Origin of the sequence: Stenotrophomonas sp. RIT309, assembly GCF_000632045.1 — a bacterium.
In the GTDB taxonomy this organism is placed as follows: domain Bacteria; phylum Pseudomonadota; class Gammaproteobacteria; order Xanthomonadales; family Xanthomonadaceae; genus Stenotrophomonas; species Stenotrophomonas indicatrix.
On sequence record NZ_JFYS01000023.1, the window covers coordinates 57,672 to 114,707 of the forward strand.

Genomic DNA, 57,036 nt, shown 5'->3' on the forward strand with positions numbered 1-57,036 from the left:
CTTCTGCCAGCGGCCCGGACCCTCGCCTGCGTCGAGCTGGGTGCCCAGCATGCCGAATACCACCTGCCGACGCGCCATATCCATTCCTATAAAAGATGCGCGGGAAATATATATCTTTTCGCCGGTGTCCGCTGGGCAGGATGGTCTTCTTCTATTGAAATTACTTCAAAATCAATAGCATGCGATGGTTTCGCAAAAGTTGGCACGGCCATTGCTCTATATCCGGCAAGACACGATGCGGGCTGTTCCCGCCGAGGACATCAGCATGGCCAACCTTTCGCTCTTCTCCTGGATGCGCACGCCGCAGCCGCCGCAGGCAGACACCGTCAATGAAGCCGGTGGCCTGGCCTACCGCCGCGACCCGCGTGCGGCGCTGGCGCTGTATGCGGCTACCGGGTGCCTGAACAACACCTTCTACAGCGACGCCGAGGCACAGCTGCAGCAGGTGCTGGCGCTGACCGCGCAGGTCGAGCCGCGCTTCATCGCCCGCACCGCCCTGTACGCCCGCCAGGTCGCACACATGAAGGACATGCCGGCGCTGCTGCTGGCGGTGCTGAGCCTGCGCGACCCGGAGGCGTTCGCCCTGGTTTTCCCGCGGGTGATCGACAACGGCCGCCAGCTGCGGACCTTCGTGCAGATCATGCGCAGCGGCCAGGTGGGGCGCCGCTCGCTGGGCTCGCTGCCCAAGCGCAGGGTGCGTGAGTGGATCCAGCAGGCGTCGGCGGAAACGCTGGTGCGTGCGGCGATCGGCCAGCAGCCGTCGCTGGCCGATGTGATCCGCATGGTGCACCCGAAGCCGGCCAACGCCGAGCGCAAGGCGCTGTATGCATGGATCATCGGTCGTCCCTACGACGAGGCGCAGCTGCCGGCAGTGGTGCAGGCGTACGAGGCGTTCAAGCGTGACCCGCGCGGACTGCCGCCGGACCTGCCGTTCCAGTACTACAGCACGCTGCCGCTGGACGCGGCGCAGTGGTCGGCACTGGCCCGCAATGCATCGTGGCAGTCGATGCGGATGAACCTCAACACGTTCGCCCGCCATGGCGTGTTCGACGATCCGGCGATGGTGCAGGTGATCGCAGAGCGCCTGCGTGATCCGCAGCAGGTGCGTCGTGCCCGCGTACTGCCCTACCAGCTGCTGATGGCCTTCCACGCCGGCGGTGGCTTGCCGGCGCCGATCCTGGAAGCGTTGCAGGACGCGATGGAGATCGCCACGGCGTCGGCCCCGGCATTGCCCGGGCGGGTGGTGGTGGCGGTGGACGTGTCCGGTTCCATGCAGTCGCCGGTAACCGGCTACCGCAAGGGCTCCAGCACGGCGGCGCGCTGCGTGGACGTGGCGGCGCTGGTTGCAGCCTGCGTGCTGCGCGGCCAGCCGCAGGCCAAGGTGTTGCCGTTCGATACCGAGGTGCGCCACGTGCGCCTGAACCCGCGCGACAGCGTGATGACGTTGGCCCGCCAGCTGGCCATCAACGGCGGTGGTACGTCGGTCAGCGCGCCGCTGCACTACCTCAACCTGCGGCGCGAGCCGGTGGACCTGGTGGTGCTGGTGTCGGACAACGAGAGTTGGCGTGACACCCGCCAGGGCGGCCAGACGGCCACGATGCTGCAGTGGGATGCATTGAAGCGTCGCTGCCCACAGGCGCGGCTGGTGTGCATCGACCTGCAGCCGGTGGCCAGCAGCCAGACCGTACAGCGCGGTGATGTGCTGCACATCGGTGGCTTCAGCGATGCGGTGTTCGACCTGATGGCGCAGTACGCCGCTGCGGCCGAGGACGGCAGCAGCTGGGTCGAGCGCATCCAGGACATGGCGTTGTAAGGCGGCAGGGAGGCCGCACGGACCGCCCGGCTGGCAATGGGGCCAGCCGGGCAGGGCCAGGAATTCGTTTTCGCGGTGAATGCTGGTGGAACTACATTGGTTGTCCCTTCGGGGTCGGGTTCGAGTCCCGCGTTTCCTGCCTGTCGTGAGGAAGCAGACGTTCCACCTCCCTTGTCACCGCACCTTTTCAAACGGCACCGGCAACGGTGCCACCGCTTCAATGCCGGCAGCGCGAATGCCGGAGGAACTACAGCCCCTTAAGCTCCAGGTCGCGGGTTCGACTCCCGCCTGCCACGGCAACGCGGCAGTAGCTCAGTGGTAGAGCAGGATGTTCCTCCAGATTCTTGTCGTGCTGCCGGCACCTTCGCTTTCGTTGCGCGGGGAATGCAGGTGGAACTACATCGGAAGCCCTTCGGGGTCGGGTTCAAGTCCCGGCCGTCCTCCGCGGCAACGCGGGTGACGGAATGTTCCACCCCCTTTGTCACCGCACCTTCTTTGTTTTTGCTTTGGATGAAAGGAAACATCACCATGACCACCCTCAATTACGACGTGATCCAGCAGCCGGGCGCTGCACCGATCAAGCTGTGGACCCGCGGCGTGCCGCTGGAAGACCAGGCGCGCGAGCAGCTGCAGAACATCGCCAGGCTGCCCTTCATCCACAAGTGGATCTCGGTGATGCCCGACGTGCATCTGGGCAAGGGCGCGACCGTGGGTTCGGTGGTGCCGACCATCGGCGCGATCATTCCTGCAGCGGTGGGCGTGGACATCGGCTGCGGCATGATTGCGGTGCGCACCACGCTGGTTGCCAGCGACCTGCCGGACAACCTGTCGGCGGTGCGCAGCGCGATCGAGCGGGCGGTGCCGCACGGCCGCAGCGTCACCCGCGGGGGCCGTGACAAGGGCAGTTGGGACACGCCGCCCGAACTGGCGGTGGAAGGCTGGGCGCAGCTGGTGGATGACTTCGCACTGATCTGCGAGCGTCACCCGCGCCTGAAGAACACCAACAACCTCAAGCACCTGGGAACGCTGGGTACCGGCAACCACTTCGTCGAGGTCTGCCTGGACCAGGAGCAGCGCGTGTGGTTCATGCTGCACTCCGGTTCGCGTGGCGTAGGCAATGCCATCGGCACCTACTTCATCGAGCTGGCCAAGCAGGAAATGCGCCGCTGGATGATCAACCTGCCCGACCAGGACCTGGCCTACCTGCCCGAGGGCAGCCAGCACTACGGCGACTATGTGTTCGCGGTGGACTGGGCGCAGCGTTTCGCACGCATGAACCGCGAGGTGATGATGCGCAACGTGGTGGCCGCGGTGCGCACGGTGATCAGCAAGCCGTTCGAGGCCGAGGCCGAGGCGGTGAACTGCCACCACAACTACGTGAACCGCGAGACCCACTTCGGCAAGGAAGTGATGCTGACCCGCAAGGGCGCGGTGAGTGCGCGCAAGGGCGAACTGGGCATCATTCCGGGCAGCATGGGGGCCAAGAGCTTCATCGTGCGTGGCCTCGGCAACGAGGACAGCTTCCACAGCTGCAGCCACGGTGCCGGCCGCGTGATGAGCCGTACCCAGGCACGCAAGCTGATCACGGTGGATGACCACGCCAAGGCCACCGCGCACGTCGAGTGCCGCAAGGATGCGGAGGTGGTGGATGAATCGCCGGCGGCCTACAAGCCGATCGAGGCAGTGATGGAGGCCCAGCGCGATCTGGTCGAGATCGTGCACACGCTGCGCCAGGTGGTGTGCGTGAAGGGATGAGGCAACCCGTGCGCGGCGTACACTGCGCCGCGCACGGCAGCAGGGCCCGGCATCGAACAACGGGCACGGAGGAACAGACAGATGGACATGATTGAACTGGATGGCGGGCACGGAGGCGGACAGCTGCTGCGCTCGGCACTGACCCTGAGCCTGTGCACCGGCACCGGCTTCACGCTGCACAACATCCGCGCGATCCGGCGCAAGCCGGGGTTGATGCGCCAGCACCTGACCGCGGTGAACGCTGCGGCGCGGGTCGGCAACGCCTGTGTGCACGGTGCAGAACTGGGCGCTACCTCGCTGCGTTTCGAGCCGGGGCGGGTGAGCGCCGGCACCTACCACTTCGCGACCGGCAGCGCCGGCTCGGCCACGCTGGTGCTGCAGACCGTGCTGCCCGCGCTGTGGCGCGCGCAGGGGCCCTCGCAGCTGCGCCTGGAAGGCGGTACCCACAATCCGCTGGCACCCAGCGCGGATTTCATCGCGCAAAGCTATCTGCCGGCGCTGGGCCGGATGGGCGTGCAGGCGTCGATGCAGCTGCTGCAGCACGGTTTCCATCCAGCCGGTGGCGGCGTGATGGAGGTGCAGGTGCAGCCGTGCGCGGCGTTGCAGCCGCCGTCCTTGGAGGTGCGTGCACCGTTGCAGGCGATCGAGGCACAGGTGCTGATGTCCGGCCTGTCCAGCGGCATCGGCCTGCGCGAACTGCAGGTACTGGCCGAGACGCTGGGCGTGGACCCGCACCCGCGCAACGTGCAGTCGATACGGCCGGCGCTGGGACCGGGCAACGTCGCCCTGGTGCGCGTGCGTCATGGTGATCACGTGGAGGTGTTCAGCGGCCACGGCGAGCGCAGTGTCTCCGCCGAGCAGGTCGGGGCGCGCCTGGCCGGGCAGGTCAAGCAGTATCTGGACGGGACCGGTGCTGTTGGCGAGTACCTGTCCGACCAGTTGCTGCTGCCGATGGCGCTGGCAGGCGGCGGCGCGTTCACCACCCACGTGCTGAGCGATCACCTGGTCAGCAATGCGCGGTTGATCGAGAAGTTCCTGCCGGTGGAATTCGACTGGCAGCCGCACGACGGTGGCTGGCGGGTGACGGTGCAGGCCTGAGTGCCCGCCGGGCGTGGCCCGGCGCTACCGGAGCATTCCAGTCGCCTGTCGATCCTGGGCGCGTCAGCCGATCATGCCGCGCTGCGCAGGCATCGCTGCGCGCTGCCGGATTGATCCTGCGCAAGGCACGATCTCCACACAGGCTGTGTAATGGTGTCGTTCCCACTGGCTGGATCACCGCGGAGCCCCACCATGTACAAGCGCATCCTGATCGCCACCGATGGCTCGGAGCTGGCCGACAAGGGCCTGGCCAAGGGCCTGGAGCTGGCCAAGGACCTCAATGCCGAGGTCGACATCGTCACCGTCTCCGAGCCTTGGGCCGTCGGCATGTACGACGCCATGGGCTGGAGCGTGGGCTACATGAACAGCCCGGAGTACAAGGCCGACCGCGAGGAAGGCGCGCAGAAGGTGCTGCAGCCGGCCCTGGCCAAGGCGGCCGAGCAGGGCATCACCGCCAATCCGGTGCATGTGCTGGACCGCTACGCGGCCGACGGCATCATCGAGACGGCGGGCCAGCGCAACAGCGATCTGATCGTAATGACCTCGCACGGCCGCCGCGGCGTCACCCGCGTGCTGCTGGGCAGCCAGACCGCCGAGGTGCTGGCGCGCAGCACGCTGCCGGTGCTGGTCATCCGCTGATACGGAAGCGTTCCCGGGGAGGGGACCCGACGCCGGCCGCAGGATGCGCGCCGGCGTTGTTTTTTATCGGCGGCCCGAAGAGCATCCACGCATGGCGTGGATCTACTCCAGTTCACCGTCAAAGGTCCACGCCATGCGTGGATAGGGCCACCGCAATGCCCAGTAGGTCCACGCCATGCGTGGATAGGGCCACCGCAATGCCAGTAGGTCCACGCCATGCGTGGATGGGGCCACCGCAATGCCAGTAGATCCACGCCATGCGTGGATGGGCCGTGCCGATCGCCTTGATGGGGTCAGAGCCCTTTCCCGTGGAAAGGGATCCGACCCCGGCCACATCACCAGCTGTACAGCTTCCAGTACACCGGCGACACGCCATCCTTGTCATTGTCGAAGCGGCCATCGCCGTTCTTGTCATACATGTAGAACGGGGCGCCGCGTGCCGGCGTCACCTTGACCATGCGCAACTGGCCAGACACCCGGTATTCCTCGATGGTGTCGCCGTTGTCCATCGTGCGCTTGGAAACATCGGCGCCCTTGACGTCCACCGGGGGAGCGCCCGCACCGCCCATGCTGGCGCAGCCAGCAAGCAGGAGCAGGGAAGCCAGCATCAGGGTCTTCATCGGCGGGGCCTTTGCCTGGAAAGAGCCTTGATTATGCCCCAACGCGGCGTCGCTGCCGTGTCGCCGCGATGCAGGAACAGGCGCGTAGAATCGACGCATGAGCAGATTAGTCCTGATCGACGGGTCCAGTTACCTGTACCGCGCGTTCCACGCGCTGCCGCCCCTGTCCAATGCACAGGGTGAGCCCACCGGCGCGCTGTTCGGCGTGGTCAACATGCTGCGCTCGACGCTGAAGGAGCGCCCGGCCTACGTCGCCTTCGTCGTCGATGCCCCCGGCAAGACCTTCCGCGATGACCTGTACGACCAGTACAAGGCCAACCGCCCGCCGATGCCCGATGAACTGCGCAGCCAGGTCGAGCCGATGTGCCGCATCGTCGAAGCGCTGGGCATCAGCATCCTGCGCATCGACGGCGTGGAGGCCGACGATGTGATCGGCACCCTGGCCCTGCAGGGCGTGGCACAGGACCTGAAGGTCACCATCTCGACCGGCGACAAGGATTTCGCGCAGCTGGTCCGGCCGGGCATCGAACTGGTCAACACCATGACCGGCAGCCGCATGGATTCGGACGCGGCGGTGATGGACAAGTTCGGCGTGCGCGCCGACCAGATCGTCGACCTGCTGGCGCTGATGGGCGATACCGTGGACAACGTGCCCGGCGTGGAGAAGTGCGGGCCGAAGACGGCCGCCAAGTGGCTGGCCGAATACCAGCATCTGGACGGGGTGATGGCAGCGGCGCCGACCATGAAGGGCAAGATCGGCGAAAACCTGCGCGCCGCGCTGGAGCGCCTGCCGTTGAACAAGGAGCTGGTGACCATCCGCACCGACGTCGCGCTGGACGCCAGCCCGACCACGCTGGCCCTGCGCGACCCGGATGTGCCCACCCTGGGCGAGCTGTACCTGCGTTACGGCTTCACCCAGGCATTGAAGGAGCTGGGCGGGCCGGTACCGGCGCCTGCAGTGGCCAACGACGCGACGCCGAGCCTGCGTGGCACCGCCGCCGGCTTTGCCCGTGGCAGCGCCGAAGCGCCGCCCGTCGGCGAGCTCGATCCGGCGCTGTCGGCGCCCGGCGAGTACGAGACCGTGCTGACCACCGAGCAGCTGCAGGCCTGGGTCGCGCGCGTGCAGCAGGCTGACCTGATCAGCTTCGACACCGAGACCGACGCACTGGATGCGATGCGTGCGCGCCTGGTCGGCATCAGCCTGGCGGTGGAGCCGGGCAAGGCCGCCTACATCCCGGTCGGCCACGATTATCCCGGCGCGCCGGCACAGTTGCCGCTGGCACAGGTGCTCGATGCGCTGCGGCCGGTGCTGCAGGACCCGGCGAAGAAGAAGCTGGGCCAGCATGGCAAGTACGACCTGCACGTGCTGCGCCGCCATGGCGTGGACGTGCAGGGCTACCACGACGACACCATGCTTGAGAGCTTCGTGCTCAATTCCACCGCCACCCGCCACGACATGGATTCGCTGGCCCTGCGTTACCTGGGCTACAACACCATCAAGTTCGAGGACGTGGCAGGCAAGGGCGCCAAGCAGATTTCGTTCTCGCAGGTGGGCATCGACGAGGCCGGCCGCTACGCCGCCGAAGACGCCGACATCACCCTGCGCCTGCACCACGCGCTGGAGCCGCAGCTGCTGGCCGAACCGACCCTGGACAGCGTGTACCGCAGCATCGAGATGCCGCTGGTGCCGGTGCTGGCCAGCATCGAAGCCAATGGCGTGCGGATCGACACCGACGAACTGCGCCGGCAGAGCCAGGACCTGTCCTCGCGCATGCTGGCCGCGCAGCAGAAGGCCACCGAACTGGCCGGGCGCAGCTTCAACCTGGATTCGCCCAAGCAGCTGCAGGCGGTGCTGTTCGACGAACTGAAGCTGCCGGCGGTGGTGAAGACCCCCAAGGGCCAGCCCAGCACCAATGAAGAGGCGCTGGAGGCGATTGCCGAGCAGCACGAGCTGCCCCGGGTGATCCTTGAGTACCGTGGCCTGGCCAAACTGCGCAGCACCTATACCGACAAGCTGCCGGAGATGGTCAACTCCGAAACCGGCCGGGTGCACACCAGCTACCACCAGTCCGGCGCCGCCACCGGCCGCCTGTCCTCGTCCGATCCGAACCTGCAGAACATCCCGATCCGCACCGAGGATGGCCGCCGCATCCGCCGTGCGTTCATCGCCCCGGAAGGCTTCCAGCTGCTGGCGGCCGACTATTCGCAGATCGAGCTGCGGATCATGGCCCACCTGTCCGGAGACCCGGGCCTGGTGCGGGCCTTCGAGCAGGGCGCCGACGTGCATCGCGCCACCGCCGCCGAGGTGTTCGGCCGCACCCTGGAAGAAGTGACCAGCAACGAGCGTCGCGCGGCCAAGGCGATCAACTTCGGCCTGATGTACGGCATGAGTGCGTTCGGACTGGCCCGCAACCTCGGCATCGACCGTGGCCAGGCGCAGGACTACGTGGCGCTGTACTTCAGCCGCTATCCGGGCGTGCGTGACTTCATGGAGCGCATGCGCGAGCAGGCCCGCGAGCAGGGCTACGTGGAGACCCTGTTCGGTCGCCGGCTGTACCTGAACGACATTCATGCACGTAACCAGGGCCTGCGTGCTGGCGCTGAACGTGCGGCGATCAATGCACCGATGCAGGGCACCGCCGCCGACATCATCAAGCGCGCCATGGTCGATGTGGACAAATGGCTGCGTGACAGCGGCGCACCGGCGCGGATGATCCTGCAGGTGCACGATGAACTGGTGTTCGAAGCCGAGGCCGGTTTCATCGAAGAACTGCGTAGCAATGTCGTGCAGCGCATGTCGCAAGCGGCACAATTGCGGGTGCCGTTGGTGGTCGATACCGGTACTGGCAGCAATTGGGATGAGGCGCACTGAGTCGCATTCAGGCCGAAAACGCCGTGAATTCGTTCATTTGCATGATATTTCTGACTCAAACATGAATGTTTCCCTGATGGGTGTTTATTAAATTGGGCCCCTTCACGAACCGTTAGTGTTCGGAGTGCTTCTATAACTCCCGACAGGCGCAATGCCTGTCGTGGATCTCTCCCATCCCCTGGAGCAGATCTCGGAACGGGGGCTCCTCCCCAAGCGCCCGTTCCCCGGCCCCGTTGACCTCCCCCTGGTCAGCGGGGCTTTTTATTTGTGCGCTGCTGCGCCACGCTGGGCCACCGCCCAGCAGGGAAACCCGCGATGCCCGATCTGTTCGACTTGGCGATGCCGTGGTGGGAATTCATCCTGCGCGCGGTGGTGGTCTACGCAGTCGTGCTGGGCATGGTCCGGCTCAGCGGCAAGCGCGCGCTGGGACAGGTCACCCCGTTCGACGTGCTGCTGATCGTGCTGCTGGGCAATGCGGTGCAGAACGCATTGCTGGGCACCGATACCTCGCTGGCCGGCGGCCTGCTGCTGGCCGCCACGCTGATCCTGCTGAACTATGGCGTAGGCTGGATCACCGCCCGCAGCCGCCGCATGGAACGGCTGATCGAGGGCGAACCGGTGGTGATCGCGCGCAACGGCAAGCTCTTCGACAGTGTGCTGCGGCGCGAGCTGGTCAGCCGCGCCGATTTCGATGTCGCCATGCGCCAGCAGAGCTGCATCGGCGTGGAAGAAGTGGAACTGGCACTGCTGGAAACCAACGGCCACATCACCATCATTCCCAAGCGCAAGGACGATTGAGCGGGTGCGGTCGATATCGAGCTGGCCCGACCGCCTGTCGCCTCGGCCCGGTCCCGGTAGTGGTCGAGCTTGCTCGACCGCTGTGGGCGCCACGCATCACACCCAGTCGCGCGGCACCAGGTAATCGGCCAGGCGCGCCTCGGCGCTGCCTTCGTCGGGGCTGAAGCCGTACTCCCAACGCACCCGCGGCGGCAGGCTCATCAGGATGCTCTCGCTGCGCCCGCCACTCTGCAGGCCGAACAGCGTGCCACGGTCGTAGACCAGGTTGAACTCGACGTAGCGGCCGCGGCGGTACAGCTGGAACTCGCGCTCGCGTTCGCCGTAGGGCGTGTCCTTGCGCTGCTGCACGATCGGCAGGTAGGCATCGAGGAAGCCATCGCCGACCGCGCGCAGGTAGGCGAAATCGCGTTCGAAATCGCCGTGCAGATCATCGAAGAACAGACCACCCACACCGCGCGTCTCATTGCGGTGGCGCAGGAAGAAATACTCATCGCACCAGCGCTTGTGCGCGGCGTAGCGTTCGTCGCCGAACGGTGCACACAGATCGCGCGCCACCCGATGCCAGTGCTGCATGTCCTCGTCGAACGGGTAGAACGGGGTCAGGTCGAAGCCACCGCCGAACCAGCTGGCCACCACCTCGCCGTCGCGCTGGGCCTGGAAGAAGCGCACGTTGGCGTGGGTGGTCGGCACGTAGGGGTTGAGTGGGTGGAACACCAGCGACACACCGGTGGCGCGCCACGAGGCACCGGCCAGTTCCGGCCGGTTGGCCGAGGCCGACGGCGGCAGGCGGCTGCCCGCCACATCGGAAAAGCCGATACCGGCCTGCTCGAACACCGCGCCATCGCGCAGCACGCGGGTGCGGCCACCGCCACCTTCGGCGCGCTGCCACACATCTTCCTGGAAGCGTGCCCGGCCATCTGCGGATTCGATCGCTGCACAGATGCGGTCCTGCAGGTCGGTGAGGTAGGCGCGCACGCGCTCGAATTCGTTCATGGCGCGTACTTTACCGCAGCGCCGTGCCTGCGCTGGCACGCGCCCCGCAGGTCGGCGACGAACCGTCACGCTGGTAGCGGGCGAAGCGGGCCCAACGGTCGTTGCCTACAAGATCGCCATTGGCCAGCTGCCAGAACACGTGGTCCTCGCCTTCCTCGTTCCGCACCCGGATGGCGCCCTCGCGCATGACCGCAGGCTGCCTGCCGGACGCATCGACCTGGACCTGGGCGTCGTCGCCGAACACCAGGGAGTGGCCCTGCGCCGCATAGCGGCCGCAGGGCAGCGTGGCCACGTCCACGATGACCAGGTCTGCGCTGCTCAGTGCGGCCAAGGGGGCGACGCTGCTGCAGGCCTGCGGGTCCCGACCGATGCTGCACGCCAGCTGCAGGGCATCGCGGGCCGGCAGCAGGCGCGCCGATGCCCACAGCGCCACGGCCGCGGCATGGCAGGAACTGGCACTGGGATGCTCGCGGCACAGCATGCTGACCTCGTCCAGCTGCGCTGCCGGTAGCGGCACGTCGCGCGGGATGCTTCGCGCCACCGAGAACGCCCAGGCCGCATCACGCACCCGGCCCACCGCTTCGGCCTGTCTGCATGCTTCTGCGTCGACGTCCGTGCTGCCACGCTGGCATGCCGCAGGTTCAGCAGGCTCCTCGCGATTGCTGGCCAGGGCGATGTCGAGCACCAGGGCATTGCGGGCGTCGCTGCGATAATCCTCGATCAAGCGATTGCAGCCGGCCGGCACGCCTTCACGGCACCACTGCCGCCAGCGCTCGGGTCCGGCCACTGCCATGTCATCCATGCAGCTGGCGATATCGGCGCGGCAGCTGCCCGCTGCGAACACCGGCGACGCCTGGCAGACCGCCGTGCTTTCCAGCGTGTAGTAACGCTCTTCGCCGGCCAGCGCGTGGCCCTCGTCGATGATCTGCAGGGCCTCGATGCCGCCGGTGGCCAGGTTGGCCAGCATCAGCACGTCCTGCAGCTGCTCCAGGTTGTAGGGCTCCGGGGCTGCGCCGGGGATGAGGCGGGAGCCCTGAACTGGGCTTTCCACCGTCAGCCGGGCGCCGCTGTCAGCGTCCTTGAAGGTGCCGCACAGCAGTGGTTGCGCGGATGCTGCCGGGCCGAGCGACAACAGCAGCGCGGCGATCCACCCGCGTGACAGGTGGCCGCGGTGGGCAGTGGAGGGGGGCATGCAGGAACTCCTTGCAGAAACGGTACGTGGAACGATGGTCATCATCGGTGGGCAGATGGTGCGGTATCACGGGTGGGCGCAGCCTTGCAGCGCACAGCACCCGGCTGCCGCTGGTAACGCTGGTAGCCGGTCCAGGCATCCATGCCCAGCAGGTCGCCATTGGCCAGCAGGCGCAGCACATGATCGCTGCCGTGGTCATTGCGCAGATGGATGGCACCGTCCAGCAGTCGCACCTGCGAGCGCTGGCTACCGATCGTCGCGTGGCCATCGTCGCCGAACGCAACCGCATCGATCGTGCCGCCGTCGGCCCGGTACAGGCCACAGGGCGGCTCGGTCGCATCGACCAGGCGCAGCGCGGCACCGAGTGCCTGCAGGGGCTCGACCCGTTCGCATGCGCTGTCGCGACCGCTGTCGCAGACCACCTGCAACGCCTGCACGGCCGCCCGCGGATCGCGCGCATTCAACTGCTGCTCGGCCACTTCGGTGCAGAAGCGGCCAGCGCGCTGCTGCAGGCACAGCTGCTGCAACTGGTCGCGCTGCGCCGCCGGCAGTTCCACCCACGCTGGATCGATGCCACGGGCGAACGCCTGGCCGCTGGCCTGTGCCACCGCGGCGGCCAACGCGTCACGACGGGCATCACGGCAGGTCAGCACCTCCTCGCGCTCCGCATCGGTGGTGCAGGGCGCCGGTGCGGCGGTAGCCAGCGCTACGCCCTTGGCAGACGCGGCGGCGAGGAGCGCATCGTCCACGTAGCGCAGCAACAGGCCGCTGCAGGCCGCGCCCACGCCCTGTTGGCAGGCGGTCAGCAGCTGCGGCGGCGTCGCCGCGTGCAGGCGAGCCATGCAGCGGTTCGCATCGGCCAGGCAGCTGCCGGCGGCGTTCACGGCCACCGGCTGGCAGACCGCCGGTGCACGCAGCTGGTAGTCCTGCAGCGTGTCGTTGATGCGTCTGCCATCAGCACTGGCAGTGAGCGCTGTTGTCACGCCGTCATCCAGGTTGACCAGCACCAGGCCGTCGCCATCGCGTTCGATCTGCAGCGATTCGAGATCAAAGCCCGTCGTCAGGCGACGGCCCCGGTTGTGTGAGTCGATCACCAGCGCGGCATCATTCTGCGCATTGACGTACCGGCCACATCGCAGCGGCGCGGGCGAGGGCGTGGAAGCGGAGGCTGCGGCCGGCGCCGGCGGGGTGGCCAGCAGCAGCGCAGTGACGACCAGAAACATTCGGAGCAGGGCAGGCATGCGACATCCTTGTCGAAGGCGGAACGCGGGAGGGGAGTCAGCGGAAGCGGCAGCGGATGTCCGGTCGCAGCAGGCGCCAACCCAGCCAGCCCTGCAGCCCCGCAAACAGCACCGAGGTGCCGACCAGTGTCAGCGTGAACAGCACGCGCTGCACCTGCAGCTCATGCTGCGCCGTGGGGTCGCTGGCAAGCAGCGCGATCAACACCAGCAGCAGGCGATCCATCCACCAGGCGATCACGAAGTTGGCCAGCGCGCTCAGGCCCAGCATCCACACATAGGCCCACAGGCCCCAGCGTCGCTCGCGCCACAGGCCCCAGCTGGCCAGGGTCGAGAACAGGCAGAGCAGGGCAACCAGCAGCGAGGTGGCCGCCGGGTGTTTCAGCATCCACCACAGGCTGCCGTCTAGCTGCTGTTCCCATGCCAGTGTCACCAGCGTGGTCCAGAACCCGGTACGGGCCAGTACCGCGGCCATCAGCGCCTGCGCGAGGAAATAGAGGGTGACCAGCAGGCTCAGCCAGAACGAGCCCTGCGCCACTGCGCTGACCCAGTTGCTGGGTGGCGGTGGGGCAGGTGCTGGAATCGAGGGAATCGAAGCTGACATCCGTTGTCCGGGTGAGCGATGCCCGCCGGGTCAGCGGGCCGTCGCCAGGGCAGCGACCGCCGGCAGGATATGGTGTTCACTCAAGGGTGCCAAGGGCTGGCCGTGCGGCGGCTGCAGCGGCACCCAGGCCAGTTCGGCGATCTCCGCACGCGCGCACGGCTCACCTTCGATCCACACCCGCCAGGCCTGCGCCTGCACGCGATGGCCGGGCTCGTTCACCGCCCAGTCCTCGAAACTCCCGAGTGCGATGGCCGAAGCGGTGTGCAGCCGTACGCCCAGTTCCTCGTCCAGTTCGCGTGCCAGTGCCTGCAGGGGTGCCTCGCCCGGGTCGGGCTTGCCGCCTGGCTGGATGAAGCGGCTGGCACCGTGCTTGCGCACCACCAGTGCCCGGCCACGGTCATCGAGGATGACCGCGGCCACGATGTGGATCGTGGCCGCGGCAGCACTCACTTCAGGTTCTGCTCGAACAGCTTGAGGATGCGCTTGTACTGGTCCAGCCAGGAATCGGCACGCACGTAGCCATGTCGCTCCAGCGGGTACGGCGCGATCGACCAGTTGTCCTTGTGCAGCTCGATCAGGCGCTGGGTCAGGTTCACCGAATCCTGGAAGAACACGTTGTCGTCCATCATGCCGTGGGCGATCAGCAGGTTGTCCTGCAGGTTCTGTGCGTACTCGATCGGCGAGGACACGCGGTACGCCTCCGGATCGATGTCCGGGGTGTTGAGGATGTTGCTGGTGTAGCCGTGGTTGTACTGGTGCCAGTCGACCACCGGACGCAGCGCGGCGCCGGCCTTGAACGTGCCCGGCGAGCGGAACAGGGCCATGAAGGTCATGAAGCCGCCGTAGGAACCGCCGTAGATGCCGGCGTGGTCACGGTCACCCTGCTGGGTGTCGACCAGCCAGTCCAGGCCGTCCTTGTAGTCTTCCAGCTCCGGGTGGCCCATGTTGCGGTAGATCGCCGTGCGCCAGTCGCGGCCATAGCCTTCGCTGCCGCGGTAGTCCATGTCCAGCACGATGTAGCCCTTCTGCACCAGCAGGTTGTGGAACATCTGCTCGCGGAAGTAGGCCGGGTAGCGCTGGTGCACGTTCTGCAGGTAGCCGGCACCGTGCACGAACATCACGACCGGGTACTTCTTGCCGGGTTCCTTGTTTTCCGGCTCGTAGTACTTGGCCCAGACCACGCCGGCGCCATGCTTGGACGGCACCGCCACCAGCTTCGGCTGGATCCACTGGCGCGCCTTGTACTCGGCGGTACGGGTATCGGTCAGCACGCGCGCCTGGCCAGCGCCGGTACTCGGCACCACCGCCAGCTGCGCCGGCAGGTAGGCGCCGGAATAGCGCACCAGCAGCTGCTGGCCGTCCGGCGACAGCGAGAAATCTTCCACGCCATTGAGGCTGGTCAGCTCGCGCACCTGGCGGGCAGCGGTATCGACCGCGCAGACTTCGTAGTCATGCGGGGCCTGCTGGTTGCACAGGAAGTAGAAGCCCTTGCCGTCGGCCGACAGCACCGGCGCCGAGGTTTCCCACTTGCCGCTGGTCAGCGCCTGCGGCTTGCCGCCACCGGCCTGGGTGTACAGGTGCGAGAAGCCGGATTCCTCGGACAGCAGCCACAGCGTGCGGCCATCGGCCATCCAGCCGAAATCGTTGAAGCCCCAGTTGATCCAGGCGTTGTCGGTCAGCCGGTGGCGGTTCTGCACGCGGCCGTCGGCGGCAGCAACGCTGACGATCCAGCGGTCCTTGTTGTCGTTGGCGCGCAGCATCACCGCGGCCTGCTGGCCGTCAGCGCTCCAGCGGATGCCACCGCCCATGAAGTCGCTCATCACCTGCACGCTGCGGTCGCCCTTCAGTGCGTCCTTGCCGGCCTTGCGGCGCAGCTCGGCCAGCGGATCGGTGCCGATGCCCGGCAGGCTGGACAGCGACAGCTTCTCGGCCTTGCCGCTGCGTACATCCACGAACCACAGGGTGTGCGGCTCGAAGCCGTTGCGGCCGACGCGCTGGCGGGTGTCCTCGGTTTCCTCATAGCCCGACTCGGTCACGTACAGCGGCATCTTGCCGCCGCGGCCGTCATCGAAGTCCTTCGGCTTGGTGGTCACGATCAGGTGGCCCAGGTCCGGCGACAGCACGCTGTCGACGATCTCCACGTCGGCACCCAGGAATACCGGACCCGGTGCGCGGGTCGGGTCGGCCTGGCGCCAGCGCTGGTCCTGGTCCTTCAGCGCCTCGCGCTGTTCGCGGTCGCGGCGCAGGGTTTCCAGCGTGCGCAGCTGCTGGTCGCGCAGCACGTCGGCCTTCGGCGGCGTGCTGGGATCCTTTTCGGCTTTCAGGCTAGCCACCTGCTGCACGCCGCTGGCGGCGGTCCAGTGGAACCAGTTCTGGCCGACGCGCCAGATCACGCCATTGTCGGCGGCGAAGTTCACGCCGCTGGCGCGCTCGTTGCTGCGGGTCAGCTGGGTCAGTGCGCCGCTGCGCAGGTCGCGCACGAACACGTCGCCGTTGCGCACGAACGCGCTGCGCGTGCGGCTGCGGTCGTACACCGGATCGGCCACGTCCAGGCTGCCGCGCTGGTCATCGGCCACCTGCGCGGCCACGCCACCGGCGATCGGCTGGCGGAAGGTGTCGCGCACCGGGCTGCCGTTGCGCTTCAGCTGGTACTCCACCTGCTGGCTGTTCCACGACCACCAGGCCTTCTCCACCGGCGGACCGATCCAGTCCGGGTCGGCCATGGCCTGTTCGATGGTGATCGGTGTCGGCGCAGCCTGCGCAGCCGGAGCGGCCAGCACGGCAGACAGCAGGAGGGACAGGGGCAGCACTCGGGACATGGGCGGACAGCACCAGAAGAGGAAACCGGGCAAGCGTAGCAGCCGTCCCGGCCCCGGGCAGGGGCCACAGGTCATGGCAGCGGAATCGGCAAAGCGGTGCAACCGCTTGCCGTGGTCGCGCATCCAATCTCCTGAACCCGCATCATCTACCGGACAGGAGCACGACATGCAGGAACTCATCCCGATCACCCTCTTCATCTGCATCGCCTATGCGATCCATGCCATCGCCGATGCGCGTGCGCGCAGCAAGCTGGTGGCACCGCACGTGCCGGAGGAAGTCATCCGCTCGCTGGCGGTGCTGGAGGAGGAACGCCGCCGCCAGGGCGCCCTGCGCTGGGGCATCAGCCTGGTCTGCCTGGCGCTGGCCATGGCGCTGCTGGAGGCCATCGGTGCCCGCGACCTGACGTTCGGCGCAGCTGCCGCGCTGGTCGGCAGCGCAGGGCTGGGCCAGCTGCTGGCTTGGCACTTCACCCGCCCCGCCACGCGCAAGGGCTGAACCGGCGCATGCTGCGGGCACAGGGGGAGTCCCACGCATGAGCCTGCTGGGGGAAGCGCTGGCTGCACTGCGGGGGCGGCGGCGCAATGTCCCCGTGGAGGAGCCCTCTGCGTGGTCGGACGACCGCGCCCTGGTGGGTGCGATCATCGACGGCTCGCAAGCGGCCTTCGCGCAGTTGGTGGAAACACATCAGCGCACCTGCGCGCATGTGATCGGGCGCATGGTCGGCGACCGCGACCAGGTGGCCGACCTGCTGCAGGAAACCTTCCTGGCCGTGTTCCGCCAGCTGCACCGGTTCCGTTTTGAATCTTCGTTGCGGACCTGGATTTCGCGCGTGGCCTACACCACCGCACTGCAGCACCTGCGGCGGCGGCGGCTGGAAGCGCAGTGGATGGTGGCGGTGGAGGTACCTGAAGAGCTGGGTATCGGCGATGAAGGGCCGGGCCCGGCCGAACTCAGCGAGGCGCTGCAGGCCGGCCGCCAACTGGGCGCGGCGCTGGAGCGGTTGAGTGCGCCGCAGCGCCTGATCGTCGGCCTGCACTACCTGGAGGATTTCGATCTGGCCGAGATCGAGCAGGTGACCGGGCTGGCCCGGGGTACCATCAAGAGCCACCTGCACCGTGCGCGCCAGGTCCTGAAACAGGAGCTGGTGAAGCACGCCACCGCCGGAGAACTGTTGTGAGCCGACCAACCGATTCCCGCGAACCCGACGAGCGTGCGCTCTCGCAGGCCTTGCATGAACAGGTAAGGCAGGACGAGGTGCCGGATGTGAGCGAAGCGCTGCAGAAGCGGATTGCGTCCGAGTCGCGCGACAGCAGCGTGGGCTATGCGGTGGTGCAGATCGTGTTGCTGGGCGCGTTGCTGGCGATGGGCGTCTGGTATTTCTGGCGGTGAACGCCCCGCCGGGCATGGCCCGGCGCTACCGCGTGAATCAGCACCTCGCCGGGCATGGCCCGGCGCTACCGCGTGAATCAGCGCCCCGCCGGGCATGGCCCGGAGCCACCAATGATGAAATGACGTGTAGCGCCGGGCCATGCCCGGCGGCTTCCACGCACCCTGCGACAAAGTGAAGCAGCGCGTCACCCGGTCGCATCCCGGCTTAACGATATCCCCCTAAAGTGGTCTGGTATCCCACCGGCACCTGGCAGGAGGCGTCCCTTGGACGCGTTGTTGTTGTCGCGGATCCAGTTCGGATTCGTCATCAGTTTCCACGTACTGTTCCCGGCCTTCACCATCGGTACGGCCAGCTGGCTGGCCTTCATCGAGTGGCGCTGGCTGCGCACGAAATTGCCCGTCTGGCGCGAGCTGTATTTCTTCTGGCAGAAGATCTTCGCGGTGTCCTTCGGCATGGGCGTGGTCAGCGGCATCGTCATGGCCTTCCAGTTCGGCACCAACTGGCCGCGGCTGAGCGAAGTGGCCGGTACGGTGATCGGCCCGCTGCTGACCTACGAAGTGCTGACCGCGTTCTTCCTCGAAGCCAGCTTCCTCGGCGTGATGATGTTCGGCTGGGGCCGGGTGTCGCCGCGCCTGCATTTCCTGTCCACCTGCATGGTGGCGCTGGGCACGCTGTTCTCCACCTTCTGGATCCTCTCGTCCAACAGCTGGCTGCATACGCCGGCCGGCTACGAGATGGTCAACGGCATCGTGCATCCCGTCGACTGGTGGCAGGTGGTGTTCAATCCGTCCTTCCCGTACCGGCTGGCGCACATGGCGCTGGGTTCGTTCATCACCACCTGTTTCGTGATCGGTGGTGTGGGCGCGTGGTATCTGCGCAGGGGAACGCACGTGGAAGCGGGGCGGCGGATGTTGATCGCGGCGGTGGCGTTCGCGGCGCTGACCGTGCCGGTGCAGATCTTCGTCGGCGACATGCATGGCCTGAACACGCTCAAGCACCAGCCGATGAAGATCGCGGCGATGGAAGCGCACTGGCATGAGACCAAGGAGGGCGAGGGCGTGCCGCTGGTGGTGTTCGCGCTGCCCAACGAGAAGGAGGAGCGCAACGATTTCGAGGTGGCCATTCCCAAGCTCGGCAGCGTGATCCTCACCCACACCCTGGACGGTACGTTCGATCCGCTGACGTCGGTGCCGGCCAGCGAACGGCCGCCGGTGACGCCGGTGTTCTTCGCCTTCCGCATCATGGTCGGGCTGGGCACGCTGATGCTGGTGCTGGCCTGGGTCTCGGCCTTCCAGCTGTGGCGGAAGAAGCTGCTGGCCTCGCCGTGGCTGCTGCGTGGCTGGAACTGGATGCTGCCCAGCGGCTTCGTCGCGCTGCTGTCGGGCTGGTTCGTCACCGAGATGGGGCGGCAGCCGTGGGTGGTCTATGGCGTGCTGCGTACCGCCGATGCCGTTGGCCCGCAGAGTGCGTGGATGACCGCGCTGTCGCTTGGTGTCTATGTGATCGGCTATGCCTTCGTGTTCGGCTGGGGCATCTGGTACCTGGTGAAGATCCTGCGCCACGGCCCGCAGCCGTACGACGAAGGCCCGTCGCTGGACCATGGCAGCCACACCCCGGCGCGGCCGCTGTCGGCCGCCGACGAACCGCTGGAGGAGCGCTGACATGGACCTGATGACCTGGCTGCCGGTGGCATGGTTCGCGGTGATCGGCTTCGGCGTGCTGATGTACGTGGTGCTGGACGGCTTCGTGCTCGGCATCGGCATCCTCGCCCCGTTCGCCGAGGACGAGGAACAGCTGGACCTGATGATGAACACCGCCGCGCCGATCTGGGACGGCAACGAGACCTGGCTGGTGCTCGGCGGCGCTGGCCTGATGGCCGCCTTCCCGAAGGCGTATGCCGCACTGCTGTCGGCGCTGTACCTGCCGGTGCTGCTGCTGGTGGTGGCGCTGGTGTTCCGTGGCGTGGCCTTCGAGTTCCGCTTCAAGGCGCACCGTTCACGGCGGCTGTGGAGCGTGGCGTTCGGCCTCGGTTCGCTGCTGGCCACGTTCGCCCAGGGCGTGATCCTCGGCACGCTGGTGCAGGGCCTGCCGCTGGTCGATGGCGTGTACCAGGGCGGCGCGTTCGGCTGGTTCAGCCCGTTCGCGATGCTGACCGGTGCCGCGCTGGTAGCCGGCTACGCACTGCTGGGCAGCACCTGGCTGATCCTGAAGACCGAAGGCCGCGTGCAGGCGCTGGCCCGGCAGATGACCCGCCCGCTGGTGGTGGCGGTGATCGCGGCAATGGGCCTGGTCAGCAGCTGGCTGCCGTTCCTGCAGTCGCGGCTGATGGACCGCTGGTTCAGCGACGGCAACTTCTGGTGGCTGTCGCCGGTGCCGATGCTGACCTTGGCGGTGGCCATCGCGCTGTGGCGCAGCGCCACCCATCCGCGTCGCGACCTGCCGCCGTTCCTGCTCAGCCTGGCCTTGTTCGTGCTGGGCTTCGCTGGCCTGGTGCTGGGCATGTGGCCGTACCTGCTGCCGCCGTCGATGACGCTGTGGCAGGCCGCCGCGCCGGCCTCGTCGCTGGGCTTCACCCTGGTGGGGCTGGTGGTGCTGCTGCCGGTGATTCTGGGCTACACGGCATGGTCCTACCGGGTGTTCCGCGGCAAGGTACGCGCCGACGCCGGCTACCACTGAACCGGCTCGCTGGATCGGTCCATGCGGGGGGCGGTCGCTGACCGCTCCCCGTTGTGCTTTGTGAAACATGTCATCCCTGTGTCGGACGTGCTAGCGTGCGCTCCTTTCCGGCAGCCAGGGGGGCAGCCGGCGACGTCCTGGACGGATGCATGGCTGCAGGAATGGGGGGCAGCCGCGTGTCGCCGTAATGGCTCGAGACTCTCGTTCGCCCATCGAAACATCACCGGTAATGATCGAATTTTCCGTTGTCGACTGGGCCGCCTGGGCGCCTGGCCTGACCGAGCGTAGCCAATGGATGGGCTGGGCCGGAGCACCGTTCCTGCCGCAGGGTGAGGACACGCCGGCGCTGGCCGAGATTCCGGCCATGCAGCGCCGCCGTATCGAGCGCCTGGGCCGCATGGCGATCCAGGCCGCGTGCTGGTGCGAGGACGGGCAGGGCGCTGACAGCCAGGTACCGCTGGTGTTCGCCAGCCGCCATGGCGATGTCGCCCGATCGATGGACCTGCTGGGCTCGCTGGTGGCCGATCAGCCGCTGTCGCCCACCGGCTTCGGCCTGTCGGTGCACAACGCGATCGCCGCGCTGTATTCGATCGCCCGCGGCCACCGGGGCAACTACCTGGCGTTGTCCGCTGGCCAGTCGACGGTGGAAGCGGCGTGCCTGGAGGCCGTCGGCCTGCTTGGTGATGGTGCCAGTGAAGTGCGGATCGTGGTCTATGAGTCGCCGTTGCCCGACGTTTACGCCGAATTCGCCGACGAACCCGACCCGTTCTTCGCCTGGTGCTGGCGCCTGGCACCCGCCGGTACTGCCGGCGGCACCGATCTTTCGCTGTCCTGGCAGGTCGCCGGCGACGCCGGGCCGACCGCGCCGGGCGTGCTGCCGCATGCGCTGGACCTGCACCGCTTCCTGCTGGCCGGGGATCTGCAGCTGCAGCACGTGACCCAAGGCCAACGCTGGTCCTGGCGCCGCCGTGGCTGAGGCGCTGCGCCGCCTTGATCATGCCTGGCGGGTGCTCGGCACCGGCCTTAGCTTCGCCGCGTTTGGCGTCGGCGGTCTGTTGCTGGGCGTGCTGGTGATGCCGGTGCTGCTGCTGATGCGCGACCCGGTGGCCCGCCGCCGCCGGGCCCGCCGGCTGGTCCAGCGCGCCTTCGCCAGCCATGTGTGGCTGATGTGCCGGCTGGGCGTGATGACCCTGCAGGTCGACGGGCGCGAACGCCTGCAGCGCGACGGCCTGCTGGTGCTGGCCAACCACCCGACCCTGATCGACGTGGTCTGCCTGATCGCCCTGCTGCCCAATGCCGACTGCGTGGTCAAGCGGGCGGTGGCCTGCAACCCGTTCATGCGCGGCCCGGTGCGTGCCGCCGGTTACATCTCCAATGACGACGGCGCTGGGCTGGTCGATGACTGCGCGGCGGCCGTGCACGCCGGCGGCACCCTGGTGATCTTCCCGGAAGGCACCCGCAGCGTGCCGGGGCAGCCGTTGCGGCTGCAGCGTGGCGCGGCCAACATCGCCGTGCGCGGGCGACTGGACATCACCCCGGTGCGCATCACCTGCACCCCGCCGACGTTGACCAAGGGCCAGAAGTGGTATCGTGTACCCTCACGTCGTTTTCACGTTCAGCTGCAGATCGGCGAAGATATCCCGATCGCGCCGTTCCTGGCCGAAGATGACTCGCCAAGGGGGGATGCCCTGGCGGCCCGTCGCGTCACCGACCACCTCACTCGTTATTTCGACCTGTCTGGAGATCCGACCCGTGCAAGCACTTGAGCACGAGATCAAGGAATTGATCATTTCCTCGCTTTCACTGGAGGACATCACCCCGGAGGACATCGATCCGACCGCGCCTCTGTTCGTGGAAGGCCTCGGCCTGGACTCGATCGATGCACTGGAACTGGGCCTGGCGCTGCAGAAGAAGTACGGTGTCAGCCTCTCGGCCGACTCGGAAGAAACCCGTCGCCATTTCTCCAGCGTGCGCGCGCTCGGCGAGTTCGTCGCCGCCCGCCAGTCGTAAGGCGCCAGGAACTGCCATGACCAAGAATGAACTGTTCGAGCGCATCGTCCGCATCCTGACCGACAGCTTCGAGATCGAGCCGGCGCGGATCAGCCCGGAATCGCGCCTGTACGACGACCTGGACATCGACAGCATCGATGCCGTGGACCTGATCGTGCAGCTCAAGCCGCTGCTCGGCCGCAACCTGCAGCCTGAAGCGTTCAAGGCCGTGCGCACCGTGCAGGACATCGTTGATGTCGTGCATGGCCTGCTGCCCGGTCAGGCCGCTGCCTGACAGCAGCACGGACGCCGCGACCATGGCACGGGCACGCATGGTCGTGGTGGCAGCGATTTCGCTTGCCTATCCGGTGCTGGTCTACCTGGCGATGGGCCGCTTCGAGCCACGCTGGCTGTCGCTTTTGCTGTTCGCGCTGGCTCTGCTGCGCGCGCTGAGCACCCGCCAGCCCTTGTGGTGGGCCGCCGCCGCCGGCGCGGGCCTGCTGGCCGGGCTGGCCACCGTGCTCAACCAGGCCCTGCCGCTGAAGCTGTACCCGGCGCTGGTGAACGTGGTGATGTTGACGGTGTTCGCCACCAGCCTGCGCTTCGGTCCGCCGCTGGTGGAACGCCTGGCGCGCCTGCAGGAGCCGGACCTGCCACCGTTCGCGGTGGTCTATACCCGCCGCGTCACCCAAGTGTGGTGCGGCTTTTTCGTTCTCAATGGTGGTCTCGCCCTGCTCACCGCGCTGTATGCGTCGGACCGGGTCTGGATGCTCTACAACGGAATGTTGGCGTACGTGATGATGGGATTGTTGTTCGGGGGCGAATGGCTGGTACGGCGTCGGGTCAAGGCAGCGCACGCGCATGGCTGACTGGATTGCCCTGGACCGGCTGCTGATCGCGGCGCAGCCCGGTCGTGACATCGGTATCTGCGATGGCACTGCCCTCGACCATGTCGCCTTCCGCCTGCGCGTACTGGCCTGGCATGACGCTTTCAGCGCTGCCGAAGGTCGTGACTGGGCGCTCTACTTCGATGACACCGTGGCCTTCGCTGCGGCGTTGTTCGGTGCCTGGCATGCCGGCAAGCGGGTGTTCCTGGCCGCCGACAACCTGCCCGCGACATTGCAGGCGCTGCAGCCGCAGGTGAGTGGCTTCGCAGGTGACCTGTCGGCGGATTACCAGCCGTTGCAGGCCACCGACAGCGCCGCCGACGACGTGGCGCTGCTGCCGTTGGACGAGCGTGCCTGCGAACTGTGCGTGTTCACCTCCGGCAGCACCGGCCAACCCAGCGCGATCAGCAAGCGGCTGGACCAGCTGGCGCGCGAAGTCGATGCGCTGCAGGCTGCCTTCGGCGCCCAGCTCGACGGTACCCAGGTGCATGGCACCGTGTCCCACCAGCATATCTACGGCCTGCTGTTCCGCGTGCTGTGGCCGCTGGCTGCCGGCCGTGCGATCCAGCCCCGGCGCTTCTTCCACGAAGACCTGGTGGGCGCGCTGGCCGGTACCGACACGGTGCTGGTGGCGACCCCGGCCCATCTCAAGCGCCTGCCCGAGCAGCTCGACTGGGCCAGCCTGCACGGCCGCCTGCGTGCGGTGTTCTCCTCCGGCGGCCCGCTGCCCGAGGACGCCGCGCGCCAGGTCCGCCAGTGGTTGGGCGTGGCGCCCACCGAGGTTTACGGCAGCAGTGAAACCGGTGGCATCGCCTGGCGCCGCTGGGACACCGATGCACCGCCGTGGCAGCCGTTGCCGGGCGTGCAGTGGCGGATCGAGGAGGACTGCCTGGCGGTGGCCTCGCCGCACCTGGAGACGTTGGACTGGTGGCGCACCCAGGATCGCGTGGAAGCACTGGCCGATGGCCGTTTCCGCCTGCTGGGCCGTGCCGACCGCATCGTCAAGATCGAAGAACGCCGCGTTTCGCTGGATGCACTGGAGCGCGCGCTGCGCGAGGATCCAGAAGTTGAGGACGTGCGCGTGCTGGTGCTGCAGGGCCAGCGCGAGCAGCTGGCGGCCGTGGTGGTGCCGGCCGATCCGGCGTTGGCACGTGCCGGTGACGGCGCACGGCGTGCGCTGGGACAGCGGCTCGGTGCGCGGTTGGCGCAGGGCCACGATGCGGTCACCCGGCCGCGGCGCTGGCGCCTGGTCGAATCGCTGCCGATCAATGCCCAGGGCAAGGTCACCCAGGCCGCACTGGTGGCGTTGTTCCAGCCGATGATGCCGGTGCCGGTCTGGGACTGTCGCGACGAGGCGGCGGCCACCCTGCGGATGACGCTGGACCCCGCGCTGCGCGCGTTCCAGGGCCACTTCCCGCAGGCGGCGATCCTGCCCGGCGTCGCCCAGCTGGACTGGGCGGTGCGCTTCGGCCGCCAGGCCTTCGTGTTGCCGGTTGGTTTCCAGCGCATGGATGCAGTGAAGTTCCAGCGCGTGGCCCGCCCCGGCGACGAGCTGACCCTGCACCTGGAGTGGGACACCGGGCGCGGCGTGCTGACGTTCCGCTACACCTCGGTGCATGGCGTGCACGCCAGCGGCAGGGTGGTGTTCGCCGATGCGCATTGAGCCGGCCACCGCTGGCGGCGCGTTCGCGCCGCTGGTGGTCATTCCCGTGTACGACCACGAACACGCCATCGGCGCGGTCGTCGATGGCGTGCAGGCTGCGGGCCTGCCCTGCCTGCTGGTCGACGATGGCTCGCAGCCGTCCTGCGCGCTGGTGCTGCGGGAACTGGCACAGCGAGCGGGTGTCGACCTGCTGCGGCTGGACGTGAACCAGGGCAAGGGCGGTGCGATGCTGGCCGGTTTCGCTGAAGCGCAGCGTCGTGGGTATACCCATGTGCTGCAGATCGATGCCGACGGCCAGCACGACACCGGCGACCTGCCGCGCTTCATCGACGCCGCCCGCGCGCGGCCGGACGCCGTGATCTGCGGCATTCCCGCCTACGATGCCAGTGTGCCGAAGGCGCGCCTGTATGGTCGCTACGCCACCCACATCTGGGTGTGGATCAACACGCTGTCGCTGCACCTGCGCGACACCATGTGTGGATTCCGGGTGTATCCGCTGCCGCCGGTGCTGCGCCTGGTCGGCGAGGAAACCATCGGCCGGCGCATGGATTTCGACACCGAAGTGATGGTGCGCCTGTACTGGCGGCAGGTACCGGTCGACCACCTGGCTACGCGGGTGACCTATCCCGCCGACGGCGTTTCGCATTTCGATGTGTGGCGCGACAACGTGCGCATCAGCCGCATGCATACCCGGCTGTTCTTCGGCATGCTCTGGCGCGCGCCGCACCTGCTGTGGCGCCGCCTGCAGGGGCAGGGCTGAGATGAGCCACGCGCACGACGCCCCGCACTGGGCCGACATCGGCGAGTCCACGTCGGTGGCCGGCGTGCTGTTCCTGTGCTGGGTGCACCGCTGGTTCGGGCGCTGGCCGTTCCACCTCTGCGTGTGGCCGGTCGTGGCCTGCCACTGGCTGGGCAACCGCGTCGGTCGCCAGGCCTCGATGCAGTACCTGCAGCGGCTGCAGGCCCATGCCGGTGCGCTGGGCCATGCGCCCACCCGGCGCGACAGCCTGCGCCACTTCTTCAGCTTCGCCGACACGATGCTGGACAAGATTCTCGGCCTCGGCGGCCGCTATCCGCCCGAGCGCATCCGCCTGCAGCGTGACCTGGTGCTGGGCAGGATCGCGCGCCGCGAAGGCGGCCTGATCCTGACCGCACACATCGGCTGCCTGGAACTGTGCCAGGTGCTGGCCGAGCAGGTGCCGGGCTTCCGCATCACCGTACTGGTGCATACCGCGCACGCGCAGCGCTTCAACCGGCTCTTGCAGCGGCTGGACCCGCTGGCCGCGGTGGAGCTGGTGCAGGTCACCGAGATGGGCCCGGCCACGGCGATGATGCTGGCCGACAAGGTCGCCTCGGGTGGCTTCGTCGCCATCGTTGGCGACCGCGTGCCGGTGCAGGGCGGGCGCAGCGTGATGGCTGATTTCCTCGGCCACCGCGCGCCGTTCCCGATCGGCGCCTACGTGCTGGCGGCCGCGCTCGGCTGCCCGGTCTACACGATGTCGTGCCTGCACCAGGGCGACGCCTATCGGGTGGCATTCGAACAGTTCGCCGACCGCGTGGTGCTGCCGCGCGGTTCACGCGATGCCGCACTGGCCGAACAGGCGCAGCGCTTCGCGCGCTGGCTGGAACTCCAGGTCATCCAGTCCCCGCTGGACTGGTTCAATTTCTTCCCCTTCTGGGATCAGGCTCCTCATGACGATTGACGCCGTACCCGTGTGCCGTTTCGGCGATGCACCGCTGACCATCGAAGACGTGGTCGCCCTGGCCCAGCGCAAGTGCGAGGCCGCGCTGAGCGATGTGCCGGCGTTCCGCGCACATATCCAGCGTGGTGCCGACTTCCTCGACCGCCTGCTGCGCGAGGATGGCGTCATCTATGGCGTGACCACCGGCTACGGCGATTCGTGCACGGTGAACATTCCGCCGGCACTGGTCGCCGAGCTGCCGCACCACCTGTACACCTACCATGGCTGCGGCCTGGGCCGTTACCTGGACCCGGCCGAGACCCGCGCCGTGCTGGCCGCGCGCCTGGCCTCGCTGGTGCGCGGCATGTCCGGCGTCAGCGTGCCGTTGCTGGAAGGCCTGGCCACGCTGCTGCAGCACGATGTGCTGCCGTTGATTCCGGCCGAAGGCTCGGTGGGCGCCAGTGGCGACCTGACCCCGCTGTCGTACGTGGCGGCCGTGCTGTGCGGCGAACGCGAGGTGCTGCACGACGGCCGCGTACAGCCGGCTGCCGACGTGCTGGCGAAGATCGGCATGACGCCGCTGAAGCTGCGGCCGAAGGAAGGCCTGGCGATCATGAACGGCACGGCGGTGATGACCGGCTTGGCCTGCCTGGCTTGGCAGCGCGCCGATTACCTGGCACGCATGGCCACGCGCCTGACCGCGTTCAACGTGCTGTCCAGCGACGGCAACGCGCATCACTTCGATGAAACCCTGTTCGCCGCCAAGCCGCACCCGGGGCAGTCGCGCATTGCCGCACGCCTGCGCAGCGACCTGCACAGCGAGCGCCCGCCGCGCAACGAGCAGCGCCTGCAGGACCGCTACTCGCTGCGCTGCGCGCCGCACGTGATCGGCGTGCTGGAAGACACCCTGCCGTTCCTGCGCCAGCTGATCGAAACCGAACTGAACAGCGCCAACGACAACCCGCTGATCGACGCCGACGGCGAGCGCATCCTGCACGGTGGCCACTTCTACGGCGGGCACATCGCGCTGGCGATGGACACGCTGAAGAATACGGTTGCCAACATCGCCGACCTGCTCGACCGGCAGCTGGCGCTGGTGGTCGACGCCCGCTACAACCACGGCCTGCCGGCCAACCTGTCGGCGGCCACCGGCCCGCGCGCGGCGATCAACCATGGCCTGAAGGCGCTGCAGATCAGCGTTTCGGCGTGGACGGCCGAGGCCCTGAAGCAGACCATGCCAGCCTCGGTGTTCTCACGGTCCACCGAATGCCACAACCAGGACAAGGTCAGCATGGGCACCATCGCCGCGCGCGACTGCCTGCGCGTGATCGAACTGACTGAACAGGTGGTGGCGGCCATGCTGATCGCCGCCCGCCAGGGCCTGGCGCTGCGCGAACGGGTTGGCATGAACGCGCAGCTGCATGGCAGTCTGGCCGACATGTACGCCGACCTGGGGCAGCGCATCGCCCTGGTCGAAGAAGACCGCGCGCTGGATCGCGAACTGCGGGAACTGCTGGTGGAGATCCGCGCGCAACGCTGGGAGCTGTATGTCGGTGAATGAAGGTAACGAACTGGTCGGCGAGGTCGAGCTGGCCCCTGCTTTCCATGACTGCGATCCGATGAACGTGGTCTGGCATGGCAACTACTTCAAGTACTTCGAGATCGCGCGCTGCGCGTTGCTGAAGCGCTACGACTACGACTATCCGCAGATGCTCGAATCGGGCTACCTGTGGCCGGTGGTCGACGCGCGGGTGAAGTACGTGCGGCCGCTGCTGTTTGGCCAGGCGCTGCGCGTGCGCTCGCGCATCGTCGAGTGGGAGAACCGGCTGAAGATCGAATACGAGATCCTCGATGCGGAAAGCGGCCTGGTGCTGACCCGCGCAATGACCATCCAGGTCGCGGTCGACGCGGCCAGCAAGGAAATGCTGTACCAGTGCCCGCCGGTGCTGTGGCAGCGTCTTGGAGTGCCTGCCCCGTGAACCGATCCCCTCGTCTTCCGCGCGTGCTGCTGTGCGCGCTGCTGCTGGTGGCCGCACCGCTGGTGCAGGCGGCCGATGCCGCCGTCGATGCCATCACCCAGGCCGTCGCCCGACCGGACGTGCTGCGCGGGCAGTTCACCCAGGAAAAGCAGGTGAGCGGTTTCAAGAACCCGCTGCGTTCGCAGGGCCAGTTCGTGGTCGCGCGCAAGCACGGCGTGATCTGGTCCACGCTCAAGCCGTTCCCGTCGGAGGTGGTGGTCACTGCCGACCGCATCCTCAGCCGCCAGCGCGATGGCAGCACCCGCGTCGAACTGGACGCGCGCCAGCAGCCGGCGATGCGCTCGGTCAACGCGATCATGTTCGCGTTGATGAGCGGTGACGTGCAGGCACTGTCCAGCCAGTTCAACGTCGAGGCCACCCGTGAAGGGCAGGGCTGGCGCCTCAAGCTGACGCCGAAGTCGGCGATGCTGGCCAAGGCCTTCCAGTCGCTGACGTTGCAGGGCGACCGTTACGTGCGACAGGTCGAGATCATCGAAGCCAACCAGGATCGCACCCGCATCCAGTTCACTGCGCTGAGCGAAGTGCCGGCCACGTTGAACGCCGACGAGGCGCGCCGCTTTGAGTGACAGCGCCGCACCGGATCGCCTGCGCCGCTGGTGGCACTGGCTGGGCATCGCCTGGCTGCTGCTGTTGCTGGTGCTGGGTGCGCAGCAGTGGCGCCTGTGGAGCCAGGAGTCGCGGATCGACACCGACATCCTTGCCCTGCTGCCGCAGGACGCGCACGACCGCCTGCTCAGCGACGTCACCCGGCGCATCGCCGATGGCAGCTCGCGGCAGGTGGTGGTGCTGCTCGGCAGTACCGACGGTGCCGCTGCCAAGCGCGCGCAGGCCGCGTTCGCCGCGGCGATGGCCAGTGATGCCGACAGCGCGCTGCTGGTGCCCAGTGGTTCGATCGAAGGCTGGTTCGATGAGGCGCGTGCGTTCTACGCACCGTACCGCGATCGCCTGCTGACCCCGGCCCAGCGCGAGCAGTTGCAGCAGGCCGAACCCGGTGCGTTGGCCGAACAGGCACTCGGCGCGCTGTACGGCCCGATGGGCGCGCCGCGGTTGACCGAGTGGCGGCAGGATCCGCTGTCGCTGTGGCCGCAGTGGTGGCAGCAGCAGGCCCAGGGCTCCGGCCTGCGCCTGGGCGATGATGGCCTGCTCGAGGCCGAAGGCAAGCACTGGGCGGCGCTGCAGTTCGATACGCCGGGCTCGGCCTTCAGGCTCGATGGCGAGCGTCATCTCGATGGCCTGCTCGAACGCGCCGGACAGGCGGCCAAGGCCGCTGCGCCGGATCTGGAGATCCTGCATGCCGGCGTGCCGTTGCATGCCGAAGCGGCTGCCGTGCAGGCCAACCAGGAGATCAACACCATCGGCTGGGGCTCGCTGGCGGCGGTGCTGCTGCTGGTGTGGCTGGCGTTCCGCTCGCTGCGGCCGATCCTGCTGGTTGCCGCTTCGTTGCTGATCGGTTGTGGCGTGGCGCTGGCGGTGACCGTGCTGGTGTTCGACAAGGTGCATGTGTTGACCCTGGTGTTCGGTGCCTCGCTGGTTGGCGTGGCCGAGGACTACGGCATCCACTGGTTTGCTTCGCGCCAGGCCGAACCGGCCGACCGTCGCTGGAAGCTGCTGCGGCATCTGCTGCCGGGACTGTGGCTGGCGCTGCTGACCAGTGCGCTGGCGTACCTGGCGCTGGGCCTGGCGCCGTTCCCCGGCCTGCGGCAGATGGCGCTGTTCTCGGTGGTGGGGCTGGCCGCTGCCTTCCTCACGGTGATCTTCTGGTTCCCGTGGCTGGACGGTGGCGAGATCCGTACCACCCGCTTCGCGCAGTGGCTGGGCAACACGCTGGAGCGTTTCCCGCGCCTGCACGGGCGTCGCCCGGTGGCGATCTTCCTCGGCGTGGCCGCGCTGGTGTCGGCCATCGGCATCGCCCGCCTGCAGAGCAACGACGACCTGCGCAGCCTGCAGTCCTCGCCGCCGGCGCTGATGGCCCAGCAGATCCGTCTCAGCCAGTTGCTGGGCATGCCCAGCCCGGCGCAGTTCTACCTGGTGCAGGGCAGCGATGCCGCACAACTGCTGCAGCGCGAAGAAGCGCTGACCACGCGCCTGCGTGAACTGACCCACGACAAGCGCATCGGCGGTTACCGCGCAATCAGTGACTGGTTGCCATCGCCCGCACGGCAGCAGGCCGATGCGGCGTTGACCGCCAGGGTGGAACCCGGCGTGCTGGCCGCCGTGGGCGAAGCGGTGGGCGAGCCCCTGCAGCGCCCCGCATTCGCAGCGGCGCCGCTGAGCGCCGAGGCCTTCCTCGCCTCGCCGGCGTCGCAGCCGTTCCGCCACCTGTGGGTCGGCAATGTGGGCGGGCAGATGATCAGCGTGGTGATGGTCGATGACCTGTCGCGCGCCGATGCACTGGCCACCCTGCGCGGTGCTGCCGAAGGCCTGAACGGCGTGCGCTGGGTCGACCGTACGGCCGATTTCTCGCAGCTGCTGGGCCACTACCGCAAGCTGATGGGCGGCCTGCTGCTGGTCGGCATCGTGCTGGTGTTCGGCGCCCTGTGGCTGCGCTACCGGCGCCAGGCCTGGCGCGTATTCGCACCGACCCTGGTGGCCGGCGCGCTCACCCTTGGATTGCTCGGCCTGTTCGGCCAGCCGCTGCAGCTGTTCAACGTGCTGGCACTGATGCTGCTGCTGGGCATGGGCATCGACTACGGCATCTTCCTGATCGAGCACCGCGGCGATGCCAGCGCCTGGCTGGCGGTATGCGTGGGTGCGGCCAGCACCTGGCTGTCGTTCGGCCTGCTGGGTCTTTCGCAGACGCCGGCGCTGCGTGCGTTCGGGCTCACCCTGCTGTTCGGCATCGGCCTGGTGTGGCTGATCTCGCCGCTGTTCCGGCCGCCACCGCATGACGCTCCGCCGGCCTGACCGGGCACGCTTCATTCCGATTCCTCCGCTTTTCCACCTGATCGAGCAACAAGGACGCACCGATGACTACTGCTGTGGATGCCGCTGATTCTTCCCGCCACGAAGACGTGGAACGTACCGAGATCCTGATCATCGGCGCCGGCCCGGCCGGCTCGGTGGCCGCGGCGATGCTGCGCCAGCAGGGCCGCAAGGTGCTGATGCTGGAGCGCCAGCAGTTCCCGCGCTTCTCCATCGGCGAGAGCCTGCTGCCGCAGAGCATGGAATACATCGAAGCGGCGGGCCTGCTGCAGGACGTGGTCGAGGCAGGCTTCCAGTACAAGAACGGCGCGGCCTTCGTGCACGGAAAAGCGCGCACCGCGTTCGACTTCAGGAAGAAGTTCTCGCCGGGCTGGGGCACCACCTACCAGGTGCAGCGCGCCGACTTCGACAACGTGCTGGCGCGTGGCGCCGAGCGCATGGGCGCGACCCTGCGCTTCGGTGACGAAGTGCTGTCCGTCGAGCCGGGCGAGCAGCCGCTGGTGAGCGTGCGCCGCCCCGATGGCAGCGAGTACCGCATCGAAGCCGATTTCATCCTCGACGCCTCTGGCTTCGCGCGCCTGCTGCCACGCCTGCTGGACCTGGAATCACCGTCCAACTTCCCGGTGCGCGGCGCGATCTTCTGCCACGTGCGCGACAACATCCCGGCCGAAGCGGAATTCGACCGCAACAAGATCCTGATCACCACCCATCCCGAGCACATCGACGTCTGGTACTGGACGATTCCGTTCTCCAACGGCTGCTGCTCGCTGGGCGTGGTCGCCGAGCCATCGTTCTTCGAGCGCTACGAAGGCGACGACCTGCAGAAGCTGCAGGCCATCGTCGGCGAGGATCCGAACCTGACCTCGCTGCTGGCCAATGCCGAATGGGCGGTGCTGCCGGTGCGCCGCATCACCGGCTATTCGGCCAATGTCAGCTCGCTGTGGGGCCCGGGCTATGCGCTGCTGGGCAACGCCGGTGAGTTCCTCGACCCGGTGTTCTCCTCCGGCGTCACCATCGCGTTCAAGTCGGCGCAGCTGGCCAGCGAATGCCTGAAGCGCCGTTACGCGGGCGAGACCGTGGACTGGGAAAGCGAATTCTCGATTCCGCTGCGCGCCGGTGTGAAAACCTTCCGCCGCTTCGTCGAAAGCTGGTACCAGGGCGGCTTCCAGAAGATCATCTACCACCCCGACCAGCAGCCGCAGGTACGCGACATGATCAGCTCCATCCTGGCCGGCTACGCCTGGGACACCAACAATCCGTATGTGGCCGACGACAGTGGCCGCCGCATGCGCGTGCTGGAGGAACTGTGCAGCGCCTGATCGTCCGCCTCTCCGCGGTCCTGCTGTGCCTGCTGCTGGCCGCCTGTGCCAGCCGCATGCCGCGGCCGCTGGTCGACCTGCCGCCGCTGCGGCTGGCACCGTCCAGCCTGCCGGCGCCGCTGGCCCTGCAGCAGCAGCTGCACTTCCGCTTCGGCAGCCACGAGCGTGATCTGGATGCGCTGCTGGAAGCCGACGCGCAGCAGGTGCGGCTGGCCGTGCAGGCGATGGGCCAGACCGGCGTGCGCCTGCAGTGGGACGGCCAGCAGTTGACCCAGCAGCGTGCACCGTGGCTGCCGCCACAGGTGCGTGCCGAACGCGTACTGGATGACCTGCAGTTCGCGCTGTGGCCGACTGACGCCATTGCCTCCGCGCTGCCGGCCGGCTGGCAGGTGAGCGACGACGGCCGCCAGCGCAGTCTGTCCCGCGACGGCACCGTGTGGCTGCAGCTGCAGCGCCTGGGCGATGGCAGCGTGCAGCTGGACAACCGCGCCGAGGGCTACACCCTGCGCATCGAATCGATCGACATGGCCGGCCAGGAATGAAGAGCGCTCCCATTTTCCTGAACGACCTCGGCGTGGTCTGCGCGTTGGGCGAGGGCCGCGCCGCGGTGGCTGCTGCGCTGTTTGCCGATGCGCCCGGCGGCCTGAGCGACAACGCCAGCCTGCTGCCAGGTCGCACGCTCGCGCTGGGCGAAGTGCACAGCCCGCTGCCGACGCTGGAGGAACTGCCGGTGTCCCTGCGTGGCCGCAACAATGCTCTGCTGGACGTGGCACTGGCGCAGATCGCGCCGGCTGTTGCCGATGCCATCAACCGTTACGGTGCCGAGCGTGTGGCGGTGGTGCTGGGCACCAGCACCTCGGGCATCGGTGAATCCGAACAGGCGCTGCGTACCCGCGCCGAGCACGGCCATTGGCCCGAAGGCTTCGACTACGCACAGCAGGAAATGGGCACCGCCGCGCAGTTCGTGCGTGAGCGCAGCGGTGCGCTGGGCCCGGCCTGGACGCTGTCCACGGCCTGTTCGTCCAGCGCCAAGGCGTTGATGTCGGCCGCGCGCATGCTGCGCTCGGGCATCGTCGATGCGGTCATCGCTGGTGGTGCCGATTCCCTGTGCCGGTTCACCGTCGCCGGGTTCAGCGCGCTGGAATCGGTCTCCGCAGTGCGCTGCAATCCGTTCTCGCAGCATCGCTGCGGGATCAACATCGGCGAGGGCGCCGCGCTGTTCCTGCTGACCCGCGATGCAGGCCCGGTCAGCCTGGCGGGGTGGGGTGAGTCGGCCGACGCGCACCATATGTCGGCGCCGGACCCGCAGGGTCTGGGTGCCATCGATGCCCTGCAGCAGGCGTTGCAGCGTGCTGGCTGGGCACCTTCGGAAGTGGATTACGTGAACCTGCATGGCACCGCGACAGGCCACAACGACGCCATGGAAAGCCACGCCGTGGCGCAGGTGCTGGGCACCGCCGTGCCGGCCAGCTCGACCAAGCCACTGACCGGCCACACGCTGGGTGCGTCCGGTGCGATCGAAGCGGCGCTGTGCTGGATCCTGCTGGCCGAGAATCCGCAGCAGCAGCTGCCGCCGCACTGGTGGGACGGCGTGGCCGATCCGGCGCTGCCGGCGTTGCCGCTGGTAGCCCCGGCGACCTTCCTGCAGCAGCTGCCGCGGCGGGTGCTGAGCAATTCGTTCGCCTTCGGCGGCAGCAATGCCGTGCTGGCACTGGAGCGCCGATGAACATGCCGCTGTATGCCATCGAAGAGGTGGTGCCGCACCGCCAGGACATGTGCCTGCTGGACCGCATCCTGCGTTGGGACCAGGACGGCATCGAGGCGGAACTGGTGGTGCCCGAGGCCGGCCTGTTCATCGAAGACGGTGCGGTCCCGGCATGGGTCGGCATCGAATACATGGCCCAGGCCATCGCTGCCTGGGCCGGCTGCCGCGCACGCACGGCCGGCAACCCGCCGCAGCTGGGCTTCCTGCTTGGCAGCCGGCGCTATACCAGCACGCGCAGCAGTTTCCCCAGTGGCACCCGCCTGCAGGTACAGGCGCGTTGCGAGCTGTTGGGCGACAATGGATTAGGGATGTTCGCCTGCCGCATCCTGGCAGGCGAAGAAGAATGGGCGGTTGCCAACGTGTCGGTGTTCGAACCGGCCGACTCGATGGCCTATCTGGAGAGTGGACAGGCATGACAGGGAATCCAAGCGTGCTGGTGACCGGCGCGAGCCGGGGCATCGGCCGGGCCATTGCGCTGCGTATCGCGCGCGATGGCTTCGACGTGGTGGTGCATTGCCGCAGCCGTGTGGAAGAAGCACAGGCGGTGGCCGACGAGATCCAGGCGCTGGGCCGGCAGGCGCGCGTGCTGGCCTTCGACGTGGCCGACCGTGCTGCCGCGCGTGCTGCGCTGGAGGCTGACGTGGAGGCACATGGCGCCTATTACGGCGTGGTGTGCAATGCCGGCATCGCCCGTGACGGCGCGTTCCCGGCATTGTCCGAGGACGACTGGGACCAGGTGATCCACACCAACCTGGACGGTTTCTACAACGTGCTGCATCCGCTGATCATGCCGATGGTGCGGCGGCGCAAGCCGGGCCGCATCGTCACCCTGTCCTCGGTGTCCGGCGTGGCCGGCAACCGTGGCCAGGTCAATTACAGTGCGGCCAAGGCCGGCATCATCGGTGCCAGCAAGGCATTGGCGCTGGAACTGGCCAGCCGCCAGATCACCGTCAACTGCGTGGCCCCGGGCCTGATCGAGACCGACATGCTCAACGAAGAAGTGGTCGAACACGCATTGAAGCTGATCCCGGCCGGCCGCGTCGGCCGTCCCGAGGAAGTGGCGGCCACGGTCGCGTTCCTGCTGTCCGAGCCGGCCGGCTACATCACCCGCCAGGTGATCTCGGTCAACGGAGGGATGATCTGATGGCCGCCGATCGTCGCGTGGTGGTCACCGGTGCTGCCGCCATCAGTCCGCTCGGCCACGACTGGCCGACCATCCAGGCCCATCTGCGCAGCTGCCGCAATGCGGTGCGTTCGATGCCGGAATGGGATGTGTATGCGGGCCTGAACACCAAGCTTGCCGCGCCGGCGCAGGACTACGAGCTGCCGCCGAACTACAACCGCAAGACCACCCGCTCGATGGGCAAGGTGGCGATCATGTCGGTGCGCGCCACCGAGGTCGCCCTGCGTGAGGCGGGCCTGTTCGAGCACCCGGTGCTGCGCAGTGGCCGTACCGGCGTGGCCTATGGCTCGTCGTCGGGCAGCCACGAAGCCACCGGCGAATTCGGCCGCATGCTGCATGAGTTCACCACCGACGGCATCAGCGCCACCACCTACCTGAAGATGATGAGCCACACCGCGCCGGTCAACATCGGTGTGTTCTTCGGCTTGTCCGGGCGTGTCTACACCACTTCCAGCGCCTGTACGTCGGGCAGCCAGGGCGTGGGCGCCGGCTATGAAGCGATCCGCAGCGGCAAGCAGACGGTGATGGTGGCCGGTGGGGCCGAACAGCTCGACGCCACGGCTGCGGCGGTGTTCGACACCCTGTTTGCCACCAGCACGCGCAACGATGCACCGCACACCACCCCGCGTCCGTTCGATGCCGGCCGCGATGGCCTGGTGCTGGGCGAGGGCGCCTGCACGCTGATCCTGGAGGATCTGGAACACGCGCAGGCACGCGGCGCGACCATCCTCGCCGAGATCGTCGGTTACGGCACCAACAGCGACGGCCAGCACGTCACCCAGCCCAGCGCCGATACCATGGCCCAGGCCATGCGCCTGGCGCTGGAAGACGCCGGTCTGCAGCCGGCGCAGATCGACTACGTGAACGCCCATGGCACCGCCACCGACCACGGCGACATCGCCGAGACCCAGGCCACCGCCCAGGTGTTCGGCAGCCGCGTGCCGATCAGCTCGTTGAAGAGCTACGTCGGCCACATGCTGGGCGGTTGCGGCGCGTTCGAAGCCTGGATGAGCATCGAGATGATGCGCGCCGGCTGGTTCGCGCCCACCCTGAACCTGGTCGAGGTGGACCCGCGTTGCGGCCAGCTCGACTTCATCACCGGGCAAGGCCGCGAGCTGCAGGCCGAGTACGTGATGAGCAACAACTTCGCCTTCGGCGGCATCAACACCTCGCTGGTGTTCCGCCGCTGGAGCGCGTGACCCCGCCGTACCCGCACCCCAACAAGGAGACGTTCCGATGCGCCGCACCCTGCTGATCGCCACTGCCACCGCGCTGCTGGCCCTGACTTCCACCGCTTCGGCGCGCGATACCCGCGTCGAACAGTCCCTGCGCGAGCTGATCAGTTCGCAGGCCGCCAAAGATGCCGGCATCGACGGCAGCGTGCGCTTCTACCTGGCCGGCCAGCCGGTCAGCGTGCAGCAGCGCCTGGGCGAAGACGTGACCAACAAGAAGACCAACGCCGCCAACAAGAGCGACGTCGAGGCCTGCAACTGGGTCGCGCTGTCGGCACTGCTGGCCCTGCAGGACGGTGCCAAGTCGCGCGGCGCCAATGCCGTGGTCGACATCGTCAGCTACTACAAGAAGAACGAGTTCAAGAGCGCGACCAACTACGAGTGCTGGGCCGGCACCTTCGTCGCCGGCGTGGCCCTGAAGGGCACCTACGCCAAGGTCAAGTAAGCGCTGCCGACCGGTGGCGCAGCCTGAACGGCGCCGCCACATTGCTGAACCTCAACGGGGAAACGCCGTCGATCGCGCCGCCATCGTCGCGTGACGGCTTTCCCCGGTGTCGGCTTTCCGACACAATCACGGCTCTTCCCGGGTTATCGTCCCGTGGACATGCACGCCTACGTCTATAAAAGCCAACTCAAGCCGGACACCTACGTCTATCTCGCCCGACGCGATGACTTCAGCGCTTTGCCTGCGCCGCTGTCGGCGTCGTTGGGTTCGCTCGTCTTCGTGCTGGACGTGACCCTGGACGCGGAGCGCCGGCTGGCCCAGGCCGACCCGGCCAAGGTGCGCAGCGAACTGACCGAGCGCGGGTTCTACCTGCAGGTGCCGCCGTCGGTGAGCAGCATGATGCTGCGCCACTATGACTGAGCTTTCCCGATCCCGCGCCCTGTCGCTGGCCTTCACCCTGGGTGCCTTGCTGGCACTGGGTTCGGCGCTGGGCGGCCTGCCCGGTGCGTTGCTGGCGGCACTGGCACAACCGGCGTTCGCATTGGGAATCTCGTGGTGGCGGCGCAGCCGTGCGCTGCTGCCGCCGAAGGTGATCGTCCGCCAGGACCTGCCGGCGCTGCTGGCACTGTGGATCGCCGCGCCGTTGCTGCTGGCCCTGTTGCTGGCCTGGCCGCTGGCCGCGCTGCGCGACAGCGGCAGCCTGGCTGCGGTGCTGGGCCTGAGCGTGCTGGTCAGCGCTGGCCTGCTGGCGGCTTGGCGCACCTGGCCGCTGTGGAATGATGTCGAGCGTCTCGACGGTGGCCTGGCCCAGCATTGGCAGGCGCTGACCGGCCGCGACCTCAGCGCCTGGCGTGGCCTTGGCGTGGCCGCACTGGTGATGGCCCTGGCCGCACTGGTGGTACTGCCGACCTGGCCGGGCCTGCTGCCGGAAAGCGCGCGTTGGCCATCGGCACTGGCGGTGCTGCTGCTGTCGCCGCTGCTGCACCTGCTGTTGCAGCGCATCGCACCGGCGCCGCTGGTCTCGCTGCGCGGCCCGGTTGGCGCTGAACTGCCGGTCGATCGCGAAACGCTGTTCAGCACTGCGGTGGACACCACGCCGCTGGAAGCATTGGCGCCGCAGGAGCTGACCCCGGCCCTGTACGAAGCCGCACGCCACGGCCGCATCGACCGCGCGCTGCAGTTGCTGCAGGCCGGCGCCGATCCGCATTCATTGCCTGACCCGAACTGGCGCGACCAGCGCAGCCTGGCTGTACTGGCCGCAGTATTGCCGGACCTGCGCCTGCTGCGCGAGCTGATCGGCCGCGGCGTCGATGTGAACGCGCCGCACCGTGGCATGACCCCGCTGCTGGCCGCGACCCGCGACAGCTGGCATGGGCGTCCGGAAGCGGTGATGACCCTGCTGGCCAACGGTGCCGATTCGCGCGCCACCGACAGCGAGGGCAACACGCCCCTGCACCATGCCGCGCGCAGTTCTGACCCGGGCGTGGCCGCGCTGCTGCGCGATGCGGCGGCTGAAGTGGACGCACTGAACCATGATGGCTGGTCGCCGCTGGCGGTGGCCTGCCAGGTCGGCAACTGGCGCCTGGCGCGCTTCCTGCTGGAGCGTGGCGCGCGCAGCGAACCGGCTGACGGCACCCCGGTGCTGCTGGCCGCGGCCGCCACCGAGGACGACGATCCGGCCGGCGTGCAGCTGCTGCTCAAGCACAAGGCACGTGCCGACGCGCGCGACCGCCAGCGCCGCAGCGCGCTGCATGAAGCCGCATTGGCCGGCCACGTGGACATCATCGGCGTGCTGCTGGCCGCCGGTGCCAACCTGGAAGCGCGCGATGCGCTGGGCCGCACCCCGTGGCTGGAAGCCGCACGCGCCGGCCGCGCTGCCGTGGTCGAGCACCTGCTGCCGCACAAACCCGACCTGGTTGCGGTCGACACCGATGGCCGCAACGCGGTGCTGCTGGCCACGATGGCCGAGGACGTTTCGCCGCTGTTGATCAAGCGCCTGCTGGAACTGGGCATCGCTGCCGACGGCAGCGATCCGGCCGGCCGGCGCGCGGTGGACTATGCCGCCGAAGCCGGTCGCTGGGCGATCGTGGCCCTGCTGGACCCGTCCTACCCGCTGCCCGCCGCGGTCAGCGATGGCCTGGCCGAGCGCGGTGAGACGGCCAGCGCCAGCGGCCTGTTGCCCGACCGCCCGCCGTTGACCCTGCTGCGCGAGGCGCTGGGGTTCGGCAATACCGATGGCATGGCCGCACTGGCCAGGCTGTGCCAGCCCGAAGAACTGGGTGGCCTGCTGCTCGATCCGGAGCTGGCGCTGGAGCCGCGTGCGGTCGACTGGCTGCTCGCCCATGGTGCCGATCCGTACGTGCGCGACGCCTGCGCAGATACGCCGATGTTCGCGCTGCTTTCGCGTGGCATCGATGCCGTGCCAGCCCTGCAGGTGATGCTGCAGCACGGCCTGTCGCCGGCCGGGCGCGGTGGCCTGGCGCGTTTCCTGGCCGCCTGTGCGCAGCACGACCAGGCGGCGCGTGGCCTTGAGCAGCTGGCGCTGGAACTGCTGGAGCGGGGCGCCGATCCGTTTGCCGCCTCGCCAGCCGGTGATCCGCCGTTGTCGCTGGCGGTGCGCCTGGGCTGGCTGCGCCTGCAGCAGGCCCTGCTCACCACCGGCGTGGACCGCGAAGCACGCGACAGCCATGGCATGACCGCGCTGCATCTGGCCACCGCACTGGCCCGCGAAAGCGCCTTGAAGCTGTTGGTGCAGCACGGCGCCTCGCCGGAAGCGCGTGCAGCCGATGGGCAGACACCGCTGGGCGTGGCGTTGTCGATCGGTCGTCGTGATCTGGCTGATTGGCTGGACTGGCGCGTCTGGCCGTTGCCGCGCCGGACCCTGCGCGAAGGCGATCTGCCGGCCGCCGCGATGGCCGGTGATGTCGACGCCGTGCGTCGTTTGAATGATCTGGGCTTTGCCGTCGACGCCGTCGATGCGCAGGGCTGCACCGCGCTGCTGCGTGCTGCCGGCGGTGGCCACCTGGCGGTGGTCGACCTGCTGCTGGCGCGCGGCGCTGATCCGCAGCATGCCGCTGCCAGTGGTGCCACGCCGTTGTCAGCGGCGGTCAGCATGCGCCAGGTCGAGATCGTCTCGGCCCTGCTCGACGCCGGTGCGCAGCTCGAACACCGCCTGCCAGGCGGGGTCACCGTGCTGATGCTGGCCTCGGCGCTGGGCCTGCCGGACATCGTGGCGCGCCTGCTCACCGCCGGTGCCGATGTGCACGCCGGCGATGCCCAGCAGCTGGCGCCGCTGCACTGCGCGGCACTGTATGGCTTCAGTGCGCGCGACCGTTCGCGCCTGCTGGCGCTGCTCGATACCCTGCTGCTGGCTGGTGCAGAGCCGGACCAGGCCGCCGCCGGTGCGGTCACGCCGTTGCTGCTGCTGCTGGGCGCGCGCGCCGAACCGGGCACTGCCTGCGACGAGCAGGTGGTGATGGCCGCCGTCGAGCGCCTGCTGGATGAAGACGTCAGCCTGGACGTGCGCGATCCGCGCGGCTTCGGCCCGCTGCACCTGGCCGCCCTGCACGGGTTGCCGTTGCTGGTGCAGCGCCTGCTGCGCGCCGGTGCCGATCCGGAAGCGCGTGATGGCTTGAACCGCAGCCCGCGCGAGATCGCGGTGATGCGCGGCTTCATCGACGTCGCCGCCGAGTTCGAGCCGCGCGTGCCGGGTGTCTCGTCGATGGCCAGGTTCCTGCGCGACAACGGCTGACCCCAAGGCGCGGTAGTGCCGGCCGCTGGCCGGCAGCTTCGCAATCCTGGCGAGGTTCATGAGGTTGCCGGCCAGCGGCCGGCACTACCCAACCCCGTCGATCAGCGTTGCTTGTCGCCGTCGCTTTCCGCTTCCGAGCCGCGCGTGCCGGGCGTATCGTCGATGGCCAGGTTCCTGCGCGACAACGGCTGAAGGTCGCCTTCCATTGGGTGGGTGCCGACCGTTGGTCGGCACACCGGCCCGCTGTCAGCGCTCCTTGTCGCCGTCGCTTTCCGCGTCCGCTTCGAACAGGTGCATCAGGTCGTTGCGGGCATCGCGCGAGGTCTGGATCACGGCGGCCTCGTCGTCGTAGACCAGGTACTGGTCGCGCAGCAGCTTCTCGTCGTGTTCGCGGAACTGCTGCACATGGCGCTCGGCCACGTTCGGTGCCACGCCCAGCGCGGTCAGCACGCGCCCGCTCATTTCCAGGCTGGTACCGAACACTTCGCGGAACGGTTCGGCCGACATGTCCATCAACCGCCAGGCATGCTGGCGGTTGCGCGCACGCGCCAGCACCGTCGCATCCGGGTACAGGCGGCGCACCATGCGCACCGCCCGCAGGTTGGTTTCCGGGTCGTCCACGGTGATCACGAACACGTCGATGTGCTCGCCACCGGCGGCGCGCAGCATCTCCGGCCGGGTCGGATCGCCGTAGTACAGCTGGTTGCCGAAGCGGCGCAGGTCGGCCACCGTGTCCGGGTTCGCCTCCAGTGCCACGAACGGCACCTTCTGCGCGGTGAGCAGGCGCGCGATCACCTGGCCGAAGCGGCCCATGCCGGCAATCAGCACCTTCGGGCGATTGTCCGGCGCCACCTTGTCGGCCTCCGCCGCCTGGCGGGGCGCGACCTTCTCCTCGCCGAGCAGGCGCATCAGGGCGATCATCAGCAACGGGGTGATCGCCATCGACAGGCCGACGATCGCCACCAGCCGGTCATGGTTGGCATTGCCCAGCAGATGCGCACGCTGGGCTTCGTTGAACACCACGAAGGCGAACTCGCCGCCCAGCCACAACACGCTGCCCAGCAGCAACGACTGCCGCGAGCTGAGTCTGGCGATGCGGCCGATGGCGTACAGCAGGCTGAACTTCACCACCAGCAGGATCGCCACGCCCGCAGCGATCATCCACGGTTCGGCGGCGATGCGGTCCAGGTCGATGCCCATGCCCACGGCAATGAAGAACAGGCCCAGTAGCAGGCCCTTGAACGGCTCGATCTGCGATTCCAGCTCATGCCGGAATTCCGAATCGGACAGCAGCACGCCGGCCAGGAATGCCCCCAGGCTGGGGCTCAGGCCGGCTTCCTGCATGAACCAGGCGGTGCCCAGCACCACCAGCAGTGCGGTGGCGGTGAACACCTCCGGGCTGCGGGTGCGGGCGATGATGCCGAACACCCGGCGCAGCACCGGCCGCCCGCACAGGATCACCACCGCCAGCGCGCCCAGCGCGACGGCCGCATCTTCCCAGCGCAGCGTCTCGTTCTTGACCCCGCCCAGCAGCGGAATCGCGGCCAGCAGCGGAATGGCGATCAGGTCCTGGAACAGCAGGATGGCAAACCCCAGCCGGCCATGGTCGCTGTTGATCGCCTTGTGTTCGGACAGCAGCTGCAGGCCGACCGCAGTCGACGACAGCGCCAGCGCCACGCCCACCACCAGCGCGCTCTTCCACTGGAAGTGATCGAGCAGCAGCAGGCCGCCCAGCACCAGCCCGGACAGCGCCACCTGCGCCGCGCCCGCACCGAACACCGAGCGCCGCATCACCTTCAGCCGGGCCGGGGACAGCTCCAGCCCGATCACGAACAGCAGCATGACCACGCCGATCTCGGCCGCGCCGAGGATGCGGTCGGCGTCCTGCACGAAGCCCAGACCGTCCGGACCCAGCACCACGCCGGCCGCCAGGTAGCCCAGCACCGCGCCGAAGCCGAACTTCTTGAACACCGGCACCGCGATCACCGCGGCCAGCAGCAGCACCAGTGCCAGTTCCAGACCACCGCTATGCATGGGAATACCTGGTCATCGGGAGGCCGGCTGTGCGTCCGTTCGGCGGGGAGGGGAAGCGCGGCGGATGCCACCTAGTCATTATGCGCGCGCCGCTGTGTACGCACGAGAACGGCAGCGGGCCCATTGTCCGGTCAGCGTGGCGGGTTGACCTGCACCGACCGCAGGTCCAGACTGCCCGCCGCTGCCGGCGTGTCCGGCAGTACACCCCTCCGGAGTCCCCAACCCATGTCCAGCGACAGTAGAAGTCGACCTCGGTCGACGCCAGCGATGGCCACCGCCTGACACCGGGACGGTTTGCCTGCGTTGGCGTTGCGCGAGGTCGCACCCCATGAAGGCGAATCACCATGAACCAGAAGCAATTGCTGCGTCCGGTGGCCGATGCCGCAGCATTGTCGGCACCGCTGGCGAACTACAACACCGCCGACGCGGTCGAATTCCTCAACACGCTCGAACTGCAGCGCGCCGCCGAGACGCTGGCCGCGCTGTCGCTGCCGCGTGCAGTGAAGATGCTCGAGGCGCCGGAGCTGCACCGCAGTGGCGAACTGGTTGCCGCACTGCCGCCGGCACGCGCCGCCGCGCTGCTGGGGTTGATGGCCGACGACCGTGCCACCGATATCGTCCACGAGCTGGATGAAGAAGAACGCGCGCGGCTGATTCCTCTGCTGGGCAACGAAGCCCGGCAGACCATCCAGAAGCTGCTGAGCTACCCGCCGAACACCGCCGGTGCGCTGATGACCACCGAGTTCGTCGCCGTGCCCGCCACCTGGACCGTGGCCCAGACCCTGCAGCACATCCGCCAGGTCGAACGCACGCGCGAGACCGTGTATGCGATCTACGTGCTCGACCCGGCCAACCAGCAGCTGCAGCAGGTGGTGACCATGCGCCGGCTGATCACCGGGCTGCCGGAGGAATCGATCCTGGATGTGGCCCAGGTCAATCCGCCGGTGATGGTGGATGCGCAGATGGACCAGGAAGACGTGGCGCGGCTGATCCGCCGCCACGATCTGCTGGCCATTCCGGTGGTGGACGCCCAGCAGCACATGCTCGGCATCGTCACCGTCGATGACATTCTCGATGCGCTGATCGAAGAGTCCACCGAAGACGCGCACAAGTTCGGCGGCATGGAAGCGCTGGACAAGCCGTACATGCAGATCGGCTTCTTCGAGATGCTGCGCAAGCGCGCCGGCTGGCTGAGCGTGCTGTTCGTCGGCGAGATGCTGACCGCCAGCGCGATGCAGCACTACGAGGACGAACTGGCGCGCGCGGTGGTGCTGACCCTGTTCATTCCGTTGATCATGAGCTCGGGTGGCAACTCCGGTTCGCAGGCGACCTCGCTGCTGATCCGCAGCCTGGCGCTGCGCGAACTGCGCCTGCGCGACTGGTGGAAGGTGGCCTTGCGCGAAGTGCCCACCGGCATGGTGCTCGGCGCCATCCTCGGTTGCCTGGCCATCGTACGCATCGTGATCTGGCAGCTCGGTGGCTTCCATGACTACGGCGAACACTGGATCCTGCTGGCGATCACCATCGGTGCCGCACTGGTGGGCATCGTCACGTTCGGCTCGCTGTCCGGGTCGATGCTGCCCTTCATCCTCAAGCGGCTGGGCTTCGACCCGGCCAGTGCCTCGGCCCCGTTCGTGGCCACCCTGGTGGATGTGACCGGCCTGGTCATCTACTTCAGCATCGCCGCGATGATCCTGCACGGGACGCTGCTGTAACGGGGGGCGTCATCCACGCATGGCGTGGATCCACTGGTTCTGGCCGGCGTAGCAGATCCACGCCCTGCGTGGATGCGATGCCAGGATCCTGCGCCGATCATGCCGCCGCAGCGCCGGTCCGTGTAACGTAGGCACATGAGTACCTACCACCTGCAGTCCGTGTTCCGTCCGCAGTCGGTCGCGGTGATCGGCGGCAGCCCGCGTGAGCGCTCGGCGGGCCGCGCAGTCATGCGCAACCTGCGCGGCACCGGCTTCCCCGGCAAAGTGGCATGGATCAACCCGCGCCATGCCGAGATCGATGGCATCCGCACGGTGAAGCGGCTGAAGGACCTGGACTGGGTGCCGGAACTGGTGGTGATCACCGCACCGGCCGCCATCGTGCCGCAGGTGGTACGCACCGCTGCCGAACGTGGCGTGCAGGCCGCGATCATCCTCACCGCGCACCTGGGAGAAGGCCCGGGCTCGCCATGGGCACAGGTGGAGGCCGCCGCGCGCGCGCATGGCCTGCGCATCCTTGGCCCGCACTGCCTGGGCGTGATCGCGCCACATGCACGGCTCAATGCCAGCATCGCCGCGCATTTCCCACAGGCCGGCGACCTCGCGCTGATCTCCGAATCCTCGGCGATCGCCGCCGCCCTGGTGGAATGGGGCGTGGCGCGCTCGGTAGGGTTCTCCGCCGTGGTTTCGCTGGGCGACACCATGGACGTGGACTTCGGCGATCTGCTGGATTATTTCGCCACCGACTACCGTACCCGCGCCATCCTGCTCTATGTCGAGCAGATCAAGGACGCGCGCAAGTTCATGTCGGCCGCGCGCGCCGCTGCGCGTGCCAAACCCGTGGTGGTGGTGAAGTCCGGGCGCGCCGAACGGGTACAGCCGGGTAGCGCCGATACCCACGTGCAGGCACTGGCGCGCGCCGATGATGTGTACGGCGCGGCATTCAACCGTTCCGGCCTGCTGCGGGTGAGCGCGCTGGACGAACTGTTCACCGCGGCCGAGTCGCTGGGCCGGCTTGGCACCTTCCCCGGTCGTCGCCTGGCCATCCTCAGCAACGGCGGTGGCGTCGGCCACCTGGCGGTGGACCAGCTGATCGCCCTGCAGGGCACGCTGGCGCAACTGTCCGACAGCACCGTGCAGAAGCTGGATGCGGTACTGCCGCAGGGCTGGACGCGCAGCAACCCGGTCGACATCGTGGTCGACGCCGATGGTGATCGCTATGCCACTGCCATCGAAGCGTTGCTGGCCGACAGCGAGAACGATGCGGTGCTGGTGGTCAACGTGCCTACCGCGTTCACCTCGTCGGCCGATGCGGCGCAGGCACTGACCCGCACGCTCGGCCTGCGCCCGCGCCATCACCGCGACAAGCCGGTATTCGCGGTGTGGCTGGGCAACGACGACCAGGCCACCGCCACCCTCAATGCCGCACGCGTGCCGACCTATCCCACCGAAGCGGAGGCCGTGCGCGGCTTCCAGCATCTGGTGCGTTACCGGGAGGCACAGAGTGCGTTGATGGAAACGCCGCCGAGCCTGCCGCAGGATTTCAGCGTGGATACCGCGCGTGCGCGCGCGCTGGTCGAAGCCGCGCTGGCCAATGGCCAAGGCTGGCTGGACCCGTTGGCCACCCATGAACTGCTGAAGGCCTACGGCATCCCCTCTGCACCGGTGATGCATGCGCGCGATGCGCACGAGGCGATGGACCTGGCGCAACCCTTGCTGGAGCGTGGTGCGACGGTCGCGCTGAAGATCCTGTCGCCCGATATTCCGCACAAATCCGAAGTGGATGGCGTGCGCCTGAATCTGGCGACCCTGCCGGCGGTGCAGAGCGCGGCGAAGGCCATCCTTGCTCGTGCACGCCAGCTACGGCCGGACGCGCGCATCGACGGCCTGCTGGTGCAACCGACCATCGTCCGCCCGAAGGCGCGCGAGATCATCGTCGGCATCGCCGACGACGCCACGTTTGGACCGGTGATCGTGGTCGGGCGCGGTGGCACGGCGGTGGAAGTGATCAACGACAAGGCGCTGGCGCTGCCGCCGCTTGACCTGCGCCTGGCCCACGAGCTGATCGGCCAGACGCGGGCCTCGCGCATCCTCAAGGCCTATGGCGATGTGCCCGCCGCCGATGAGCGTGCACTGGCACTGGCGCTGGTCAAACTGGCGCAGCTGGCGGCGGACATTCCCGAAGTGCGCACGCTGGACATCAATCCCCTGCTGGTGGACAGCAAGGGCATCCTCGCACTGGACGCGCGCGTTGCGGTCGCGCCGTCGCGCATCCTGCACAAGGGACGTGGCCATCCACGCTTCGCCGTGTTCCCGTATCCGAAGGAGTGGGAGCGCACCATCGAGCTGTCCGACGGCGGTCGCGCGTTCGTGCGCCCGGTGCGGCCGGAAGATGACGCGCTGTTCCGTGCGTTCTTCGCGCGTGTCAGCGACGAGGATCTGCGTCTGCGTTTCTTCCAGTCGGTGAAGCATTTCAGCCACGAGTTCATCGCCCGCCTGACCCAGCTGGACTACGCCCGCTCGATCGCATTGGTGGCGCTCGAACCGCGCAGCGGCGAAATGCTCGGCGCGGTGCGACTGCATGCCGATGCGGATTACCACCGTGGCGAGTACGGCATCCTGATCCGTTCGGATCTGAAGGGACACGGCATTGGCTGGCGCCTGATGGCGATCATGATCGAGTACGCCAAGTGGCTGGGCCTGGACGTGGTGGAAGGCCAGGTGCTGCGCGAGAACAGCACCATGCTGGCGATGTGCCAGAGCCTGGGCTTCAAGACCCGGCTGGACCCGGACGACCCGACGGTGATGATGGTGACGTTGCCGGTGCAGCAGGTGGAAGTGCCCGACGTCCCGCCGGTGGCGTGACCGTGACGGTAGCGCCGGGCCATGCCCGGCGGAACATCGGATTCAACGCAGCGGCTCGACCACCACCGCCGTGCCATAGCACAGCACTTCGGTCAGCCCGGTCATCACATCGGTGGCGTCGTAGCGCATGCCGATGACCGCGTTGGCACCCAGCTGCCGCGCATGCTTGACCATGTCACGATAGGTTTCCTCGCGCGCCTGCTCGCACAGCTCGGTGTAGATGGTGATGTTGCCGCCGAAGATCGTCTGGATGCCGCCAAGGAAGTTGCCCACGATCGAGCGCGAGCGCACGGTGATGCCGCGTACCACGCCCAGGTTGCGCGCGATGCGGTAGCCGGGCAGCTCGAAGGCGGTGGTCACCATCGAATCCTCGAAGCGCGCTGCGGACGTGGTCGGGGCACCGCTGTTGTAGGGGTCGGCCATGGGTGTCTGGTCGTGTTGTGGGTTTGAAGACGCCACAATACCCGCATGACCGACCGTATTCCCCTGCTCCTCCTCCCGGGCCTGCTCAACGACGCCGAACTCTGGCGCGCGCAGCTGGCCGACCTGGCCGATATCGCCGACTGCACCGTGGGCGACCAGACCCGCGGCGAGACCCTGCAGGCCGTTGCCGAGGAGGTACTGGCGCAGGCGCCGGAGCGGTTTGCGCTGGCCGGTTTCTCACTGGGCGGCTTCGTCGCCCAGCAGATCCTGCGCACCGCGCCGGAGCGGGTGCTGCAGCTGGCCCTGATCGACACCTCGATCCATGCCGACTCCCCGGAACGTGCCGAACAGCGCCGCAGCCAGCGCGCCAGCGTGCGCCTGCCCGGTAAATTCCACGGCTTTGGTGACGCGCTGATGCGCAGCTATATCGACGCCTCGCGGCTGGACGACTACGTGCTGGTGCAGCGCGTGCGTGACATGACCGCACGGCTGGGTGCGGAGGTGTTCCTGCGCCAGAGCGCGCTGGAGCGCAGTGATGGCCACGATGTGCTGGCCGGCTACCGCGATCCGCTGCTGATCGTCTGTGGTGCGAACGACCGCATCACGCCGTTGGCGGTGAGCGAGGAGATGCACGCGCTGGTGCCGCATTCGCAGCTGGTGGTGGTGCCCGATTGCGGGCACCTGGCACCGATGGAGAAGCCGGACGAGGTGAGTGCGGCAATGCGCGGATGGTTGTTGCAGGTGTGACACTGTCCTGCCTGGTGGATTCCTCGTTCCACCCCATGCCGTTGTAAACGCGGTAGCGCAGCACGCCGATGTATTCGTGCACCATCACTTCGATCAGCAGCAGGTTGTATGCGGAGGGAAGCCATCCTGCTGCGGCGCGGAGGCGATCACTGGGCAGGCCCTCGGCCACGACACCGAAGTGCCGGAAGTAGATCAGGCTGCGCTTGAGATGCAGGCCTGAAGTCACCAGCACCACCCGGAGACTGTCGTGCTGGATGATTCGGCTGCTGTTCCTGGCGTTCTGCCAGGTGTTCACGCTGGCCTGCTCGCGGACAATGTGGCCCGCAGGCACGCCCAGCGCAATCAGTTCACGCGCGTAGACGTCGGCTTCCGTGGCGTTGTCCGGCGTCGTGGCACCTCCACTGACCAGCACCGCGCAGGTTTCGCCGTTGCGCTCGCAGGCGAGGTAGCGTTGCGCTGCGGCCATCAACCGGCTATTGCCAGCCAGGCTTGGCCTAGAGCTGTGAGCATCCTGATCGATGCCAGCGCCCAGCACGACAATGGCCGTGCGTGGGTGCGGCGCCGGTGCAATGCTTGAAGGTGCGTCCTGTGCCAGGTCCAGCAGCCATTGCGTGATGGGCGGGCTCGCGCTGGCCAGGATCGCCAGCGGCGCCAAGGCCAGCGCGGCGGCGCTGCGTACGTGTTGCTTTCGGACAAGAACAGCGCACAAAAGTAGCAGGAAAAGTGTCAAGGCCAGCATGACGAACCTCAGGACAATTTGAATGGATTCCGATGGCGTTGCGCGATGGGCGCTTCCATGCTGGATGCCATGGATCTGAAGCGAATGTCACTCCCGGTCAGATGTGCTGCCATCGTGGGCGCCATCCTGCTCGCGGTTGCTGTCGGGCTTCTTCTCGGTAGCACGCTTCCGCAGCTGTTCCTGCAGATCCATCAACGGATGCAGTAGTCCGTATGTCTCGCACGCTGTCGCTTCAGGCCTCTGGTCGAGCGTTGCGGAACGCGGATAAGCATCTCTCCAGGTGTTGAATGCGACAGGCGGAGGAACGCAATGCGGCGCTTGAACACAACGCAAGGGGCACAGTCGCGGCAGTACCCTGCAGACGGTCCTGAGCTCGGCGAGCGATCTATGCTCAGCCTGATTGCAGTGGCTGCGCCAGACCAGCTCTCATCATTCACCGCCGCCCTGGACGAGGCGATCTCGCGTTGGGTGAACGCTGCGGAGAATGAATCCTCTGGTTGTCTGGAACAGGAACTCTCGCGCGTGCATGCATTGAAAAGCGTAACTTCGGCGCTGGGCAGCCGCAGGATCGCCGATGCCTGCGAAGGCCTGGCTGACGCTCTCCGCTCCGGTGAAGTCATCGGCACCGTGCGTCTGCGCGGCTGCGCACTGGCGATCTCGGCACAGCGCCTGCTGCGGCGCACGACGGGTCAATCACTGACCAGGGGACGCTGACATGCATGGTCCGCACACGTCTTTGCACACCTCGTCCCCAGCAGCGCTGCTGCATGCCGCACGTGCGTTGGAGATGCACCGCCTGGCTATGTTGCTGTCGTGCCTGCAGGAGCCGCGCGCCAGCGGGTTCCGGGTGCTGTTGCAGGCGCTTGCGGTGCTGTGGTGCTGGCTCTGGCTGGATGGCCCGCAGCGGGTTCTGGCCGATGAGGCCGCGCGCGTGTTGCCGGTCGCCATCGTACTTCTGGCAGTGTCTGTGGCTTGGGCTCTCTTTATAAATCTCTGCTCGCAGCGTCGCCGTACGTGGTACGACGCGGCGGGTCTTCTGCTCAGTCTGGTCATGGTGGCCATCCAGGTGCACTCGGCCTTCATCCTGTTGATGGCGCTCAATGCAATCCTGCCGTTCCTCGTCATTGCTGCGACGGTGGCTTACGGACGCAAGGCCATGGCGCCGGCAATCGCGGTAACGGCATTGGCTTTGCTGTGGGCAGCACCCGAAGGCTACTGGTTTTCGCGGCCCGCCTATCTGGCCTATGCGCTGGCACTGACCATCCTGTTGCCGCTGGTCGTGGCGTCACTGGTGGCTGCAATGCGCGAAATCGCGTTGCGTGCCATTGCATCGCGCGAGGCGCAGGGGCGATTCGTCGGCACAATGAGCCATGAGCTTCGCACACCGCTCAATGCGATCATCAGCGGTATCCAGCTTCTGGAAGTCGATACGGCAAGTGCTGCCCAGCGACATGCACTGGCCACGGTTGCCAGGCAGGCACAGGCGCTCAGGCATCGCATCGATGATGTCCTCGACGTTGCCAGCATTGATGGTGGCAAGCTGCAGCTGCGGCCACATCCCTGTTCGCTGTTTTCCATCATCGAGGCGGCGCAGGCCAGCTGTATGCCTGCGGCTGCCGACAAAGGCGTGGTTCTGCAGGTGGACGCAGGGAGGCCGGACGTATGGATGCTGGCAGATGGCGGTCGCATCGAACAGGTGGTGACCAATCTTCTCTGCAATGCCATCAAGTTCAGCCCCATGGCGGGAGAGGCGAAGGTCTCGGTTGGCGCCGTTCGATCAGCAGAGGACTGGCTGGTGCGGATCTCGGTCTGCGACTCCGGGACGGGCATCGATGATGCGCAGAGAGAGATGATTTTCTCGCCCTTCGTGCAGGTCAGCCAGGGCGAAGCGCGCTGCGAGCAGGGGGTCGGGCTCGGGCTGTACATCGTTCGGCTGATCTCTGATGCCATGGGCGGAACGATCAACGTAGGCCGCAGCGACGCCGGGGGCGCCTCATTCGTGTGGTCCTTCACTGTGGCCGCGGCCGATGAGGCTGATCCGCTTCCTTCCCTGGAACAGCTCTTCCAGTCGCACGCGGCGTTGGTTCGTCCGCTGCACTGCCTGCTGTTCGAGGACGTGGAGACCAACCGCGACGTGGTGCGGCACCTGCTGCAGTGTGCCGGCCATCGCCTCAGCTGCCGCCATGATGGTCACGATGCGCAGGCCATCATCAAGGCACTGGCGCCCGACGTCGTTCTGCTTGATCTGCATATGCCTGGCTGCAGCGGATGGGATGTACTGGAGGTACTGGTCAGGGACCCTGAGTCGCCCCCCGTTCTGGTGATGAGCGCAGATACCCGGGTACAGGTGATCGAGAGGGCGCGTGCGCTGGGTGCGGCCGGCTTTCTGTGCAAGCCACTGGACATCCAGGAGGTCCTGAATAGGTTGCGCGATGTTGCGGGACGCGGTGGTTCCGGTGCAACGGTGTAGGGCCACGCGTGCGCAAGGCCCTACCTGTTCCGACCCCGGTGCGGTGGCTCTGGCAGGTGCCGACCTTGGTCGGCACGTTGTTTCATCGGTCGACCAGAGGTCAGCGCCGACCAAGGTCGGCGTCTACCACAGCAGGCGTCCGTCCCCGGGGGGGATCAATCCCAAGCCGGTGCGATGCCTTCCGGATTGGCCAGGCGGTGGCCACGGTCCAGCTTGGCGATCTGCGCCATGTCGTCTTCGGTCAGGCGGATCGCGGCGGCTTCCAGGTTGCTGGCCAGGTTCTCGCGCTTGGTCGATGACGGAATGACCGCGTAATCCTGCTGCAGCGCCCATGCCAGCGCGATCTGTGCCGGGCTGGCCTGATGACGGCCGGCGATGGCCTGGATCACTGGGTCCTTGATCACCTCGCCGTAGGCCAGGCTCATGTAGGCAGTGACGCGGATCCCGTTGTCCTGCAGGAACTTCACCAGCAGGCGGTTCTGCAGGTAGGGGTGGATCTCGATCTGGTTGGTGGCGATGGCATCGGCGCCGAGGATCTCGATCGCCTTGCGGGTCTGTGCGATGGTGAAGTTGGAGATACCGATCTCCCGAGCCAGCCCCTGTGCCTTGGCCTCAGCCAGGGCAGGCAGGTATTCCTCCATCGGCGTATCGACCTTGTCGTTCGGTGACGGCCAGTGGATCAACGCCAGGTCGACATGGTCGGTGCGCAGCTTTTCCAGACTGGTGCGCAGGCTGGCCAGCAGCGCATCGCGCTTGAACTCGGTGATCCACACCTTGGTGGTCAGGTAGATCTCGTCACGCGGCACGCCCGACTCGGCGATGGCCTGGCCGACCTCGGCTTCGTTGCCGTAGATCTGCGCGGTGTCGATGGCGCGGTAGCCGACGTCCAGCGCGTTGCGCACCGAGTCGATCACGGTCTGGTCTTTCAGGCGGAAGGTGCCGAGGCCGAAAGCGGGGACAGTCATGGAGAACTCCAAAGCGGGGGAAGGAGGTGATCGCAAAGGGTAGGGCAGGGGCCGTGTGCATGCCGGCAACGGTGCATTGCATGCATCAGTGCGCGTTCACCGCAATGCCTTCGGCGCGATCGTCGATACCGTCGCGACGGTCCAGGCGGCCGCTGAGTGCCGTCAGTGCGAACGCACCGACCACCACCAGCGCACCCAGCCACGGCGTATGCATCAGGCCGATGTGCTCGACCACCAGGCCGCCCAGCGACGCACCCAGCGCGATGCCGATGTTGAAGGCGGCGATGTTCAGGCCCGAGGCCACATCGGTCGCCTGCGGTGCGTAGCGCTGTGCCTGCTTGACCACATACACCTGCAGGCCGGGCACGTTGCCGAACGCCACCGCGCCCAGTGCCAGCACGGTCAGCAGCATCAGCCAGGTGTTGTGGGCGGTGAAGGTCATGACCAGCAGCACGATGGCCAGCAGCGCGAAGATGCGCTTCAGCGCGGGAATCGGGCCCATGCGGTCGGCCATGCGGCCGCCCCACAGGTTGCCGATCGCCACCGACACGCCATACACCAGCAGCACCAGGCTGACCGCGTTGGCCGAGAAGCCGGTGACGTCCTGCAGGATCGGCGCCAGGTAGGTGAAGGACAGGAAGGTGCCGCCGTAGCCAAGCGCGGTGATGGCATACACCATCAGCAGGCGCGGCTGCGCCAGCACGCCCAGCTGCTGGCGGAAGGTGGCCGGCGCGCTCTGTGCCAGGCCGCGCGGCACGAACAGCAGGCTGCCCAGCAGCGCGATCACGCCCAGGCCGGCCACGGCCAGGAACGTGGCGCGCCAGCCCAGGTGCTGACCGATGAAGGTGCCCAGCGGCACGCCGGTCACCAGCGCCACGGTCAGGCCGGTGAACATGATGGCGATCGCGCTGGCGGCCTTCTCTTTCGGCACCACGGCGGTGGCGATGATCGAGCCGATGGAGAAGAACACGCCGTGGGCCAGGCCGGTGAGGATGCGGGCGACGATCAGCGAGGTGTAGCCCGGTGCCATCCATGCGATGACGTTGCCGAGGGTGAACAGCACCATCAGCGCCACCAGCAGGGTCTTGCGCGGCACGCGGCCGGTGAGCGCGGTCAACACCGGCGCGCCGACGGCCACGCCCAGGGCATACAGGGAGACCAGCAGGCCGGCCGAGGGCAGGCTGACCTGCAGGTCGGCGGCGATGGTCGGGATCAGGCCGACGATGACGAATTCGGTGGTGCCGATGGCAAAGGCACCGAGGGTCAGCGCCAGCAGGGCGAGCGGAATGCCACGGATCATGACAGTGTCCAGAGGGAAGGAAGGCGCGCAGTGTGCGCGGCCGACCTTTGCCGAAAAACCGGTCTTCACGCCAATCACTCTTGCCGCGTGGTCAATAATGGCGCCATGAAAACCACCCTCGACGAAATGCAGGCCTTCCTGGCGGTGATCGACAGCGGTTCGATCAGCGCGGCTGCCGAGCAGCTGGGGCAGACACCTTCGGGCGTGAGCCGCGCGCTGGGCCGTCTGGAGGACAAGCTGGGCACGACCCTGCTGACCCGCACCACCCGCCGCCTGCACCTGACCGCCGAGGGCGAGGCCTACCTGCGCCATGCGCGGGCGATCATCGATGCGGTGGAATCGGCCGAGGAACAGATGGCGGCGCGGCGCGAGCGTCCGGCTGGCCGGCTGCGGGTGGATGCAGCGATGCCGTTCGTGCTGCACGTGATCGCGCCGCTGGTCGCTGGTTACCGCGCGCGCTATCCGGACGTGCAGCTGGAGTTGAACAGTTCCGAGCGCTACATCGACCTGCTGGAACGGCGCACCGATCTGGCGATCCGTATCGGCCCGCTGGCCGATTCCACCCTGCATGCGCGGCCGCTGGGGCGCTGCCGGCTGCAGGTGCTGGCCAGCCCGGCCTATCTGGCCACGCACGGCGAGCCGGCCAGCGTGGTGGCATTGGGTCAGCACACGCTGCTGGGGTTCAACGAGCCGGAGTCATTGAACCGTTGGCCGCTGCCGGGCGATGCCGAGGGGCAGCTGCTGGTGCGCCCGGACATCGCGGTGTCCAGCGGCGAGACCCTGCGCACGCTGGCGGTGGAGGGCGTGGGCATCACCTGCCTGTCCGACTTCGTGACCGAACGCGACCGCGCGGCCGGCACCCTGGTGCCGGTGCTGGCCGCGCAGACGCTGGATGTGTACCAGCCGATCCATGCGGTGTACTACCGCAACACGGCCGTATCGGCACGGATCAGCTCGTTCCTGGATTACCTGGGCGAGGCGATGGCCGCCTCGGATTACCTGCGCTGATGGAGTGTCCGGGTTGCCGGCCAGCGGCCGGCATTACCGGGAATCGCACGCATGGTAGTGCCGGCCGCTGGCCGGCAACCCCCACACTGCCCGGTGGATCTGTCAGGCCGCGCGCGCCAGCGCACCCTTGCTCGCCGTCGCGGTTCCCAGATCAAACACATCCACCGCTTCGATCAGGCGATCCGCCTGCTGTTCCAGGCTGCGTGCCGCGGCGCTCGCTTCTTCCACCAGCGCGGCATTCTGCTGGGTGGTGCCATCCATCTGGATGATGGTCTGGCTGACCTGCTCGATGCCGGCCGACTGCTCCTGCGACGCAGCGGAGATCTCGGCCATGATGTCGGTCACGCGCTGCACCGACGCGACGATCTCGGCCATGGTGTCGCCGGCCTGGCGCACACGCTGCGCACCGTGGCCAACCTGTTCCACCGACGCCTCGATCAGCGATTTGATTTCCTTGGCCGCCGCCGCCGACCGCTGTGCCAGCGTACGCACTTCACTGGCGACCACCGCGAATCCACGGCCCTGCTCGCCGGCACGCGCCGCTTCCACCGCTGCATTCAGCGCCAGGATGTTGGTCTGGAACGCGATGCCGTCGATGACGCTGATGATGTCGGCGATCTGCCGCGACGAGCCTTCGATCGCATCCATCGTCGCCACGACCTGGCCGACCACTTCACCGCCGTGCGAGGCCACGCTGTGCGCACCGATCGCCAGCTGGTTGGCCTGCCGCGCATGCTCGGCGTTCTGGCGCACGGTGGAGGTCAGTTCCTCCATCGACGCGGCGGTTTCTTCCAGGTTCGCCGCCTGCTGTTCGGTGCGGCGCGACAGGTCGTTGTTGCCGGCGGAAATTTCCGCAGCGGCGGTGTGGATGCTGCCGGAGGCGTGCTTGATGTCGCTGACGATCGTCGCCAGCTGTGCGGCGGTGGCGTTGGCATCCCCCGCAATGCGGGCGAACACGCCCTGGAAGTCGCCGTCCATACGCGCACCCAGTCGACCATCGGCAATGGCACGCAGCATGGCCGAGACCTCGCCCAGGTTCTGTTCGGTGGTCTGCATCAATCGGTTCAGGCCATCGACCATCGCGCGGAAATCATGCTCGAAGCGCGCACTGTCGCCGCGTTGGCTGAAATCGCCTGCTGCCGCAGCTTCGGCCAGGCGGCGGATTTCGCCGTTGATCGCGCCCAGGTTGGATTTCACCGCATCCAGCGCCTGGGTGATCACGGCCTTCTCGCCGGGCAGGCGTTCCATGTCCAGGCTGAGATCGCCCACTGCATAGCGGCCCATGATCGTGATCGCGCGCATCTTCACCTGGATGTGCGCATCGACCAGGGTGTTGGTGTCGGCCACCATCGTGCCGTAGGCGCCGGGGAAGGCGCTGCTGTCCATGC

The 57,036-nt window shown here is 67.8% G+C and carries 51 protein-coding genes and 1 pseudogene (2 of these 52 running past the window's edge); 38 read left to right on the plus strand and 14 right to left on the minus strand.

Going from position 1 to position 57,036, the window contains the following annotated elements; translation table 11 throughout:
* On the minus strand, positions 1-78 hold the beginning of the coding sequence (gene rtcR, locus BW38_RS07505) for an RNA repair transcriptional activator RtcR (RefSeq protein ID WP_025878051.1). 1,515 nt of this gene lie to the left of the window's left edge; only the first 78 of its 1,593 coding nucleotides appear in the window; its start codon is at positions 76-78; its stop codon lies off the left edge, out of view.
* A 187-nt stretch (positions 79-265) separates the two neighbouring features.
* Between rtcR and BW38_RS07500 the strand changes: the two genes are divergently transcribed.
* The 4 genes from BW38_RS07500 (at position 266) to BW38_RS07485 (ending at position 5,305) form a co-directional block, all read left to right on the plus strand.
* The gene (locus BW38_RS07500; RefSeq protein ID WP_032976930.1) at positions 266-1,813 is read left to right on the plus strand and encodes a VWA domain-containing protein; all 1,548 of its coding nucleotides are present in this window, start codon (positions 266-268) and stop codon (positions 1,811-1,813) included.
* A 528-nt stretch (positions 1,814-2,341) separates the two neighbouring features.
* Positions 2,342-3,568 carry an RtcB family protein gene (locus BW38_RS07495; RefSeq protein WP_032976791.1) on the plus strand — a complete coding sequence of 409 codons (1,227 nt, stop codon included), beginning with the start codon at positions 2,342-2,344 and terminating at the stop codon, positions 3,566-3,568.
* Between the two features lie 81 nt (positions 3,569-3,649).
* A complete protein-coding gene (gene rtcA, locus BW38_RS07490; protein ID WP_025878045.1) occupies positions 3,650-4,666 on the plus strand; it encodes an RNA 3'-terminal phosphate cyclase in 1,017 nt (338 codons plus the stop codon).
* 192 nt (positions 4,667-4,858) lie between these two features.
* Positions 4,859-5,305, plus strand: coding sequence for a universal stress protein (locus BW38_RS07485; RefSeq protein WP_025878044.1), 447 nt, complete (start codon positions 4,859-4,861; stop codon positions 5,303-5,305).
* 335 nt (positions 5,306-5,640) lie between these two features.
* On the opposite strand, the gene BW38_RS07480 is transcribed toward BW38_RS07485, so the two are convergent.
* A complete protein-coding gene (locus BW38_RS07480) occupies positions 5,641-5,925 on the minus strand; it encodes a DUF2782 domain-containing protein (protein ID WP_025878043.1) in 285 nt (94 codons plus the stop codon).
* A 97-nt stretch (positions 5,926-6,022) separates the two neighbouring features.
* Here BW38_RS07480 and polA point away from each other — a divergent pair, with 97 nt between their 5' ends.
* Positions 6,023-8,797, plus strand: a complete 2,775-nt coding sequence (gene polA, locus BW38_RS07475) for a DNA polymerase I (RefSeq protein WP_032976792.1) — start codon at positions 6,023-6,025, stop codon at positions 8,795-8,797.
* A 315-nt stretch (positions 8,798-9,112) separates the two neighbouring features.
* Entirely contained in the window at positions 9,113-9,595 is a 483-nt protein-coding gene (locus BW38_RS07470) for a YetF domain-containing protein (RefSeq protein WP_025878041.1), read from the plus strand.
* A 96-nt stretch (positions 9,596-9,691) separates the two neighbouring features.
* On the opposite strand, the gene hemF is transcribed toward BW38_RS07470, so the two are convergent.
* Genes hemF through BW38_RS07440 form a run of 6 tightly spaced genes read right to left on the minus strand, consistent with a single transcriptional unit; the run spans position 9,692 to position 16,441 of the window.
* A complete protein-coding gene (gene hemF / locus BW38_RS07465) occupies positions 9,692-10,588 on the minus strand; it encodes an oxygen-dependent coproporphyrinogen oxidase (RefSeq protein WP_032976793.1) in 897 nt (298 codons plus the stop codon).
* A 10-nt stretch (positions 10,589-10,598) separates the two neighbouring features.
* Positions 10,599-11,780: a hypothetical protein gene (locus tag BW38_RS07460; protein ID WP_051585059.1), complete on the minus strand. Its 1,182-nt coding sequence runs from the start codon at positions 11,778-11,780 to the stop codon at positions 10,599-10,601.
* A 41-nt stretch (positions 11,781-11,821) separates the two neighbouring features.
* Positions 11,822-13,021 (minus strand): hypothetical protein, encoded by a 1,200-nt coding sequence (locus BW38_RS07455; RefSeq protein ID WP_032976794.1) that lies wholly within the window; start codon positions 13,019-13,021, stop codon positions 11,822-11,824.
* Between the two features lie 37 nt (positions 13,022-13,058).
* On the minus strand, positions 13,059-13,622 hold the full coding sequence (locus BW38_RS07450; protein WP_032976795.1) for a hypothetical protein: 564 nt from the start codon (positions 13,620-13,622) through the stop codon (positions 13,059-13,061).
* A gap of 30 nt (positions 13,623-13,652) precedes the next feature.
* Positions 13,653-14,072: an NUDIX domain-containing protein gene (locus tag BW38_RS07445; RefSeq protein ID WP_032976796.1), complete on the minus strand. Its 420-nt coding sequence runs from the start codon at positions 14,070-14,072 to the stop codon at positions 13,653-13,655.
* On the minus strand, positions 14,069-16,441 hold the full coding sequence (locus tag BW38_RS07440; protein ID WP_032976797.1) for a S9 family peptidase: 2,373 nt from the start codon (positions 16,439-16,441) through the stop codon (positions 14,069-14,071). The genes BW38_RS07445 and BW38_RS07440 overlap by 4 nt, the downstream gene beginning before the upstream one ends.
* Before the next feature lie 166 nt (positions 16,442-16,607).
* On the opposite strand from BW38_RS07440, the gene BW38_RS07435 reads away from it, so the two are divergent.
* The 26 genes from BW38_RS07435 to BW38_RS07315 all read left to right on the plus strand — a co-directional run bounded on the left by BW38_RS07435 (position 16,608) and on the right by BW38_RS07315 (position 41,385).
* Entirely contained in the window at positions 16,608-16,937 is a 330-nt protein-coding gene (locus tag BW38_RS07435; RefSeq protein WP_025878030.1) for a hypothetical protein, read from the plus strand.
* 37 nt (positions 16,938-16,974) lie between these two features.
* A complete protein-coding gene (locus BW38_RS07430; protein ID WP_025878028.1) occupies positions 16,975-17,619 on the plus strand; it encodes a sigma-70 family RNA polymerase sigma factor in 645 nt (214 codons plus the stop codon).
* Complete coding sequence (locus BW38_RS07425; protein WP_032976798.1) at positions 17,616-17,831, plus strand: membrane protein; 216 nt, start codon at positions 17,616-17,618, stop codon at positions 17,829-17,831. Before BW38_RS07430 ends, BW38_RS07425 begins: the two co-directional genes overlap by 4 nt.
* 264 nt (positions 17,832-18,095) lie before the next feature.
* Entirely contained in the window at positions 18,096-19,493 is a 1,398-nt protein-coding gene (locus BW38_RS07420; protein ID WP_032976799.1) for a cytochrome ubiquinol oxidase subunit I, read from the plus strand.
* A gap of 1 nt (position 19,494) precedes the next feature.
* On the plus strand, positions 19,495-20,508 hold the full coding sequence (cydB, locus tag BW38_RS07415) for a cytochrome d ubiquinol oxidase subunit II (RefSeq protein ID WP_032976800.1): 1,014 nt from the start codon (positions 19,495-19,497) through the stop codon (positions 20,506-20,508).
* Between the two features lie 229 nt (positions 20,509-20,737).
* A complete protein-coding gene (locus BW38_RS07410; protein WP_032976801.1) occupies positions 20,738-21,484 on the plus strand; it encodes a beta-ketoacyl synthase chain length factor in 747 nt (248 codons plus the stop codon).
* The gene (locus BW38_RS07405; RefSeq protein WP_032976802.1) at positions 21,477-22,274 is read left to right on the plus strand and encodes a lysophospholipid acyltransferase family protein; all 798 of its coding nucleotides are present in this window, start codon (positions 21,477-21,479) and stop codon (positions 22,272-22,274) included. Before BW38_RS07410 ends, BW38_RS07405 begins: the two co-directional genes overlap by 8 nt.
* Positions 22,261-22,518, plus strand: a complete 258-nt coding sequence (locus BW38_RS07400) for a phosphopantetheine-binding protein (protein ID WP_005411610.1) — start codon at positions 22,261-22,263, stop codon at positions 22,516-22,518. Before BW38_RS07405 ends, BW38_RS07400 begins: the two co-directional genes overlap by 14 nt.
* A gap of 16 nt (positions 22,519-22,534) precedes the next feature.
* Positions 22,535-22,792, plus strand: a complete 258-nt coding sequence (locus BW38_RS07395) for an acyl carrier protein (protein ID WP_025878014.1) — start codon at positions 22,535-22,537, stop codon at positions 22,790-22,792.
* Positions 22,793-22,814: 22 nt separating this feature from the next.
* Complete coding sequence (locus BW38_RS07390; protein WP_032976935.1) at positions 22,815-23,366, plus strand: membrane protein; 552 nt, start codon at positions 22,815-22,817, stop codon at positions 23,364-23,366.
* Positions 23,359-25,047: an AMP-binding protein gene (locus BW38_RS07385; protein WP_032976803.1), complete on the plus strand. Its 1,689-nt coding sequence runs from the start codon at positions 23,359-23,361 to the stop codon at positions 25,045-25,047. Before BW38_RS07390 ends, BW38_RS07385 begins: the two co-directional genes overlap by 8 nt.
* Positions 25,037-25,807 carry a glycosyltransferase family 2 protein gene (locus tag BW38_RS07380; protein ID WP_032976804.1) on the plus strand — a complete coding sequence of 257 codons (771 nt, stop codon included), beginning with the start codon at positions 25,037-25,039 and terminating at the stop codon, positions 25,805-25,807. Before BW38_RS07385 ends, BW38_RS07380 begins: the two co-directional genes overlap by 11 nt.
* Before the next feature lies 1 nt (position 25,808).
* Entirely contained in the window at positions 25,809-26,750 is a 942-nt protein-coding gene (locus tag BW38_RS07375; RefSeq protein WP_032976805.1) for an acyltransferase, read from the plus strand.
* On the plus strand, positions 26,740-28,290 hold the full coding sequence (locus tag BW38_RS07370; RefSeq protein WP_025878005.1) for an aromatic amino acid ammonia-lyase: 1,551 nt from the start codon (positions 26,740-26,742) through the stop codon (positions 28,288-28,290). The genes BW38_RS07375 and BW38_RS07370 overlap by 11 nt, the downstream gene beginning before the upstream one ends.
* A complete protein-coding gene (locus tag BW38_RS07365) occupies positions 28,277-28,708 on the plus strand; it encodes an acyl-CoA thioesterase (protein WP_032976806.1) in 432 nt (143 codons plus the stop codon). Before BW38_RS07370 ends, BW38_RS07365 begins: the two co-directional genes overlap by 14 nt.
* Positions 28,705-29,334 (plus strand): outer membrane lipoprotein carrier protein LolA, encoded by a 630-nt coding sequence (locus tag BW38_RS07360; protein WP_032976807.1) that lies wholly within the window; start codon positions 28,705-28,707, stop codon positions 29,332-29,334. The genes BW38_RS07365 and BW38_RS07360 overlap by 4 nt, the downstream gene beginning before the upstream one ends.
* Positions 29,327-31,672, plus strand: coding sequence for an MMPL family transporter (locus BW38_RS07355; protein ID WP_032976808.1), 2,346 nt, complete (start codon positions 29,327-29,329; stop codon positions 31,670-31,672). The genes BW38_RS07360 and BW38_RS07355 overlap by 8 nt, the downstream gene beginning before the upstream one ends.
* A 62-nt stretch (positions 31,673-31,734) precedes the next feature.
* Positions 31,735-33,009, plus strand: a complete 1,275-nt coding sequence (locus tag BW38_RS0120775; RefSeq protein ID WP_032976809.1) for an NAD(P)/FAD-dependent oxidoreductase — start codon at positions 31,735-31,737, stop codon at positions 33,007-33,009.
* On the plus strand, positions 32,997-33,551 hold the full coding sequence (locus tag BW38_RS07350; protein WP_032976810.1) for a DUF3261 domain-containing protein: 555 nt from the start codon (positions 32,997-32,999) through the stop codon (positions 33,549-33,551). Before BW38_RS0120775 ends, BW38_RS07350 begins: the two co-directional genes overlap by 13 nt.
* Positions 33,548-34,735, plus strand: a complete 1,188-nt coding sequence (locus tag BW38_RS07345) for a beta-ketoacyl-[acyl-carrier-protein] synthase family protein (RefSeq protein WP_032976811.1) — start codon at positions 33,548-33,550, stop codon at positions 34,733-34,735. The genes BW38_RS07350 and BW38_RS07345 overlap by 4 nt, the downstream gene beginning before the upstream one ends.
* A complete protein-coding gene (locus BW38_RS07340) occupies positions 34,732-35,190 on the plus strand; it encodes a hotdog family protein (protein ID WP_025877993.1) in 459 nt (152 codons plus the stop codon). The genes BW38_RS07345 and BW38_RS07340 overlap by 4 nt, the downstream gene beginning before the upstream one ends.
* A complete protein-coding gene (locus tag BW38_RS07335; RefSeq protein ID WP_025877991.1) occupies positions 35,187-35,918 on the plus strand; it encodes a 3-ketoacyl-ACP reductase FabG2 in 732 nt (243 codons plus the stop codon). The genes BW38_RS07340 and BW38_RS07335 overlap by 4 nt, the downstream gene beginning before the upstream one ends.
* A complete protein-coding gene (locus BW38_RS07330; protein ID WP_025877989.1) occupies positions 35,918-37,156 on the plus strand; it encodes a beta-ketoacyl-ACP synthase in 1,239 nt (412 codons plus the stop codon). Before BW38_RS07335 ends, BW38_RS07330 begins: the two co-directional genes overlap by 1 nt.
* 37 nt (positions 37,157-37,193) lie before the next feature.
* Entirely contained in the window at positions 37,194-37,634 is a 441-nt protein-coding gene (locus BW38_RS07325) for a hypothetical protein (protein ID WP_025877987.1), read from the plus strand.
* A gap of 159 nt (positions 37,635-37,793) precedes the next feature.
* Entirely contained in the window at positions 37,794-38,054 is a 261-nt protein-coding gene (locus tag BW38_RS07320) for a YcgL domain-containing protein (protein ID WP_032976812.1), read from the plus strand.
* On the plus strand, positions 38,047-41,385 hold the full coding sequence (locus BW38_RS07315) for an ankyrin repeat domain-containing protein (protein ID WP_032976813.1): 3,339 nt from the start codon (positions 38,047-38,049) through the stop codon (positions 41,383-41,385). Before BW38_RS07320 ends, BW38_RS07315 begins: the two co-directional genes overlap by 8 nt.
* A 246-nt stretch (positions 41,386-41,631) precedes the next feature.
* Here BW38_RS07315 and BW38_RS07310 read toward each other — a convergent pair whose 3' ends face one another.
* Complete coding sequence (locus BW38_RS07310; protein ID WP_032976814.1) at positions 41,632-43,419, minus strand: monovalent cation:proton antiporter-2 (CPA2) family protein; 1,788 nt, start codon at positions 43,417-43,419, stop codon at positions 41,632-41,634.
* A gap of 344 nt (positions 43,420-43,763) precedes the next feature.
* Between BW38_RS07310 and mgtE the strand changes: the two genes are divergently transcribed.
* Positions 43,764-45,134 carry a magnesium transporter gene (gene mgtE / locus BW38_RS07305; protein ID WP_025877611.1) on the plus strand — a complete coding sequence of 457 codons (1,371 nt, stop codon included), beginning with the start codon at positions 43,764-43,766 and terminating at the stop codon, positions 45,132-45,134.
* A 135-nt stretch (positions 45,135-45,269) separates the two neighbouring features.
* A complete protein-coding gene (locus BW38_RS07300; RefSeq protein WP_032976816.1) occupies positions 45,270-47,996 on the plus strand; it encodes a bifunctional acetate--CoA ligase family protein/GNAT family N-acetyltransferase in 2,727 nt (908 codons plus the stop codon).
* Between the two features lie 42 nt (positions 47,997-48,038).
* Here the strand turns inward: BW38_RS07300 and BW38_RS07295 are convergent, their stop codons facing one another.
* On the minus strand, positions 48,039-48,419 hold the full coding sequence (locus BW38_RS07295) for a YbjQ family protein (protein WP_032976817.1): 381 nt from the start codon (positions 48,417-48,419) through the stop codon (positions 48,039-48,041).
* A 45-nt stretch (positions 48,420-48,464) separates the two neighbouring features.
* Here BW38_RS07295 and BW38_RS07290 point away from each other — a divergent pair, with 45 nt between their 5' ends.
* A complete protein-coding gene (locus tag BW38_RS07290) occupies positions 48,465-49,166 on the plus strand; it encodes an alpha/beta hydrolase (protein WP_032976818.1) in 702 nt (233 codons plus the stop codon).
* Between the two features lie 76 nt (positions 49,167-49,242).
* Here the strand turns inward: BW38_RS07290 and BW38_RS21535 are convergent.
* Positions 49,243-49,905 (minus strand): annotated as a pseudogene (locus BW38_RS21535) (YdcF family protein); the annotation flags it as partial.
* Positions 49,906-50,214: 309 nt separating this feature from the next.
* Here BW38_RS21535 and BW38_RS07285 point away from each other — a divergent pair.
* Entirely contained in the window at positions 50,215-50,619 is a 405-nt protein-coding gene (locus tag BW38_RS07285; RefSeq protein WP_032976819.1) for a hypothetical protein, read from the plus strand.
* Between the two features lie 73 nt (positions 50,620-50,692).
* Complete coding sequence (locus BW38_RS07280) at positions 50,693-52,375, plus strand: ATP-binding protein (protein ID WP_235189965.1); 1,683 nt, start codon at positions 50,693-50,695, stop codon at positions 52,373-52,375.
* Between the two features lie 155 nt (positions 52,376-52,530).
* Here BW38_RS07280 and dkgB read toward each other — a convergent pair whose 3' ends face one another.
* The gene (dkgB, locus tag BW38_RS07275; RefSeq protein ID WP_032976821.1) at positions 52,531-53,340 is read right to left on the minus strand and encodes a 2,5-didehydrogluconate reductase DkgB; all 810 of its coding nucleotides are present in this window, start codon (positions 53,338-53,340) and stop codon (positions 52,531-52,533) included.
* An 85-nt stretch (positions 53,341-53,425) separates the two neighbouring features.
* Positions 53,426-54,640 (minus strand): MFS transporter, encoded by a 1,215-nt coding sequence (locus tag BW38_RS07270; RefSeq protein WP_032976822.1) that lies wholly within the window; start codon positions 54,638-54,640, stop codon positions 53,426-53,428.
* A 105-nt stretch (positions 54,641-54,745) separates the two neighbouring features.
* On the opposite strand from BW38_RS07270, the gene BW38_RS07265 reads away from it, so the two are divergent.
* Positions 54,746-55,648 (plus strand): LysR family transcriptional regulator, encoded by a 903-nt coding sequence (locus BW38_RS07265; RefSeq protein WP_025877600.1) that lies wholly within the window; start codon positions 54,746-54,748, stop codon positions 55,646-55,648.
* Between the two features lie 102 nt (positions 55,649-55,750).
* Here BW38_RS07265 and BW38_RS07260 read toward each other — a convergent pair whose 3' ends face one another.
* Positions 55,751-57,036 carry the 3' portion of a methyl-accepting chemotaxis protein gene (locus BW38_RS07260; protein WP_032976823.1) on the minus strand. 835 nt of this gene lie beyond the right edge of the window, so 1,286 of the gene's 2,121 nt are visible here — the last part of the coding sequence; its start codon lies beyond the right edge, outside the window; it ends in the stop codon at positions 55,751-55,753.

What these genes read in the sequence shown, in the direction of transcription:
- BW38_RS07330 (WP_025877989.1), top strand. Translation starts at nt 35,918, where the DNA reads ATGGCCGCCGATCGTCGCGTGGTGGTCACCGGTGCTGCCGCCATCAGT.
- BW38_RS07340 (WP_025877993.1), top strand. Translation starts at nt 34,732, where the DNA reads ATGAACATGCCGCTGTATGCCATCGAAGAGGTGGTGCCGCACCGCCAG.
- BW38_RS07335 (WP_025877991.1), top strand. Translation starts at nt 35,187, where the DNA reads ATGACAGGGAATCCAAGCGTGCTGGTGACCGGCGCGAGCCGGGGCATC.
- BW38_RS07410 (WP_032976801.1), top strand. Translation starts at nt 20,738, where the DNA reads ATGATCGAATTTTCCGTTGTCGACTGGGCCGCCTGGGCGCCTGGCCTG.
- BW38_RS07295 (WP_032976817.1), bottom strand. Translation starts at nt 48,419, where the DNA reads ATGGCCGACCCCTACAACAGCGGTGCCCCGACCACGTCCGCAGCGCGC.
- BW38_RS07385 (WP_032976803.1), top strand. Translation starts at nt 23,359, where the DNA reads ATGGCTGACTGGATTGCCCTGGACCGGCTGCTGATCGCGGCGCAGCCC.
- BW38_RS07390 (WP_032976935.1), top strand. Translation starts at nt 22,815, where the DNA reads ATGGCACGGGCACGCATGGTCGTGGTGGCAGCGATTTCGCTTGCCTAT.
- BW38_RS07430 (WP_025878028.1), top strand. Translation starts at nt 16,975, where the DNA reads ATGAGCCTGCTGGGGGAAGCGCTGGCTGCACTGCGGGGGCGGCGGCGC.
- cydB (WP_032976800.1), top strand. Translation starts at nt 19,495, where the DNA reads ATGGACCTGATGACCTGGCTGCCGGTGGCATGGTTCGCGGTGATCGGC.
- BW38_RS07345 (WP_032976811.1), top strand. Translation starts at nt 33,548, where the DNA reads ATGAAGAGCGCTCCCATTTTCCTGAACGACCTCGGCGTGGTCTGCGCG.
- BW38_RS07280 (WP_235189965.1), top strand. Translation starts at nt 50,693, where the DNA reads ATGCACCGCCTGGCTATGTTGCTGTCGTGCCTGCAGGAGCCGCGCGCC.
- BW38_RS07365 (WP_032976806.1), top strand. Translation starts at nt 28,277, where the DNA reads ATGTCGGTGAATGAAGGTAACGAACTGGTCGGCGAGGTCGAGCTGGCC.
- hemF (WP_032976793.1), bottom strand. Translation starts at nt 10,588, where the DNA reads ATGAACGAATTCGAGCGCGTGCGCGCCTACCTCACCGACCTGCAGGAC.
- BW38_RS07485 (WP_025878044.1), top strand. Translation starts at nt 4,859, where the DNA reads ATGTACAAGCGCATCCTGATCGCCACCGATGGCTCGGAGCTGGCCGAC.
- dkgB (WP_032976821.1), bottom strand. Translation starts at nt 53,340, where the DNA reads ATGACTGTCCCCGCTTTCGGCCTCGGCACCTTCCGCCTGAAAGACCAG.
- BW38_RS07300 (WP_032976816.1), top strand. Translation starts at nt 45,270, where the DNA reads ATGAGTACCTACCACCTGCAGTCCGTGTTCCGTCCGCAGTCGGTCGCG.
- BW38_RS07455 (WP_032976794.1), bottom strand. Translation starts at nt 13,021, where the DNA reads ATGCCTGCCCTGCTCCGAATGTTTCTGGTCGTCACTGCGCTGCTGCTG.
- BW38_RS07320 (WP_032976812.1), top strand. Translation starts at nt 37,794, where the DNA reads ATGCACGCCTACGTCTATAAAAGCCAACTCAAGCCGGACACCTACGTC.
- BW38_RS07270 (WP_032976822.1), bottom strand. Translation starts at nt 54,640, where the DNA reads ATGATCCGTGGCATTCCGCTCGCCCTGCTGGCGCTGACCCTCGGTGCC.
- BW38_RS07470 (WP_025878041.1), top strand. Translation starts at nt 9,113, where the DNA reads ATGCCCGATCTGTTCGACTTGGCGATGCCGTGGTGGGAATTCATCCTG.
- BW38_RS0120775 (WP_032976809.1), top strand. Translation starts at nt 31,735, where the DNA reads ATGACTACTGCTGTGGATGCCGCTGATTCTTCCCGCCACGAAGACGTG.
- BW38_RS07495 (WP_032976791.1), top strand. Translation starts at nt 2,342, where the DNA reads ATGACCACCCTCAATTACGACGTGATCCAGCAGCCGGGCGCTGCACCG.
- BW38_RS07460 (WP_051585059.1), bottom strand. Translation starts at nt 11,780, where the DNA reads ATGCCCCCCTCCACTGCCCACCGCGGCCACCTGTCACGCGGGTGGATC.
- BW38_RS07450 (WP_032976795.1), bottom strand. Translation starts at nt 13,622, where the DNA reads ATGTCAGCTTCGATTCCCTCGATTCCAGCACCTGCCCCACCGCCACCC.
- BW38_RS07375 (WP_032976805.1), top strand. Translation starts at nt 25,809, where the DNA reads ATGAGCCACGCGCACGACGCCCCGCACTGGGCCGACATCGGCGAGTCC.
- BW38_RS07325 (WP_025877987.1), top strand. Translation starts at nt 37,194, where the DNA reads ATGCGCCGCACCCTGCTGATCGCCACTGCCACCGCGCTGCTGGCCCTG.
- BW38_RS07290 (WP_032976818.1), top strand. Translation starts at nt 48,465, where the DNA reads ATGACCGACCGTATTCCCCTGCTCCTCCTCCCGGGCCTGCTCAACGAC.
- BW38_RS07265 (WP_025877600.1), top strand. Translation starts at nt 54,746, where the DNA reads ATGAAAACCACCCTCGACGAAATGCAGGCCTTCCTGGCGGTGATCGAC.
- rtcA (WP_025878045.1), top strand. Translation starts at nt 3,650, where the DNA reads ATGGACATGATTGAACTGGATGGCGGGCACGGAGGCGGACAGCTGCTG.
- polA (WP_032976792.1), top strand. Translation starts at nt 6,023, where the DNA reads ATGAGCAGATTAGTCCTGATCGACGGGTCCAGTTACCTGTACCGCGCG.
- BW38_RS07315 (WP_032976813.1), top strand. Translation starts at nt 38,047, where the DNA reads ATGACTGAGCTTTCCCGATCCCGCGCCCTGTCGCTGGCCTTCACCCTG.
- BW38_RS07395 (WP_025878014.1), top strand. Translation starts at nt 22,535, where the DNA reads ATGACCAAGAATGAACTGTTCGAGCGCATCGTCCGCATCCTGACCGAC.
- BW38_RS07370 (WP_025878005.1), top strand. Translation starts at nt 26,740, where the DNA reads ATGACGATTGACGCCGTACCCGTGTGCCGTTTCGGCGATGCACCGCTG.
- mgtE (WP_025877611.1), top strand. Translation starts at nt 43,764, where the DNA reads ATGAACCAGAAGCAATTGCTGCGTCCGGTGGCCGATGCCGCAGCATTG.
- BW38_RS07285 (WP_032976819.1), top strand. Translation starts at nt 50,215, where the DNA reads ATGCGGCGCTTGAACACAACGCAAGGGGCACAGTCGCGGCAGTACCCT.
- BW38_RS07480 (WP_025878043.1), bottom strand. Translation starts at nt 5,925, where the DNA reads ATGAAGACCCTGATGCTGGCTTCCCTGCTCCTGCTTGCTGGCTGCGCC.
- BW38_RS07435 (WP_025878030.1), top strand. Translation starts at nt 16,608, where the DNA reads ATGCAGGAACTCATCCCGATCACCCTCTTCATCTGCATCGCCTATGCG.
- BW38_RS07500 (WP_032976930.1), top strand. Translation starts at nt 266, where the DNA reads ATGGCCAACCTTTCGCTCTTCTCCTGGATGCGCACGCCGCAGCCGCCG.
- BW38_RS07440 (WP_032976797.1), bottom strand. Translation starts at nt 16,441, where the DNA reads ATGTCCCGAGTGCTGCCCCTGTCCCTCCTGCTGTCTGCCGTGCTGGCC.
- BW38_RS07310 (WP_032976814.1), bottom strand. Translation starts at nt 43,419, where the DNA reads ATGCATAGCGGTGGTCTGGAACTGGCACTGGTGCTGCTGCTGGCCGCG.
- BW38_RS07380 (WP_032976804.1), top strand. Translation starts at nt 25,037, where the DNA reads ATGCGCATTGAGCCGGCCACCGCTGGCGGCGCGTTCGCGCCGCTGGTG.